Source organism: Vibrio sp. Evd11 (assembly GCF_900382755.1).
Lineage (GTDB): Bacteria > Pseudomonadota > Gammaproteobacteria > Enterobacterales > Vibrionaceae > Vibrio > Vibrio lentus.
The window spans coordinates 1-57,062 of record NZ_OSDX01000029.1; the positions used below are offsets into that span (position 1 = coordinate 1).

At 44.4% G+C, this 57,062-nt stretch carries 56 protein-coding genes and 1 riboswitch; of the genes, 17 read left to right on the top strand and 39 right to left on the bottom strand.

Going from position 1 to position 57,062, the window contains the following annotated elements; genetic code table 11:
* Positions 1-591: 591 nt before the first annotated feature.
* On the top strand, positions 592-1,044 hold the full coding sequence (locus ED652_RS13570) for an RNA-binding protein (RefSeq protein ID WP_004736687.1): 453 nt from the start codon (positions 592-594) through the stop codon (positions 1,042-1,044).
* On the opposite strand, the gene murI is transcribed toward ED652_RS13570, so the two are convergent.
* From murI to ED652_RS13585, 3 genes are read right to left on the bottom strand one after another with little or no spacing between them, the layout of a single operon-like run.
* Complete coding sequence (gene murI, locus ED652_RS13575) at positions 1,007-1,813, bottom strand: glutamate racemase (protein WP_216821911.1); 807 nt, start codon at positions 1,811-1,813, stop codon at positions 1,007-1,009. The two genes, ED652_RS13570 and murI, sit on opposite strands and share 38 nt — an antisense overlap.
* Before the next feature lie 60 nt (positions 1,814-1,873).
* Positions 1,874-2,539 carry an adenine nucleotide alpha hydrolase gene (locus tag ED652_RS13580; protein WP_122055166.1) on the bottom strand — a complete coding sequence of 222 codons (666 nt, stop codon included), beginning with the start codon at positions 2,537-2,539 and terminating at the stop codon, positions 1,874-1,876.
* A gap of 48 nt (positions 2,540-2,587) precedes the next feature.
* Positions 2,588-4,408 carry a TonB-dependent receptor gene (locus ED652_RS13585; protein WP_065112023.1) on the bottom strand — a complete coding sequence of 607 codons (1,821 nt, stop codon included), beginning with the start codon at positions 4,406-4,408 and terminating at the stop codon, positions 2,588-2,590.
* A gap of 39 nt (positions 4,409-4,447) precedes the next feature.
* Positions 4,448-4,653, bottom strand: a riboswitch (cobalamin riboswitch).
* 155 nt (positions 4,654-4,808) lie between these two features.
* On the opposite strand from ED652_RS13585, the gene trmA reads away from it, so the two are divergent.
* Entirely contained in the window at positions 4,809-5,918 is a 1,110-nt protein-coding gene (gene trmA, locus ED652_RS13590; protein WP_004736694.1) for a tRNA (uridine(54)-C5)-methyltransferase TrmA, read from the top strand.
* Between the two features lie 74 nt (positions 5,919-5,992).
* On the opposite strand, the gene ED652_RS13595 is transcribed toward trmA, so the two are convergent.
* Genes ED652_RS13595 through ED652_RS13605 form a run of 3 tightly spaced genes read right to left on the bottom strand, consistent with a single transcriptional unit; the run spans position 5,993 to position 7,193 of the window.
* On the bottom strand, positions 5,993-6,364 hold the full coding sequence (locus ED652_RS13595) for a YijD family membrane protein (protein WP_065205740.1): 372 nt from the start codon (positions 6,362-6,364) through the stop codon (positions 5,993-5,995).
* The gene (fabR, locus tag ED652_RS13600) at positions 6,364-7,005 is read right to left on the bottom strand and encodes an HTH-type transcriptional repressor FabR (RefSeq protein ID WP_004736697.1); all 642 of its coding nucleotides are present in this window, start codon (positions 7,003-7,005) and stop codon (positions 6,364-6,366) included. Before fabR ends, ED652_RS13595 begins: the two co-directional genes overlap by 1 nt.
* On the bottom strand, positions 7,002-7,193 hold the full coding sequence (locus ED652_RS13605) for a hypothetical protein (protein WP_004736698.1): 192 nt from the start codon (positions 7,191-7,193) through the stop codon (positions 7,002-7,004). Before ED652_RS13605 ends, fabR begins: the two co-directional genes overlap by 4 nt.
* Before the next feature lie 139 nt (positions 7,194-7,332).
* On the opposite strand from ED652_RS13605, the gene sthA reads away from it, so the two are divergent.
* Positions 7,333-8,733 (top strand): Si-specific NAD(P)(+) transhydrogenase, encoded by a 1,401-nt coding sequence (sthA, locus tag ED652_RS13610; RefSeq protein ID WP_122055168.1) that lies wholly within the window; start codon positions 7,333-7,335, stop codon positions 8,731-8,733.
* Between the two features lie 106 nt (positions 8,734-8,839).
* On the opposite strand, the gene dinF is transcribed toward sthA, so the two are convergent.
* The 4 genes from dinF to ED652_RS13630 all read right to left on the bottom strand — a co-directional run bounded on the left by dinF (position 8,840) and on the right by ED652_RS13630 (position 12,366).
* Entirely contained in the window at positions 8,840-10,195 is a 1,356-nt protein-coding gene (gene dinF / locus ED652_RS13615) for an MATE family efflux transporter DinF (protein WP_174214632.1), read from the bottom strand.
* A gap of 117 nt (positions 10,196-10,312) precedes the next feature.
* Complete coding sequence (locus tag ED652_RS13620) at positions 10,313-11,191, bottom strand: class I SAM-dependent methyltransferase (RefSeq protein ID WP_122055170.1); 879 nt, start codon at positions 11,189-11,191, stop codon at positions 10,313-10,315.
* A gap of 97 nt (positions 11,192-11,288) precedes the next feature.
* Positions 11,289-11,909, bottom strand: a complete 621-nt coding sequence (gene lexA, locus ED652_RS13625; protein ID WP_017104719.1) for a transcriptional repressor LexA — start codon at positions 11,907-11,909, stop codon at positions 11,289-11,291.
* 94 nt (positions 11,910-12,003) lie between these two features.
* Positions 12,004-12,366, bottom strand: a complete 363-nt coding sequence (locus ED652_RS13630; RefSeq protein ID WP_122055171.1) for a diacylglycerol kinase — start codon at positions 12,364-12,366, stop codon at positions 12,004-12,006.
* 219 nt (positions 12,367-12,585) lie between these two features.
* Here ED652_RS13630 and plsB point away from each other — a divergent pair, with 219 nt between their 5' ends.
* Positions 12,586-15,009: a glycerol-3-phosphate 1-O-acyltransferase PlsB gene (gene plsB, locus ED652_RS13635; RefSeq protein WP_122055172.1), complete on the top strand. Its 2,424-nt coding sequence runs from the start codon at positions 12,586-12,588 to the stop codon at positions 15,007-15,009.
* Positions 15,010-15,126: 117 nt separating this feature from the next.
* Here the strand turns inward: plsB and ubiA are convergent, their stop codons facing one another.
* Both ubiA and ED652_RS13645 read right to left on the bottom strand, forming a co-directional pair.
* Positions 15,127-15,981: a 4-hydroxybenzoate octaprenyltransferase gene (gene ubiA, locus ED652_RS13640; RefSeq protein WP_122055173.1), complete on the bottom strand. Its 855-nt coding sequence runs from the start codon at positions 15,979-15,981 to the stop codon at positions 15,127-15,129.
* A complete protein-coding gene (locus tag ED652_RS13645; protein WP_162929942.1) occupies positions 15,982-16,521 on the bottom strand; it encodes a chorismate lyase in 540 nt (179 codons plus the stop codon).
* 162 nt (positions 16,522-16,683) lie between these two features.
* On the opposite strand from ED652_RS13645, the gene ED652_RS13650 reads away from it, so the two are divergent.
* Complete coding sequence (locus tag ED652_RS13650) at positions 16,684-17,091, top strand: flagellar basal body-associated protein FliL (RefSeq protein WP_122055175.1); 408 nt, start codon at positions 16,684-16,686, stop codon at positions 17,089-17,091.
* A gap of 88 nt (positions 17,092-17,179) precedes the next feature.
* Here the strand turns inward: ED652_RS13650 and glpG are convergent, their stop codons facing one another.
* The 6 genes from glpG to ftsY all read right to left on the bottom strand — a co-directional run bounded on the left by glpG (position 17,180) and on the right by ftsY (position 22,799).
* Complete coding sequence (gene glpG, locus ED652_RS13655) at positions 17,180-18,022, bottom strand: rhomboid family intramembrane serine protease GlpG (protein ID WP_017111729.1); 843 nt, start codon at positions 18,020-18,022, stop codon at positions 17,180-17,182.
* Between the two features lie 41 nt (positions 18,023-18,063).
* Complete coding sequence (gene glpE / locus ED652_RS13660; protein ID WP_017104726.1) at positions 18,064-18,384, bottom strand: thiosulfate sulfurtransferase GlpE; 321 nt, start codon at positions 18,382-18,384, stop codon at positions 18,064-18,066.
* Positions 18,385-18,800: 416 nt separating this feature from the next.
* Positions 18,801-19,658 (bottom strand): RNA polymerase sigma factor RpoH, encoded by an 858-nt coding sequence (gene rpoH, locus ED652_RS13670; protein WP_122055176.1) that lies wholly within the window; start codon positions 19,656-19,658, stop codon positions 18,801-18,803.
* A 177-nt stretch (positions 19,659-19,835) separates the two neighbouring features.
* Entirely contained in the window at positions 19,836-20,804 is a 969-nt protein-coding gene (gene ftsX / locus ED652_RS13675; protein WP_122055177.1) for a permease-like cell division protein FtsX, read from the bottom strand.
* Entirely contained in the window at positions 20,791-21,468 is a 678-nt protein-coding gene (gene ftsE, locus ED652_RS13680) for a cell division ATP-binding protein FtsE (RefSeq protein ID WP_004736585.1), read from the bottom strand. The genes ftsX and ftsE overlap by 14 nt, the downstream gene beginning before the upstream one ends.
* Before the next feature lie 77 nt (positions 21,469-21,545).
* Positions 21,546-22,799 carry a signal recognition particle-docking protein FtsY gene (gene ftsY, locus ED652_RS13685; protein WP_122055178.1) on the bottom strand — a complete coding sequence of 418 codons (1,254 nt, stop codon included), beginning with the start codon at positions 22,797-22,799 and terminating at the stop codon, positions 21,546-21,548.
* A 230-nt stretch (positions 22,800-23,029) separates the two neighbouring features.
* Between ftsY and rsmD the strand changes: the two genes are divergently transcribed.
* Together rsmD and ED652_RS13695 are read left to right on the top strand one after the other, a co-directional pair.
* Positions 23,030-23,632, top strand: coding sequence for a 16S rRNA (guanine(966)-N(2))-methyltransferase RsmD (gene rsmD / locus ED652_RS13690; RefSeq protein WP_017104730.1), 603 nt, complete (start codon positions 23,030-23,032; stop codon positions 23,630-23,632).
* 10 nt (positions 23,633-23,642) lie between these two features.
* On the top strand, positions 23,643-23,909 hold the full coding sequence (locus tag ED652_RS13695; RefSeq protein WP_009848233.1) for a DUF1145 domain-containing protein: 267 nt from the start codon (positions 23,643-23,645) through the stop codon (positions 23,907-23,909).
* 127 nt (positions 23,910-24,036) lie between these two features.
* Here ED652_RS13695 and ED652_RS13700 read toward each other — a convergent pair whose 3' ends face one another.
* The 4 genes from ED652_RS13700 to ED652_RS13720 all read right to left on the bottom strand — a co-directional run bounded on the left by ED652_RS13700 (position 24,037) and on the right by ED652_RS13720 (position 27,096).
* On the bottom strand, positions 24,037-24,621 hold the full coding sequence (locus tag ED652_RS13700; protein WP_029223649.1) for a YhgN family NAAT transporter: 585 nt from the start codon (positions 24,619-24,621) through the stop codon (positions 24,037-24,039).
* A 226-nt stretch (positions 24,622-24,847) separates the two neighbouring features.
* The gene (locus ED652_RS13705) at positions 24,848-25,084 is read right to left on the bottom strand and encodes a YecH family metal-binding protein (protein ID WP_017111725.1); all 237 of its coding nucleotides are present in this window, start codon (positions 25,082-25,084) and stop codon (positions 24,848-24,850) included.
* Between the two features lie 90 nt (positions 25,085-25,174).
* Positions 25,175-25,795: a lysoplasmalogenase gene (locus ED652_RS13710; RefSeq protein WP_102281224.1), complete on the bottom strand. Its 621-nt coding sequence runs from the start codon at positions 25,793-25,795 to the stop codon at positions 25,175-25,177.
* A 926-nt stretch (positions 25,796-26,721) separates the two neighbouring features.
* On the bottom strand, positions 26,722-27,096 hold the full coding sequence (locus ED652_RS13720; protein ID WP_029223647.1) for a hypothetical protein: 375 nt from the start codon (positions 27,094-27,096) through the stop codon (positions 26,722-26,724).
* A gap of 244 nt (positions 27,097-27,340) precedes the next feature.
* Here ED652_RS13720 and ED652_RS13725 point away from each other — a divergent pair, with 244 nt between their 5' ends.
* The gene (locus ED652_RS13725; protein ID WP_004736596.1) at positions 27,341-27,670 is read left to right on the top strand and encodes a DUF2500 domain-containing protein; all 330 of its coding nucleotides are present in this window, start codon (positions 27,341-27,343) and stop codon (positions 27,668-27,670) included.
* A gap of 64 nt (positions 27,671-27,734) precedes the next feature.
* Here ED652_RS13725 and ED652_RS13730 read toward each other — a convergent pair whose 3' ends face one another.
* The 7 genes from ED652_RS13730 to rhtB all read right to left on the bottom strand — a co-directional run bounded on the left by ED652_RS13730 (position 27,735) and on the right by rhtB (position 34,248).
* Positions 27,735-28,748, bottom strand: a complete 1,014-nt coding sequence (locus ED652_RS13730; protein ID WP_122055179.1) for an acyltransferase — start codon at positions 28,746-28,748, stop codon at positions 27,735-27,737.
* Between the two features lie 109 nt (positions 28,749-28,857).
* Complete coding sequence (gene arsJ / locus ED652_RS13735) at positions 28,858-30,078, bottom strand: organoarsenical effux MFS transporter ArsJ (protein WP_122055180.1); 1,221 nt, start codon at positions 30,076-30,078, stop codon at positions 28,858-28,860.
* 101 nt (positions 30,079-30,179) lie between these two features.
* Positions 30,180-30,689, bottom strand: a complete 510-nt coding sequence (locus ED652_RS13740; protein ID WP_174214633.1) for a cyclin-dependent kinase inhibitor 3 family protein — start codon at positions 30,687-30,689, stop codon at positions 30,180-30,182.
* Positions 30,690-30,861: 172 nt separating this feature from the next.
* The gene (locus ED652_RS13745) at positions 30,862-31,863 is read right to left on the bottom strand and encodes an ArsJ-associated glyceraldehyde-3-phosphate dehydrogenase (protein WP_012605037.1); all 1,002 of its coding nucleotides are present in this window, start codon (positions 31,861-31,863) and stop codon (positions 30,862-30,864) included.
* Positions 31,864-31,904: 41 nt separating this feature from the next.
* Positions 31,905-32,246 carry a metalloregulator ArsR/SmtB family transcription factor gene (locus ED652_RS13750; RefSeq protein ID WP_017104736.1) on the bottom strand — a complete coding sequence of 114 codons (342 nt, stop codon included), beginning with the start codon at positions 32,244-32,246 and terminating at the stop codon, positions 31,905-31,907.
* Between the two features lie 99 nt (positions 32,247-32,345).
* On the bottom strand, positions 32,346-33,566 hold the full coding sequence (locus ED652_RS13755; protein WP_122055181.1) for an EAL and HDOD domain-containing protein: 1,221 nt from the start codon (positions 33,564-33,566) through the stop codon (positions 32,346-32,348).
* Between the two features lie 64 nt (positions 33,567-33,630).
* Entirely contained in the window at positions 33,631-34,248 is a 618-nt protein-coding gene (rhtB, locus tag ED652_RS13760) for a homoserine/homoserine lactone efflux protein (RefSeq protein ID WP_029223645.1), read from the bottom strand.
* Between the two features lie 81 nt (positions 34,249-34,329).
* Here rhtB and ED652_RS13765 point away from each other — a divergent pair, with 81 nt between their 5' ends.
* Together ED652_RS13765 and ED652_RS13770 are read left to right on the top strand one after the other, a co-directional pair.
* Complete coding sequence (locus ED652_RS13765; RefSeq protein ID WP_122055182.1) at positions 34,330-35,310, top strand: alpha/beta fold hydrolase; 981 nt, start codon at positions 34,330-34,332, stop codon at positions 35,308-35,310.
* 190 nt (positions 35,311-35,500) lie between these two features.
* The gene (locus tag ED652_RS13770; protein WP_017111719.1) at positions 35,501-36,328 is read left to right on the top strand and encodes a Cof-type HAD-IIB family hydrolase; all 828 of its coding nucleotides are present in this window, start codon (positions 35,501-35,503) and stop codon (positions 36,326-36,328) included.
* Between the two features lie 87 nt (positions 36,329-36,415).
* On the opposite strand, the gene ED652_RS13775 is transcribed toward ED652_RS13770, so the two are convergent.
* On the bottom strand, positions 36,416-36,883 hold the full coding sequence (locus ED652_RS13775; protein ID WP_102269105.1) for an EVE domain-containing protein: 468 nt from the start codon (positions 36,881-36,883) through the stop codon (positions 36,416-36,418).
* A 39-nt stretch (positions 36,884-36,922) separates the two neighbouring features.
* Between ED652_RS13775 and ED652_RS13780 the strand changes: the two genes are divergently transcribed.
* Together ED652_RS13780 and ED652_RS13785 are read left to right on the top strand one after the other, a co-directional pair.
* Complete coding sequence (locus ED652_RS13780) at positions 36,923-38,467, top strand: COG3650 family protein (protein ID WP_122055183.1); 1,545 nt, start codon at positions 36,923-36,925, stop codon at positions 38,465-38,467.
* A gap of 2 nt (positions 38,468-38,469) precedes the next feature.
* On the top strand, positions 38,470-39,066 hold the full coding sequence (locus ED652_RS13785) for a tRNA-uridine aminocarboxypropyltransferase (protein WP_122055184.1): 597 nt from the start codon (positions 38,470-38,472) through the stop codon (positions 39,064-39,066).
* A 163-nt stretch (positions 39,067-39,229) separates the two neighbouring features.
* On the opposite strand, the gene ED652_RS13790 is transcribed toward ED652_RS13785, so the two are convergent.
* From ED652_RS13790 to ED652_RS13825, 8 genes are all read right to left on the bottom strand, one after another.
* The gene (locus ED652_RS13790; protein ID WP_122055185.1) at positions 39,230-41,716 is read right to left on the bottom strand and encodes an EAL domain-containing protein; all 2,487 of its coding nucleotides are present in this window, start codon (positions 41,714-41,716) and stop codon (positions 39,230-39,232) included.
* A gap of 192 nt (positions 41,717-41,908) precedes the next feature.
* Entirely contained in the window at positions 41,909-44,407 is a 2,499-nt protein-coding gene (locus ED652_RS13795) for an EAL domain-containing protein (RefSeq protein WP_122055186.1), read from the bottom strand.
* Between the two features lie 168 nt (positions 44,408-44,575).
* The gene (gene yigB / locus ED652_RS13800; RefSeq protein WP_122055187.1) at positions 44,576-45,292 is read right to left on the bottom strand and encodes a 5-amino-6-(5-phospho-D-ribitylamino)uracil phosphatase YigB; all 717 of its coding nucleotides are present in this window, start codon (positions 45,290-45,292) and stop codon (positions 44,576-44,578) included.
* 15 nt (positions 45,293-45,307) lie between these two features.
* A complete protein-coding gene (xerC, locus tag ED652_RS13805) occupies positions 45,308-46,240 on the bottom strand; it encodes a tyrosine recombinase XerC (protein ID WP_122055188.1) in 933 nt (310 codons plus the stop codon).
* Positions 46,209-46,907, bottom strand: a complete 699-nt coding sequence (locus ED652_RS13810; protein WP_122055189.1) for a DUF484 family protein — start codon at positions 46,905-46,907, stop codon at positions 46,209-46,211. Before ED652_RS13810 ends, xerC begins: the two co-directional genes overlap by 32 nt.
* A 45-nt stretch (positions 46,908-46,952) precedes the next feature.
* Positions 46,953-47,783, bottom strand: coding sequence for a diaminopimelate epimerase (dapF, locus tag ED652_RS13815; protein ID WP_017104749.1), 831 nt, complete (start codon positions 47,781-47,783; stop codon positions 46,953-46,955).
* A gap of 11 nt (positions 47,784-47,794) precedes the next feature.
* Positions 47,795-49,048, bottom strand: a complete 1,254-nt coding sequence (gene lysA / locus ED652_RS13820) for a diaminopimelate decarboxylase (RefSeq protein ID WP_009848209.1) — start codon at positions 49,046-49,048, stop codon at positions 47,795-47,797.
* Between the two features lie 41 nt (positions 49,049-49,089).
* The gene (locus tag ED652_RS13825; RefSeq protein ID WP_017104751.1) at positions 49,090-49,302 is read right to left on the bottom strand and encodes a lipoprotein; all 213 of its coding nucleotides are present in this window, start codon (positions 49,300-49,302) and stop codon (positions 49,090-49,092) included.
* Here ED652_RS13825 and cyaY point away from each other — a divergent pair.
* Positions 49,282-49,596: an iron donor protein CyaY gene (cyaY, locus tag ED652_RS13830; RefSeq protein WP_076668587.1), complete on the top strand. Its 315-nt coding sequence runs from the start codon at positions 49,282-49,284 to the stop codon at positions 49,594-49,596. The genes ED652_RS13825 and cyaY overlap by 21 nt on opposite strands.
* A 71-nt stretch (positions 49,597-49,667) precedes the next feature.
* Here cyaY and ED652_RS13835 read toward each other — a convergent pair whose 3' ends face one another.
* Entirely contained in the window at positions 49,668-52,196 is a 2,529-nt protein-coding gene (locus ED652_RS13835; protein WP_122055190.1) for a class I adenylate cyclase, read from the bottom strand.
* 344 nt (positions 52,197-52,540) lie between these two features.
* Here ED652_RS13835 and hemC point away from each other — a divergent pair, with 344 nt between their 5' ends.
* The 4 genes from hemC to ED652_RS13855 are packed head-to-tail and all read left to right on the top strand — an operon-like array spanning position 52,541 to position 56,637.
* Positions 52,541-53,479 (top strand): hydroxymethylbilane synthase, encoded by a 939-nt coding sequence (gene hemC / locus ED652_RS13840; RefSeq protein WP_122055191.1) that lies wholly within the window; start codon positions 52,541-52,543, stop codon positions 53,477-53,479.
* 2 nt (positions 53,480-53,481) lie between these two features.
* Complete coding sequence (locus ED652_RS13845) at positions 53,482-54,210, top strand: uroporphyrinogen-III synthase (RefSeq protein ID WP_122055192.1); 729 nt, start codon at positions 53,482-53,484, stop codon at positions 54,208-54,210.
* A 19-nt stretch (positions 54,211-54,229) separates the two neighbouring features.
* Positions 54,230-55,456: a uroporphyrinogen-III C-methyltransferase gene (locus ED652_RS13850; protein WP_122055193.1), complete on the top strand. Its 1,227-nt coding sequence runs from the start codon at positions 54,230-54,232 to the stop codon at positions 55,454-55,456.
* On the top strand, positions 55,456-56,637 hold the full coding sequence (locus ED652_RS13855) for a heme biosynthesis protein HemY (RefSeq protein WP_122055194.1): 1,182 nt from the start codon (positions 55,456-55,458) through the stop codon (positions 56,635-56,637). The genes ED652_RS13850 and ED652_RS13855 overlap by 1 nt, the downstream gene beginning before the upstream one ends.
* The last annotated feature ends 425 nt before the right edge of the window (positions 56,638-57,062 follow it).

Consider the following 57,062-nt stretch of genomic DNA (forward strand, 5'->3'; position numbering starts at 1 on the left):
TAATTTTAAAGCTATTACCATTCCAACAGAATGGTAATGAATTGACTGTGCCGAATAATTTCTTTCTACAAGAGAAAGTCGTTAAACGTATTGGTCACTCAGCTCATTGAAATCAAGTTTGTTACCGAAGTAACTGTTATTACGCTCTTTCGAAAAAGAACCAATAACGTTTTGATATTCATCAACGAGTGCCCACACAGATTGATAGGTTTAAATTGTTAAAGAGCGCTAGCGTTTTGTGATTCACATCTCAGTCGCTAGGGGTGCGTACTATACCTGCACCACTTAGAGAGTCAAGGGTTATTTTTAACTCCTTTTTCTCTACCGATTTCGCTGTGTGACTTTCGTCTCACTCCGTGTCGGTGAGGCGGCATTATAGAGAGATCGACATAGAGCACAAGGGCTTTTTTGAATAAAAGTTTTGTTCGTCTAAAAAGCCACCAGATCCGCATTTTTCGAATAAAAACTAAACATTTGAGACGTATCACAGCAATACATTGGCAAAATGGAAACCATGAACGTAAGATTCATGTATCTATTTTGTTAAGAGTAGATGCGTCTATTTCGTTTATTAATATGTAGTATTCCGATATGAACTCAAAAAAATCGATGTTGTTAATTGTCGCACTAGCTGTTCTAGGTGGCATTGTTTTCTCTCAGGTAGATATATCGCCTGCAATTACCTTTATCCTTGGTGTCTTGGCTTCCGCTTTTGTTGTTAACTTTTCAAGCACCGACTCAAAATCAGATTCAGAACCTAAGGCATCAACAAAAACACTTTATGTAGGTAACCTTCCATACAAAGCGAATGAGTCACACGTACGTGAATTATTCTCAGAGTATGGTGAAGTATTTGCAGTACGCTTAATGAAAGACAAACGTACTGGTAAAAGAAGAGGCTTTGGATTTGTCGTAATGGCTAGCAATGATGTGAATCATGCTATTTCAGAACTTAACGATAAAGATTACATGCAACGAACTTTAAAAGTGCGAGTTGCAAATGATCCTAAACATCCAGAAACGGACGAAGCTGAACTGAGCTAAATCCTAACTGCTTTAACATGCTATTTAGTGCACTTTCTTTCTTAGGAAGTGCACTACAAAAAACCTCACGCACTCCCCCTTCTTTATTAATGCTTTCCAAACCCAACAAATCTTGAACCCGCTTAGCTATCGCTTTACCAGAATCTATCAGCACTACGCTTTCACCTAGTACTTGTTGAATCTCTGATTTAATCAGAGGGAAATGAGTGCATCCTAATACCGCTACATCAACCATGTTGATCATCGGTTGAAGAATTTGATGCAGCTCTTCAAGGTTAATCGCCTCGCCTCTGAGTTTCTCCTCAGCCATATCCACCAGCCGAGTAGAACCTAAAAGTTCGACTCTTTTATTACTTGAGAAGTTTTTGATGAGCTCGTGTGTGTATTCACGAGTAATCGTTGCGGGAGTAGCAATGAGACCCACGGCTTTATTGGCAAGTAGGGATGCAGGCTTGATTGCCGGAACAACGCCAACAATTGGGATTTGATTATTAGCGCGGAGTGTAGGTAATACAATCGTACTTGCGGTATTACAGGCTATTACTACGATATCAATAGCGTGGCTTGCCACAAAACTGGCGACGATGCTTTGGACTCTGCGAACAAGGACTTGTTGATCGAGTTCACCGTATGGGTAAGCCTCGTTATCGAATACATAAGTATAGTTCTGATTCGGTAGTAACTGGCTTATCTCCTTATATACAGATAGGCCACCCACTCCAGAATCAAAGACCAGTATATTTTTTTGCAGACTATCCGACACAACGATTACCTATAATAAGTTTCGCTGCAATGATACTCCTTCGCTTAGTTTTCGCCAATCCTCACTCTATATAATGCAAGCTTGATAACGTTGATGAACAAAACGCTCACCTTGCTCTACATTTTCTAGGTCTATCTTGAGCTTACCTCTAAAGCATGGCGCTGACGTTACTAAGGTATGGAACTCGCCATCTTCGCCACATGGATCGACATGACTCGGTAAGCTGTCTATTAGCTCAAGCGTGTATTCTTTCCCGCAATAGCTCATGTCCAATGCATTGCTATCAACTGTGACGAGAAAGGTGTCGATTCCTCTGTCTATTATTTCACTCGCAAGTGCCTGACTGCTCTCTCCCATTAGAGGAAATACACATTCCCAACCGGCTGGTTCTATGTAGCTTCTTCGATAATCGGCAATGCCATTACAGAACATGTCTCCAAACGCGACCGCATCAATTGATAAACCAGAACCTTTAAGTGCGGAGACAATAGTACTTTGATAAATCTCATTACTAGGAAACACTTCTGGAAGCTCAATCGTGATTAATGGCAACCCAATCAATGTTGCCTGCATTTCGACAACCTCGATTGGAGTTACTTGGAAAGGAACTTCATCTCCAACATACGTCGTATAGAGAGCAACAACTTCATATTCGGAGCTTTCAAGTAGACGCTCTAGCGTTAATGTCGAGTCTTTACCTGACGACCAACTTATGACGACTTTCTTTTTCATTGATATACCCAATAAGAAAAAACCGCCCGGAGGCGGTTTAGGTGTAAATTAGAATTGGTAAGCTAGATTAGCAAAGTACCTGCGTTCAGGAGCGTTATATCCTAGCGTTGTTTGGTATTTCTCATTAGTTAAGTTATCAACTCGACCACGGACAACTAGCTCAGGGGAGATCCAATACCCCACAGAAACATCCCACAAGCTCACTGATGGCAAAATATTATCTGGATCGGTTGTTTCTTTTGGATTACCCGCTCTATCACCCGTGTATGTATAAGTAAGGTTCACATCAAAATCTTCATATGAAGCATCCATCAACCACTTGTAGTTTTCATCAGCACGCTTCGCTAATTTGTTGCCAGCAGAGTCTTTATGATCTTTAAACTCAGCGACAACCGTGTGATGGATAAACCACGTGTCAAAATTACCTGTGATTTCTAAACCTTTAAGTTTTGCATCTACGTTTTGAGGGTACCAAAATGGGCTACCTTCATACCAAATAATTAAGTTATCGACTTCATTATCGTATGCAGTCACATCCAGCTTGAATAAATCGAATTCACCGGTGTATCCAATTTCGCGATTTTCGGCTTCTTCAGGCTTCAGGTCTGAATTTGTTGTTAGATCAGAATAGCTCGGAGCTTTAAATGATGTACCAGCAGCCGCTCTAAGTGAGTGCTTTTCTGTTAGGTAATAGCGAGTACCTAAAGACCATGTAGTGTGGTTGTCGTATGTGTCGTGTTTATCGTTACGTACACTACCTACAATTTGAACATCACCAAATCGAAGTTCAGAAGAAGCGTAGACGCCGGTAGTATCGCGAGATTCGCCAGCTAGAGCATCAGGTGAACCATATGACAAGGCATCATCATCAAGTTTTTCTCTACGCCAGTCAGCACCAGCACCAACAGATACGTTCTCATTAACGTAATATTGATTTAAGAACTGCAGGTTCGTCAGATCTATTTTCTTCTTTGTTCCAGCATTGTCTTTACCTTGAGCTTGTGAATAGTCTAGGTTTTCGATTGCCTGCTGATTAGCTCTAAAGGTAGAGCTTAAGTTATCACCTTTATAGTCAACAGCGGCTGTAACGCTCAAGTTCTCAGAATAACCATAGTTCTTACCACCCGAGTCATACTCAGTCAGACTATCAAACCAACGAACAGATGCTGTGCCAGTAAAGGCCTCATTGATCGGCTGTGAGTATGACGCAAAAAGATTTTGGCTTTCATAGCCATAATTAAGACCAGTAGCCGGGTCTTTAATATCGTAACCTTCAGTCTCATCAAAACCGCCAGCGAGTTTCAATGTTCCGCCGTTCGACAATTTTCGAGTCGTTGAGAAATTAGCTTCCTTTTGAGCATCACTGCCAGCGCCAACAGCTATCATTGTCGATTCAGTAGAATGAGCAGACTCAGTAATAACGTTAATCACACCCGCTACCGCATCTGATCCATATAAAGCGCCACCAGAGCCACGAATCACTTCAACTCTCTCAATAATACCTACTGGAATATGGTTGAAGTTAATACCGCCGGCAGCAGAGTCAATACGAACACCATCGACTAGAAACAATACTTGATCGCTATTGTAGCCACGCATAAAAACAGAGGCACTGTGCCCACGTCCGCCACTTTGAGAAACTTCAACACCAGGTACTCGTTTCAAAACATCCACTAAAGACTTAGCTTGGGTTTCTTCTATTTCTTGTTTTGAAATAACGGTAGTAGAAGCAATAACATCACTTAGAGGCTGCTCAAAACGGTTAGCCGTAACCACCATGGTTTCGTCAGTAGATGCTTCTTGGGCGTGTAAATTGGAGATAGGTGAAAGCAGCGATGCTACAGCAACCGCTAAAAGGGATTTGTTCATGTTGTGATCCTAAATCGCGTAAATTCCTACCAAACCACATTGTATGGTTTAGCTACTGGCAGGTATTCGGACTCAAGAGCACAACCTTATGGTTTACCTCATATTCGACTTCCCACAAAAAGCTATTTGCAGTGTCTTGTGAATATTCGTTCTCTTTTACCGCTGCGCGTCAGTTCTGGATTCACACCAGATTCCCTCTTCAGCCATCTATACATCCAAATGGCACCAGCTTGCGGGAGATAGTATTAACCTATGAATCATTTGTCTAGTCTAAGATAGTTATAAGCTATAGTTTTCATGCTCGATTTACATTGAATAGCTCTCAACACTGGACAAGCGCCTGTGATTGAATAAAATCTGCGCTCTTGATTTAAAAGCACGACAGCAAAAAGGCATAACAATGGCGAATTTAGATGTAAACCCGCAACGCTACCAAGAACAACTAGCAGAAAAGACTGAGCGTCTTACTGAGATGTTCTCACAATACGATGTGCCTGAGTTGGAAGTGTATGAATCTCCAGAACAACACTACCGCATGCGTGCTGAATTTCGCGTGTGGCATGAAGGTGACGATATGTATTACGTCATGTTCAATCAAGAGACCAAAGAAAAATACCGTGTAGACCAGTTCCCAGCCGCTAGCCGTCTTATCAACGACTTAATGCCTCTACTAACAGATGCAATGAAGGACAACCACTCTCTACGCCACAAACTATTCCAAGTAGATTTCCTTTCTACACTAAGCGGTGAGATTTTGGTGTCACTGCTTTACCACCGTCAGTTGGGTGAGCAATGGATTCAAGATGCTAAAGCGCTAAAACAGCAATTGAACGATGAAGGTTTTAACCTAAACCTGATTGGCCGTGCGCGTAAGATGAAAATCGTACTAGACCGCGACTACGTCATTGAAAAGCTAGACGTGAATGGTGATAGCTACATCTACCAACAAGTAGAAAACAGCTTTACTCAACCAAACGGTAAAGTAGCAGAGAAAATGCTGGAATGGGCTGTCGACTGTACTCAAGACAGCAAAGGTGACTTGCTAGAACTTTACTGTGGTAACGGTAACTTCTCATTAGCACTGGCACAAAACTTTGAGCGTGTACTAGCAACTGAGCTAGCGAAGCCATCTGTAGAGTCAGCACAGTACAACATTGCGGCGAACAAGATTGATAATGTTCAGATCATTCGTATGTCTGCGGAAGATTTTACCGTAGCAATGGAAGGTAAGCGTGAATTCCGCCGCCTACAACAAGCAAACATCGATCTGAAGAGCTACAACTGCAACACTATCTTTGTTGATCCACCACGCTCAGGTATGGATGTCGATACTTGTAAGATGGTTCAAGGCTACGAGCGTATCATGTACATCTCTTGTAACCCTGAGACATTGAAAGAGAACCTAGACATTCTAAGCGAAACACACGACATCACTCGTTTTGCTCTATTTGACCAGTTCCCTTATACGCACCACATGGAAGCCGGTGTATTCCTGGAGCGTAAAGCGTAAATCTCGCTCTCTAGGCCGTACAGCAGATACAAAAAAACGAGCCAATTGGCTCGTTTTTTTATTTATACGTTGGTTTAAGCGGTTTTACCGATAAAGCCTAGCTTCTTACCTACCCAAGCGAGTAGTAGCATAGCGACGATAATCGCAAAGAAGTTTGATCCTGCATCAGGGTATTGTGCTTTCACAAAAGCCGAGTGGCCAAATGCACCTACAAAGAAACAAGCTAAACCCACTAATGGAATATCTTCAGATACTGGATTCGTTAGGTATTCTTGGTAAAGCGCTTGTACAGCCAAAACTAAAGCAATTAGTGGGAAAATAGAGAAGCCCACTTCGCTCATTGTTACCCAAGATAACAGTGCATCACCACACACACCTGCAACAACAGCAAGTACGAGTGTCTTTCTTTCAGAACCACGGTTTACAGTATTATTTTCATTCGACATTATTCAATCCCGCCTTTTAATCGGTTACGTTCACGTTCTTTACGATACCAAAAAGCACCTTTGGCCATCATTCGCAATTGCATGATCAAGCGATCAGCCAATTCATCTCGCTGACGTCGATCTAAATCTAATGCTTCTGCCCCTGAGTTGAAGACCAAAATGACGGAGGCTTCAGCTTGAGTAAAAGCTTCATCTCGTGTCATGCCAGTCGTTATCAAATATTCGGTTAACTCAGCAGAGAAGTGCTGTATCTCACGAGCTACCGCTGCACGAAACTCAAATGAAGTTCCTGAGCGCTCTCGCAATAACAGTCTGAATACGTTTGGGCTGCTTTCAATAAACTCCATAAAGGTTTCAACCGAGGTACGAATCACACTGCCTTCTTTTACTATGCGTTGCCTAGCTTGACGCATTAGCTGACGCAACAGTAAGCCACCTTCATCAACCATGGTTAAGCCAAGCTCATCCATGTCTTTGAAATGACGATAAAAGGAAGTCGGCGCTATTCCAGCCTCACGAGCAACTTCTCTCAAGCTTAGGTTGGAAAAGCTACGATCGGCACTGAGCTGGCTAAATGCTGCATCGATTAAGCTGCGACGAGTTTTTTCTTTTTGCTGCGCGCGAATGCCCATTGGTTTCATACTTTATCAAACTCTTCTTTTACAGCCAAAACAGGCATGCCTAATACTCTGTTCAATATAACGCGAATCACATATTTATATAAGGCACTCTGGTTATATAAGACACTAAACACACCTCTTTGTTCACGTACCGAAGTAAATACGTTCGAAGAAAAAATTTCAATATCCACACTGTCATTTGGAGACATACGACATACCAAATATTATTTTTTCGATAACACTGCGTGATCCCACCGACTCTCTGATGCCCTTTTCATGTACCCAAGAACAGAATCAGTTAAAATCTCGCTAAAGCAATGTTAATCAAATATAACAAGGAAGATATCTATGCCACACTCCAACCACTTTGATGTAATCGTAATTGGTAGTGGCCCCGGAGGCGAAGGGGCAGCGATGGGATTAACCAAAGCCGGGTTGAACGTTGCAATCATTGAAAAAGAGAGCAGCGTTGGTGGTGGTTGCACCCACTGGGGAACGATTCCTTCAAAAGCACTGCGTCATGCAGTAAGCCGCATCATTGAATTCAATAGCAACCCGCTGTTTTGTCAGAACAATAAAAGCATTCACTCAACCTTCTCCAACATTCTGGGTCATGCTAAATCAGTCATCGATAAGCAAACTCGACTGCGCCAAGGTTTCTACGATCGCAACCAATGCACACTGGTATTTGGTACTGCGCGTTTTATCGATACCAACACCATCTCGGTTTTACAAAGCGATGGTACTGAAGAACATTACAGCGCGGACAAGTTTGTTATCGCTACGGGTTCTCGTCCTTACCAACCAGATAATGTCGATTTCCTGCATGAACGTATTTACGACAGCGACTCGATTCTTTCTCTTAAACACGACCCTCAACACATCATCATTTATGGTGCCGGCGTTATCGGTTGTGAGTACGCGTCGATTTTCCGTGGTTTAGGCGTAAAAACCGATCTCATCAATACACGAGATCGTCTACTGTCATTCCTAGACAATGAAACCTCTGATGCGCTTTCTTACCACTTCTGGAACAGCGGTGTGGTGATTCGTAACGACGAGACCTTTGAGAAAATCGAAGGGACGGACGATGGCGTGATCATTCACCTAGAATCAGGCAAGAAAATGCGTGCTGATTGCCTACTGTATGCCAATGGCCGAACAGGTAACACAGACAAGCTCAACCTTGGTGCCGTCGGCTTAGATGCGGACTCTCGTGGACAAGTATCGGTGAATAGCAATTACCAAACCAGTATTAGTCACGTTTATGCCGTGGGTGATGTGATTGGCTACCCTAGCCTAGCAAGTGCTGCCTATGACCAAGGTCGTTTCGTGGCTCAAGCAATAATGAAAGGCGAAGCGGAAGGCCACCTGATTGAAGACATTCCAACGGGCATCTACACCATTCCGGAGATCAGCTCTGTCGGTAAAACAGAGCAAGAACTTACCGCCGCGAAGGTTCCTTACGAAGTAGGACGTTCTTCTTTCAAACATCTCGCTCGTGCACAAATCGCGGGTAAAGATATTGGTAGCTTGAAAATCCTATTCCACCGTGAAACCAAAGAGATTTTAGGTATCCACGTGTTTGGTGAGCGTGCTGCTGAGATCATCCACATCGGTCAGGCGATCATGGAACAGAAAGGCGAAGCCAACACCATCGAGTACTTTGTGAATACGACCTTCAACTATCCAACAATGGCCGAAGCGTATCGCGTCGCAGCGCTTAACGGACTTAACCGTTTGTTCTAAACAAAGAACCAATAGGACTATTTGACCACCTGTAGGCCAAATACATAAACAGCAAGCCATGAGCTTGCTGTTTTTATTTTTCGTTCCCTGAACTAAGCTATGCAAGCTAAGCGAGAAACTCTCCTTTCTTCCACTGAGAAACAAATAAAACACCAAGACCAATCCCACGCATCGCCATAAAGCTCAACATTGCTAGCCACAGCGCATGGTTATCAAAATCTGATGCTAAGTAGAAAATTACGAAGAAACTGCAGGTCGCAACAAACATACTGTTACGCATATCTTTGCCTTTGGTTGCGCCCACGAAGATACCGTCCAGCAAGAAGCACCACATAGAAACGAGCGGCATCGCAATCAACCACGGTAAATAAACTTCAGCCTGAGTCTTAACTGCTGGGATTGTGGTAATCATATTAATCAAACTAGACCCAGCAATCGCGAATACAATGGTCAGTACCAAACAAATATTGAAGCTCCAGAAAAAGGTGCCTATCAAAGACTGATTTAGCTCATCTTTATCTTTTGCGCCGATCGCTTTACCGACCATGGCTTCCATTGCATAGGCAAAACCATCCATCCCATAAGAGATAATCATCAAGAAACTCATCAATACCGCATTTGCTGCCACCACATCATCACCAAAGCTTGCACCTTGGAAAGTCATAAAAGTGAAAGTGGCTTGCAGACATAATGAACGAAGAAAGATATCGCGATTCAGTTTTACGAAACGACTCAAACCTTGGCTGGTTTTCTTAAGCAGCTCCCATGGCGATGGTAACTGCTTCTTCACCCAGATTCGGTAAACACAAATCAGGCCAAATGTTAAACCGGCATAATCAGCCATTACAGATGCCAATGCTGCGCCTTCCACTTGCCAGCCGAGGCCAATCACAAATACGATATCTAAAACGATGTTGGTGATATTAGTAATGATCACCATCCACATGGGTGCTTTGGCATTTTGGGTTCCGAGTAACCAACCTAACAGCACAAAGTTAGTCAACGCAGCAGGTGCACTCCATGCTCGGGTCGAGAAATATTGCTGACCATAGTGTTTCACTTGGTCACTGGCACTACTCAGCGAGAAAACCGCATCCGCAACAAAACTGTGTAATAATAAAAAGACGCCTGCGAACCCTAAAGCCATGGTCACGCCTTGCACGAAAACCAAGCCAAGCTGCTTGCCATCGTCCGCACCATAAGATTGTGCGGCTAGCCCGGTCGTCGACATGCGTAAGAAACCGAGCAGCCAAAAGGTCACGCTGATCATGGTGCCGCCTAGCGCCACACCACCTAAATACCAAGAATGTTCCAGATGACCGATAACCGCAGCATCGACTAAGCCCAACAGTGGAACCGTAATATTGGAAAGAACCATCGGGATCGCGAGCAACAGCACTTTTTTGTGCATCGCTTGATTGGATAGAGTTTGAAAAATAGTTTGGGGATTAAATAACTTCACGATCACCTCTTTGATTAGAGGCGATAGTTTAACCTAGTGAGTGTGCTTTCACTATGTTGTGTACTTTATGTCTTGGTTAGCTTTTCCCAAGCTATCTGTTGATAGAAGAAGCTAGCATTACCATTTAACCAGTACTAATTGAGGAGTTAAACGCTTTTTAAGCTGAGAAATTTTACACAACAATCGTTGCCACAACTTCCAACGATTACATTGCTGCTCTAATGGTGAAAATGACTTAACCCATTGCGCCCATGGCAACCAATTAAGAACACTATCTATTGGTGAAGACAATCCGTGAGCATACTCACCAGATCCGAGCTTCTGCCCCAACGTACTTGAGCTCTTATCTCCAGCCAATACTACGCAGGCGTGGGCATGAGTAAAATAACGGCTCAAAGACTGAATAAAGTTCGCCGTCTGTTGTTCATTGCAATCCAGCAGAGCATGTTCACACACCACCATCACTGAGGCTTGTTCTGGAATATTAAGTTCATCCAACCAGGTCAGGTCATCCACCGAGCCACACTCTAGACGGTAGCGTTCATTCTTGTGGAACAGGCGTTGTCGCCAAACTAAGTTCTCGGTTACATCTAGCTCAACCCAATGACAACGGCCATTATCTAAACGGTAGAAGCGGGTATCGAGCCCTGCCCCAACATTAATGATCCAAGCATCTGGGTTATGAGATAAAAACTGCTGTACCTGTGAATCACAAAGCTGGGTCAATGTGGCATAGAGAAGTTGTTGCTGGTCGAGTTCACCAGTAAGACATTCAGGCGCTAGTTGGCAACGCTTACAGGCTTGAGCTGCAATAGGATCATAAACTAGGCCATCATCGGCAAGGCTTTCGCGACTGCGAAACCAAAGATGTTGAACGAGATTGGTCGGAACTTGAAATTCTTGATGTGCAGACCCTCGATCAGAAGAGGCCTTTTGAACAGAAGAGCGCGGCTTAGGAATAAGCGGCTTCATTTGAGGTTTGGTTGGATTTGGCATCATCATCTTCCTTGTATCTCGACAAAGAAGATGATAATGAATATCAATTACAATAACAAGTTATTGAGAGTAAATATCAATAAGCTGTTTGCACTGACTACATCCAGTCCGTATTACGAATAATACCAACCGCAAGTCCTTCAATAGACAAGTGTTGGGATTCTAAGTCCACGTGAATTGGAGAAAACTCTTCATTTTCAGCATGTAACAGAACCGTAGAACCTTTGCGTTCTAGACGTTTTACCGTTACATCATCGTCAACACGAGCAACGACAACTTGTCCATCACGCACGTCTTGTGTTTTATGCACGGCCAGTAAATCGCCATCCATAATACCGATGTCTTTCATACTTTCGCCATTTACGCGAAGTAAGAAGTCAGCTTGTGGCTTAAACATACCTGGATCAACTTGGTAATGCATTTCTACATGCTCTTGAGCCAAAATAGGCTCACCAGCGGCAACTTGGCCGATTAGTGGTAAACCTTGCTCTTCATTCGCTGCATCTTCAAGCAAAATACGAATACCACGAGACGCACCCGGGATAATCTCAATCGCTTCTTTACGAGCAAGAGCTTTCAAATGTTCTTCTGCTGCATTAGCAGAACGGAAGCCTAGTTCACGTGCAATTTCTGCGCGTGTCGGTGGCATACCGAAATCGTCAATCTTACTTTTGATAAGATCGAAAACTTGTTGTTGGCGGGGCGTTAACGGCTTCATGATTCACCTGTCTTTTTATACAGTTGACTGTGAGTATATCCAGTAACCGAACAAAAGCAAAGCAATTGGTTGTTTTTAGTTCATTTTTCAAAAATCACAAAAATAAAATGTCTAGCCAAACATAACCCGCCAAGCCTAAACAGACAAAAACCGCAGCGGAGCCGGCATCTTTCGCCATCCCAGAAAGCTCATGATGTTCACTGCCAATCCGATCAACGACCGCTTCAATCGCCGTATTGATCAACTCAACAACCATCACCAACACCACTGCTGAAATCATCAAGATTCGCTCAACTTGGCTTACATCTAAGTAAAACGCCAACGGAATAAGCACTGCGGCCATAAAAACTTCTTGTCGAAATGCCGCCTCGTTTTTAAATGAGCTAGTGATGCCTTGCCATGAAAAGCCTGCTGCTTTCACTATGCGTTTGAATCCGGTGTTTGATTTTTTGCTCATTTTTAACCCTATACTCAATCAGTCGATGAATGATTTTAAACAAACTTAACGGCAATATGACTATTTCCATTAAAAGGTTAGACCAGTTTCTGGTATTCTTGCATCGATTAAATTTACGCCTAGGCTTATCCCTATTTCACTCACAGGATTTATCCTTTCATCATAGAAATAGAGATACGCTTAAGCACATTGAAATAACTATTGAGGCAGTGAACCTATATGTCTTCTGGACAATCTTTTTCACGTTCATTAATGAAGCTACCTTTATCCGTTTTGGTAAAGGGCACATCAATACCTTCGAATCCGGTTGAGGATTTGAACATTGATTTAGGCAAACCGATTGTATACGCCTTACCATTTCGCTCAAGTGTCGACCTACTTACGCTACAAAAGCATGCGCTGGAATTGGGCTTACCCGATCCTTTTAGCAAGCTTGAAATAAACGGCAAATCACTGCAACGCTTCGTGTTCATCTCTTCACGTAAAACATTGCTGCAAGATGATGACTATGTACCAAGCTCTTCAATTGAAGTTTTCTCTGAGCTGCTTTCACTGCATGCGGAAGACTCAGAGCTTGATGTTCAAGTTATCCCAGCAACCGTATTGTGGGGACGTAAACCAGGTAAAGAGAATAACCAGAAACCTTACCTACAAGCAATGAACGGCTTAGAAAAATCAAAAGCTGTATTGCTGGCTGGTCGTGACTGTCTGGTTCGCTTTAGCCCGGTTGTCTCTCTGCGCTACATGGCCAACTCACACGGCACCGATAGCACCATCGCGCATAAGCTTGCTCGCGTGGCACGCATTCACTTCTCTCGTCAAAAGCTTGCAGCATCAGGTCCTAACCTACCAAGCCGCCAAGCTCTGTTCGACCGTCTGCTAAAGTCAGAAGCTATCAAAAAGGCGATCGAAGACGAAGCTGAATCAAAAAACATTTCCATAGAGAAAGCGAGCAAAGAAGCTCAAGACATCATGGATGAGATCGCAGCTAACTTCTCTTACTCGTTAATTAAACGCGGTGAGAAGATTCTTGGTTGGTTGTGGAATAAGTTGTACCAAGGCCTGCATATCAGCAACGCTTCAACGGTTCGTAAGCTAGCTCAAGACGGTCACGAGATTGTTTACGTGCCTTGTCACCGTAGCCACATGGATTACTTACTGCTTTCTTATGTGCTTTATCATGAAGGCATGGTGCCTCCGCACATCGCGGCGGGTATTAACCTGAACTTCTTCCCTGCCGGTCCTATTTTCCGTCACGGTGGTGCGTTCTTTATTCGTCGTAGCTTCAAAGGCAACAAGCTTTACTCAACGATTTTCCGTGAATACCTAGCCGAACTGTTCGCTAAAGGTTATTCGGTAGAGTACTTCAGTGAAGGTGGTCGCTCTCGTACTGGCCGTCTACTGCAAGCGAAAACGGGCATGCTAGCGATGACCATTCAAGCCATGCTGCGTGGTATGAACCGTCCTGTTACTTTGGTTCCTGTGTACATTGGTTATGAACACGTAATGGAAGTGGCTACTTACGCCAAAGAGCTTCGTGGTAAGCGTAAAGAAAAAGAGAATGCGAGCCTTGTGATTCGTACTCTGCGCAAGCTACGCAACTTTGGTAAAGGTTATGTGAACTTCGGTGAGCCGATCCAACTTAACCAATACCTGAACGAGCACGCGCCTGAGTGGACTAAAGACATCGATCCAATGGGCACCAGCAAACCACAATGGATGAACCCTGTGGTTAACGATCTGGCGACTAAGATGATGACGCACATTAACGATGCAGCAGCAACGAATGCCCTAACTCTTTGTGCAACGGCGCTATTGGCTTCAAGACAGCGTGCATTGTCTCGTGATTCTCTGGTTTCTCAGATCAACTGTTACCTGTCTCTGCTTAAGAACGTACCTTACTCTGATACATTTACGGTACCAAAAGACAGCGCTGAAGATCTGGTAAAACACGCTGAATCGCTGAACAAGTTCCTAATTGAATCAGACTCAATGGGCGACATCATTTCGCTAGACCGTCACCAGTCAATTCTGATGACCTACTACCGAAATAACATCATTCATTTGTTTGCTCTACCATCGTTAATTGCTCAAATGACCATTCGTCAGCACGGCCTAACCATTGACGCGATTCAAGAGAACGTTGCTGCTGTCTACCCGTTCTTGAAGAAAGAGTTGTTCTTAAGCTACGACGAAGCTCAGCTTGAAAGCGTGGTGGCGAGCATCATTGAAGAGCTTGTTGGCCAAGGTATGCTTGTGGTGTCGGACAACCAAGTCACCATCAACCAGTCAAACAGCCAAGCACTGATGCTGTTAGGCCGTACGATCTCAGAAACGCTACAGCGCTACTCTATTGCTCTGAACCTATTGGCAGAAAATCCTGATCTGGATAAATCTGATCTTGAGCAGAAGAGCCAAGACATCGCACAACGATTGGGACGTCTACAAGGTATTAATGCACCAGAGTTCTTCGATAAAGGCGTGTTTGCATCGATGTTCGCAACTCTGAAACAGCAACAATATCTGGATAACGATGGTAACTGCGATTTAGAAAAGACTCAGCAATTCGCTAAACTTCTTTACTCAATGCTTTACCCAGAGGTCCGTCTGACGATTCAAGAGAGCATCCACCAAGCAGAGTAATCTCTTATTTAACAATCGCTTAGTTAGCAATCGCTTTAATCGCGAGACTGAGCACGATCAAAAAAGGCAGCCATTGGCTGCCTTTTTATTGAGCGTTCGTTTAACAAAAACTCGTGTTTACCAGAAGGTAATGAATAAGCCTGCTGTCACTGCCATTCCAACATAATTGTTGTTTAGGAAAGCTTGGAAACATAAATCTCGATCACGGTGGCGCATCAGATGTTGTTGATACACAAACAAGCCCCCCGCAACCAGCAGTGCCCAATAAAAGGTATCTCCTAATTGGTAATGCATGCCTAACGCTATCAACATCGCCAGTGTCACTAGCTGTAAGAAGCCAACGATCAGCTTGTCGAAACGACCAAATAGAATCGCCGTCGATTTGATGCCAATTTTTAAGTCGTCATCTCGGTCAACCATTGCATATTGTGTGTCGTAGGCGATTGTCCACAGCGCATTAATCACGAAAATAAACCAGACCACACTAGGTAGCTCATCAGTTTGCGCCGCCCAAGCCATTGGTATCGCCCAACTAAACGCTAAACCAAGGAATAGCTGTGGGAGGTGGGTAAAGCGCTTCATGAAAGGATAAATGAAGGCTAAGCCAACACCGATAACAGAAAGCTTAATCGTCAGCGGATTCATGGTTAGAACCAGTAAGAATGAAACCACAGCTAGCACTAAAAAGAGCAGAATAGCTTCCTTACTGGAAACCAAACCTGAAGGTAATGGACGCTGCTTGGTACGTTTTACATGACCATCCACTTTACGATCAGCAAAATCATTGATTACACAGCCAGCAGAACGCATCAATACCACGCCGAGTACGAAAACCACCAAGACATCAAAATCAGGCATGCCTTGTGCGGCGATAATCAGTGACCATAAGGTCGGCCAAAGGAGTAACAGGGTACCAATCGGGCGATTCATTCGCGTTAATTGCCAATACGCCTTCGCTTTGGTGGCAAGCATTTACACACTCTCCTTAGAGTAAATGGGGGATGTTGGTAAAAACAGTTCTGCCACAAGCATCGGTTTATGGTTCATCCATAATCGAGAACGACGTGCGAGCAGTCGCTCATCGCCTGCGATAACCCAACCGACTTGCAGCGCATCTCGCTTCACGTTCTCCGCGCTGAAAACCGTTAAACCAAGCGGGACATTACCTTGTTGAGAAAGGTCAGAATGCTGATCGTCTAGCGTGACTCTGGGAATTAGGGTACGACCTAACACCCACGGGGTATCATCACCCTTTAAAATCACTTTACGCAATAAGCAATCAAACGATGATAAAAGATGTTCCTCGTCTTGTTGTAGCCTTGAGCGTTCTACAACTTGGTTATGAAGCAACTCAACAGACAGGTGCTGACAGCTCTTGCCCAACTTACGGGAAAGAGAACCTTGCTCCATCAGCCACTCTTTGGTGGTTTCATTAGGAAAATCAAATGTTTCTGTACTTTGCCAATCTACATTCATTAACGAATTAAGATACAGCGATATTGGCTGATTCATACTAGTATTCAATAGGTGACTTTACACGTACAATAAAGCTTCAACTTTCGAACAAAATTAAAGCGTTCTTCGAATTGTAAACGTATTTAGATTTAGACCGCTCATTGTAACAAGACTAATGCGTTTCGAATATCGCGAATAAACTAAAGAAAAGTCACAAATATGCACAAACGTTATGTAGCCCAAATATTTCTTGCGATTAGCCTTCTTTTTTCAGCACCAAGTTTTGCAGAGGAAGAGTCTGGGCCTAAACTCGCCTACTTCACACTAGAGCCAGACCTCACTACCAATTTTTACACTAAAGGTAAAAATCTCGGCTACATTCAGGTACGCCTCGACATCATGGTAGCAAATAGTGACGACCTAGCGGCCATTGAACATCACCAACCTTTGATTCGTGATGCGGTGATTGAATTACTTGGCAAACAAAACGAAGAAACCATTAAATCTTTGTCTGGTCGTGAAGATTTAAGAAAAAGCCTAGTTGAGCACCTCAACAAGATTCTGCTTCCGGAAACAGGCAAAACGATCATTGCTGACTTACTGTTTACTAAATACCTCTACCAGTAAAAGTTATTACCAATAGATTCCCAATAAAAAAGCGGCCAGTGGCCGCTTTTTTGTCTTTATCGTTTCTCTATCAATGAAAGATCATCATTTAACTTCTTGCTGAGTTCGGCGCTTTCATTGCATCAATAAAACCAATGATCACACCAGCCGCTAAGCCAGCTAGATGCGCAGTATTGGCGATGGCCATGAACGGCTGCATATAACCCAAGACTAACCACACCAACATAAAACCGACGATTTGTCGTGGTATACCTAAGCCAAGCTGAGGTGCTTTTGCACCCACTACCCACAAATAACCGACCAACGCATACACCACGCCAGAAAGACCACCAAAGTTCGCTCCCTCAACCCAGTATTGTCCAGCTCCTGAAAGTGCTGAAGACACAGCAAAGATCTGAAGCAGTTTGAGACCGCCTAACTTTTTCTCTATATCTCCGCCCAGTTGCCACCACCACAAGATATTGAACGCGATGTGCATAACAGAGAAATGCAAAACAGCGTGACTTAACCAGCGCCAAAGCTGCCATTGTTGTCCATCAACCGCAGGAAAATGTAAGGCGTTAAAGATTGCCTGACCAAAACCTATCTGCTGCAGAGCAAAAATAACGACACATACCAGCATGATGCTGAGTGTTACTGGGCCTGCTTTTGCTTTTATCATGCCCATGAAGCTCGGGGTGTGATAATGAAAGTTGCTCTTTCTGGTTTCTGCCATATCCCAAGACGCTGCTTGGTAGCGTTTATGGTTTGGCTCAGACAAGAAACGATTGAGCTCTGATTCCGTCTCGACCTGATACTGACCATCCGTCAGCCAAAGAGCAAAACGCCCCTCACCTTCAGGAGACATTTGAATAGGGATCTGGCGAGAAGCCATGTAATCAATAAATGCTTGAGCAAGACGCGGGTTATCTAACACCATCAGTCTAATCATTATCACTTCCTATTCATTCTACTGAGAAACGTTTAACGCAACTAGCCAGCGTTCACTGGAAGTTCTGCGCGATGCCAGGCTTCAAACCCACCATCAACACTATATACCTCTTCGAAGCCTTGGTTCACTAAATATTGTGCAGCGCCTTGGCTACTGATGCCGTGATAGCACATCACTAAAATAGGCTGTTCAAACTCAACTTCATCCATGAACGACACCATCGTATCGTTAGTTAGATGATAAGCGGTTTTAGAGTGAGCAACCGCAAAAGACTGCGGATCGCGGATATCGACAAGTCGAGCTTCACCTTGCTCTATAAGGGCTTGAGCACCTTTAACATCGATATGTTTAAACTGGTCCATAACTTTCTCTTTTATGCTGATTTACTTTGCTGCCATTGTAACCTATCCCAAGGCTAACAATCACATCCACTTAATAAGGTTATCCACCAGCGATCACTTTTACACCGATTGTGGATAAACCTGTGAATTGCGTGAATAAAGTGGTTTTTGGAAAATGGATCCACAACATATAGTAATGATCCTGATCTAGCTGTGGGTTACTTAAAACATATCCCCACACCAAAAACCCTTCCAAAGCCTTACTACACCCTGCTTTTAGACAGCTGACGAATAAACTTCTCACAGAGTTATCCACAAAATCACAATGCAAATATCGATCGCAAAAGCTGAGAATTCGATCCAAAACAAAAAGGCCGAGATCTCTCGATCTCGGCCTTTTCAAATTCTAACTTTTTATGCTGCTGTTAGTTTAGTGCTTAGAAGTCGCCAACGGCTTGTTTCAACTTCTTCATGGCATTCTTCTCTAACTGACGTACACGCTCAGCTGAGATGCTGTAGGTATCCGCTAAGTCTTGCAGGGTCGACTTGTTATCATCCAACCAACGTGAGCGCACAATATGCTGGCTACGTTCGTCTAAGCTCTTCAAGGCGAGCCCTAAACGATTATTGGTATGAGATTCCCAGTTAGCCGCTTCAACCGTTTCAGCAACGTCTGACGCTTTATCTTCTAGGTAGTAAATCGGAGCTGTGTAAGCAGAACCGCCTTCGTCGTCATCCACCGGTGCTTCAAAGGTCGCATCTTGTGCCGCTAAGCGAGATTCCATTTCACGAACTTCTGAAGGCTCAACGCCCAGTTCACGCGCTACAGTCTCAACTTCACCATTATTGAACCAGCCTAAACGCTTCTTAGATTTACGCAGGTTAAAGAACAGTTTGCGCTGCGCTTTGGTTGTCGCAATCTTAACGATACGCCAGTTACGCAGTACATATTCGTGAATCTCAGCTTTGATCCAGTGAACAGCGAAAGAAACCAGTCGAACACCCACTTCAGGGTTGAAGCGCTTCACCGCCTTCATTAAGCCGATGTTACCTTCTTGGACGAGATCAGCCATTGGCAGCCCGTAGCCAGAGTAGCCTCTTGCAACGTGCACCACGAATCTTAGGTGTGAAAGGATCAAACCTTTCGCAGCATCGATCTCACCTTTGTAATGTAATCGCTCTGCAAGTCCACGTTCCTCTTCAGGCGTCAGCATTGGGTAGCTGTTCGCTGAGCGGATATAGCTATCTAAGCTATCTTGTGTGACTAAAGCCATTTGATACGATTGGTTTGCCATTCGGTTCCTCATCAATCTCTGATCTGGAGTAATATATCTATTAAAACCCGACAATCTTGAACCTAAAATGAACAGGATTCAAGAAGGGGGAAGTAATTATGCATAATCAATTCGTCTATACAAGGTAAAAACTGATTAAAAAGTGCCTATTTATCGTCTAAATATGACTCTATTCAACTAAACAGGTTCAATTTCTTTTAGGTGGCGCTGTGCGGAAAGCTTCGCAGCCACGCTGCCTAATAGGGTTCCAACGATCAAAAGCAGTAACGATTCGTCCCAACTTAAGCCAATCAGTCTAAAGTGACTATCGTAAAGCTGAGCTAAATCATCAACCGCACTATTCAGTAAAACAGTAATCAGCGCCGTCATTACCCAAGCGCAGATCGCGCCTAACACACCAAACCACATTCCAGAATATAGGTATGGGCGTAAAATGAAGCTATCGGTGGCACCAATCAGCTTCATGGTTTGAATCTCTTCTTTATGCGCCAACACATTAAATCGTAATGTATTGCCAATAATCAAAAACACAGCGCCCAGCATAAGCACGGTTAATGTAATCACGATGACGGCCGCCAGTGCTTTGATCGCATCTAGCCTTGCAAGCCAATCTTCGTCTAAACGAACATCGGTCACAAGCTCTTGCTTCTTAACCTTGCTCGCCAATTCTTTGATTTGCATGTCGTTGTGTACACTTGGCGTAATCACCAACACACCAGGTAACGAGTAATCATCTAAAATCGTCAGTGCATCATCAAAACCAGAATACTTGCTCAGATCAGCAAGGCCTTGTTGTGGTGAAATGTATTCAACCAACTCAACTTGATCCCAACCTTCTATCTCATCTTTAAGCACTATCACTCTCGGCTCAGGAATTCCATCCTCGACGTAAGCACTGATTTGTGACGGACTAGTGACGTCTTTAGCTACCTCTCCAACGTTTTTACCTAATAGATATAAACAGGCAGGCATAGCCAAGGCCATAGAAATAACAGCCAGCGTCAACAGGTTGCCGATTGGGCGTTGCCACATTTGCGAAAAAGATGATTTGGCTTGTTTCCAATGAACAACAAAAAAGCCGTCACTAGCAGCACGGCTAGTGGCTCGATTAGATTGAGGTTTTTTAATGCGCTTATTCGCGGCCATAGTCTTCAACCTCACTCAAAAAGCCTTGGTTTAATTCAAGATGACGGTATTGAGGGCGAGTGTTCACTAACCCTATATCATGCGTCGCTAGTATGATCGTTACGCCCGCGCGATTGAACTCTTCAAATAAACGCAGGACACGGTTCGACAATTCAGGGTCTAAGTTACCGGTCGGCTCATCCGCTAAAAGCAGGGTTGGACGGTTAACCACAGCACGAGCAATACCGACTCTTTGCTGCTCACCACCAGAAAGCTGGCTTGGCAAACAACGAGCTTTGTCTAGTAAGCCGGTTTTATCCAACGCAGCACTGACTCGGCGCTTTATTTCATTTTCAGAAATAGATTCAATACGCATAGGCAGTGCGACGTTATCAAAGATAGAACGATCCATCAGCAGGCGATGGTCTTGAAAGACAATCCCAATATTACGGCGTAAAAAGGGAATGTCTTTGGCTGGTATACGAGTGATATCGTGGTCGTTAAACCAAACGCGGCCATCAGTTGGGCGCTCAATGGCGCAAATCAACTTCAGCAAGGTACTTTTACCAGCACCGGAGTGCCCGCCTAAAAATGCCATCTCTCCACGTTTGAGGTGAAAGTCCACTTTTTGGAGTGCCTGGCGTCCGCCTCGGTAGGCTTTACTCACTTGCTGAAATTTGATCACCGAAAATTCCTCTTACGATCACTCATATCAAACTTAAAACGCTAGCAGGTTAAGGATAAACCACTTTGCTACACGAGTTACTCTTCACGACTAAATAGTGCTTCAATAAAGTCTTTCGACTCAAATGGACGTAGGTCATCAATGCCTTCGCCCACACCAATGTAACGAATTGGAATCTGGAACTGGTCAGCAATTGAGAAAATCACACCACCTTTCGCCGTACCATCTAGTTTAGTTAGCGTAATACCCGTTACCGGCGCTACTTCACTGAATAGTTTCGCTTGGCTGATCGCATTCTGACCAGTGCCAGCATCTAGCGTAAGCATGATTTCGTGCGGTGCAGAGTCATCAATCTTCTTCATTACACGAACAATCTTGCGGAGCTCTTCCATCAAGTTGCTCTTGTTCTGCAAACGACCTGCAGTATCAGCAATCACGACATCAACACCGCGCGCTTTAGCGGCTTCGATAGCATCGTAGATAACAGAAGCACTGTCTGCGCCAGTATGTTGAGCAATCACAGGAACGTCATTACGTTGTCCCCAAACTTGAAGTTGCTCTACAGCTGCTGCACGGAAGGTATCACCTGCCGCCAGCATCACTTTTTTGCCTTCGCCTTGGAATTGTTTCGCCAACTTACCGATAGTGGTCGTCTTACCCACACCGTTCACACCCACCATTAAAATAACGTAAGGCGTTTTCGTTGTATCAACCACAAGAGGCTGTTCAACTTGGCTTAGGATTTCTGCCATCTCTTCTTTGAGCAGACCATATAGAGCTTCACCATCTTTTAGGTCATTGCGAGATGCTTTTTCTGTCAGGTTTTCAATGATCTTAACGGTAGTATTCATACCCACGTCAGCGATCAAAAGTTGCTCTTCTAGTTCTTCAAACAGATCTTCATCGATTTGTTTGCCTTTGAACAAGCCAAAGAAGCCAGCACCGATATTCGCTTTTGTGCGGCTTAGGCTGCGCTTAAGACGCGCAAAAAAGCTTTCTGTTGGCTTCTCTTGAACTTCTTCAATCTTAGCTTGAGGAACAACAACTTCTTCCTGTTCTGCTTCTGCTTCTGCTTCTGCTTCTGCTTCTGCTTGGACAGGTTGCTGCTCTTCTTGAATCTCTTCAAGTGCTTGATCTGATTCAGCAAGCTCAGATTCAACTGACTGAGTTTCAGTTGGCTTAGCTACTTCAGCTTCAGTCTCGACTTGTGATTCAACTTCAGTTTGCTCTTCAACGTTTTCTACGTTCGCTTCATTCTGAGTTTTTGGGCTTTGTTCTTCTTCACCAAAACCAAGCCACGATAATAATCCGCGCTTCTTTTTTTCCGTCATCAGAGGAGTTTCCTAGATCTACTAATTAACTGCATTGACTTAATGCACGTCGACTCTTTGCTATTGTTATACAATACAAGCTTGTACAAACGAATAGTAAAGAAAAATGACAAAGCAGTGATAAGTTTGCTTTTAGCTTGATACACTTTGTCATTGCAAATTTATTTAATACCCGAACCCAACTAAATTGGGCTCGGTATAGTATCACTTTATTAGCGGTCAAAAAATCTATGGTAAGACGTCGCCAGCAAAACACATCACAAAAAAAGCCATCCGGAGGCTTTGTTCGAATTATTAGTGGCTCATGGAGAGGTAGAAAACTGCCCGTACATGACTTAGAAGGCTTACGCCCGACCATTGATCGAGTAAAAGAGACTCTCTTTAACTGGGTAGCACAAGATATCCCACACTCGACTTGCTTGGATGTATTTGCCGGTTCTGGTGGCCTAGGTTTTGAAGCGGCTTCTCGCCAAGCAAAATTAGTGACGCTACTAGAAATGAATCAGAAGGCCGCTAAGCAGCTTGCTGATAATGCAAAAGAGCTCAAAGCAGACAACATCAACGTGGTAAACACCGATGCGATCTCTTTCCTCAAAAAGCCGGGGACTCCTTACGATATGGTCTTTCTTGATCCTCCATTTCGTAAAGGCTTATTAGCTGAAACTGTGGAGCTTCTTGAGAGCAATGGCTGGCTTGCCGACAATGCCATCATTTACGTTGAGACAGAAAAAGAATTACAACTCGAAGCAATGCCAGAGAACTGGGAATTGCATCGCGATAAGACCACGGGGCAGTCGAGCTACCGCCTGTTTAATCGAACCACTGAAGAATAGGAGTTATTGAATGAAGTTCTTGCTTCCATTAGCCAAAGCGGCCATCGCCTTTGTTTGGTTTATCTTAATCGCAAATATTTTCTACCCATTCCCAGGTAATGCTGCGATTGCGCTTTATATCATGACAGCATTCTTGTTCTTCATGCACGGCCTGCAGATGCTGATCTTTATCGGTGCTTTCGGCGACAAGATCGAAATGTCACGTTGGGAGAAGTGGTCAATATTGATTTTCGGAGTCTTTGCCCTACTCGATATCCGACGCAAACACATGATGTAATCGAGCTAAAGGCTAGATATACAAGCTTCAGTACACAGTACTCGAGCAGAAAGCCTAGTGACGAGAAAGATAAATACAAAAACGCTGCTCATTTGAGCGGCGTTTTTTATTGTTCGAAAAGAAAATGCTAAGACATATAGCTTTTCACACCATCTAGGAACATTTGAGTCGACAGCATAACCAACAGTAAGCCCATTAGACGCTCTATCGCCTTCAAGCCTCTCTCACCAAGAATACGCAGGAAGAAACCATTAAACATAAGAATGAAGAAGGTTACGCCCCATGCCAGTAAAACCGACAGAGACAACTCAAACATCTGGTCTGGGTTTTGAGTTGCCAAAAGAATCAGCGCAGCGATAACCGATGGGCCCGCAATCATTGGAATGGCCATAGGCACGATAAACGGCTCTTCACCCGCGGCTAGGCCTGTGATGCTACCAGCACTTGGGAAGATCATCTTAATCGCGATGATAAATAGAATGATACCGCCAGAAATACTCAGCGTTTCAGGCTGAACGTGCAGGAAGTTCATGATGCTTTGGCCAGCAAACAAGAACAACAACAGAATAACCAGTGCAAACATCAGTTCACGAACAAGAACAATACGACGACGCTTAGGATCGATATGCTTAAGGATTGAGAGAACGATTGGCAGATTACCAAGCGGGTCCATAATAAGAAACAGCATGGTTGCTGCAGATAAAATTTCCATAAGTTTGTCTCGAAAAACGTAAGTCCGCGGAGTATAGCAGCCTCAACATTGATTTTCGAACGCAGTAATAAACGAGTTAACTTATGCTATTTAGAAGGGAATTTAACGAGAGCAAATAGAAAGGTAGAAAGGTAGAAAGGTAAATTAAAGAGTGGAACCGAAAAGATAGCATCCACTCTTCTTATCTATAAAAGCCAAAAGGCTCTAAAAACCAAATCATTGGTAATTAGTGGTTACATACACGTTCGCGATTGGTGCAAAGCTTATCATCGACAACCACAACCTTTTCCATCTTCAGGAAAAACTTAAGTAGACCATCCAAATCTAAACCACTTAGCTTACAAGTATGGAAACGAGCTTCTGTGCCATACGTTTGAGCGAGTTCTTGTGTTAGCTCTTCGCGAGTCAGTGGCTTCTCACTAAGCAGGTTTAAAACGTTGTGTGCGTGAATTTCAGTCGTCATAACTCTATCTCATGTTTAATGAATCAAATGTAGAGTACCGATTTTCAGCGACGCTGCCTTGATGTAGCTCAGAGTTGAGGGGGCTCTATCCTAAATGGTTAGAGATGCCACGATAAGAGCATGAGCGAAGAAGTAACTGCCCGTTACCCAAAGATAAGCACCCTTGATTGGACTACGATAACAATTTAGAGCATACGCCAATGCAGAAAGCAGCAGCACGCTACAGCCAGCAAAACCAACCGCATGTGATAGCTGAGGCTCAAGCAACCAGAGCTCACCAGAAGCCCATGCAAGCTGAATAAGCACGATGCCCATGATAACCACAGGAAAGACGAGTTTATCTAAGCGAGGCAGAAGTAAAAAGAAAGCAACGACACAAGCCGCTAACAATAATGCAAACAACCACCAAACCATCTCTCCTGAGAGTTGTAGCCAAAATGCCTTGCTATAACAGAGTTGAGCCAATAAAAAACAGACAAAATGAAGCGGTCGTTTTTGAGTCACCGTATGTAGAACATCAGCCACCGCCGAGATAGCTAAGCCAGCGACAATCCAATAAGTATATTCAGCAACGATCGATTGAGTGACCGCCACTACCGCCAACAAAACAAAGGTAAACACCTTGTACACTAAGGCCTGACCGATATGTCCATGTTTCGTCCCTGCTATCGCTCCGATACCAGATAAAGAAACCGCTAACCAACTCCACATACCAATTGCCCTATTGCTTTAAAACGTCGCCAGTCTAGGCACACGAGTGTTGATGTAAAGCCTCAGCCCCTCAAAATTGGATCTTGATTACGCTTCCACTAAAAAGAGCCTCTTTCGATTGAAGTCCTAACAATTACCGTCGTGATATTGGTTATTAGTTTAAAACTAGAGCGATTCACCGTAAAACTCATTTAAAACGACGTTACAGGACTCAGCTTTCAATTTTAGACACTTCTAGATCATTGAAACCCTAATAAACCGTTAAATACCGTCAAAAACCACAACTAAAAATTAAAAATTAAACCAATAAAAATCACTAAAAACAGACACTTAAAATAAATAAACCAGAGTTAACCAGCAAATAAAAACCTCGAGCGACCCTAGGTTTATAAAGTGAGTAACTTGTTTTATTTATACCTATAATTGTCAGAGTTTCCCAAACCTCGTGTCAAAACAACCACCAAAACCAAGCCAAAAACTCAGAAACAAAACCAAATCAAACCTCGCCACCACCAACCTCTATTAATACAGTTTAACAACCTTTAACAATATAAATTACACATAACAACCATTATAAAACAGCAACTTAAACCAAATAAGAACAAACATGAATCACAACGAACAAAATAAGAACACACCAAAACACACAGTTAAATATAGCCAAACAAGCCAAAAACTAATAGTTTTCTACTACTTTTGGAGCTTTCGAAAGTAATTCTTGATCTAAACCTATAAGTGGGCTATTCTTTAAAACATAGCGAGAGACAACCAAATTTAGGAGTAGTGTTATGATTTCATCTTCGCAAAGACAAGGACTTGTAATGATCGCGGTAGTTGTAGGTCTAATGACACTACCGATGATGTACTAAGCAAGTTACAGATAAAAAAAGGGACGCCATGAGCGTCCCTTTTTTTGTTCAATTTTTTCACTTCGAAAACAGATGCAGTGTTAGCACATCCCAGTTCGCATAATAGAAACCCGCGGCAGCTAAAGTCATTGCCATCATCAGTAAGATCGCAACTCGCCAGATAAAACGACCGCTTCGTGGAGTCAGCTCCTTCTCACAGTCGTTACACATCATGATGAACTTATGTTGATCTTCCAACTTAGCCTCATGTTCATTGACTACCTTGTTACGACACGTTGCGATATAACGCAGCTTGATTACCATATCGTGCGGTAGCCTTTCTTCGCAGCTTGTTACAAGCTCATGCAATCCTTCGCCTTCAGCGTGATATTGAAGCCTCAATAATTTCTCTATATTGCGAGTTCTTGTCACCACTTTTTCAATATCGGTCATCTTGGCCCTCCCACTCCACACTATAATTCTAGTCGAGCATTTCCCTATTTTTATACTAAATCATTGCTATTTACATAAGAAAGAGACAATAAATAACAATGCTTTATCCCAAAATTGCCATTAAATGTGATATCAGCCGAAAAATAATCAGCTTAGCTTACAGCAGTTCACGAATAGCGGCTTTAAACACATATCCCTATTGCCCGAAAGACTAGAATAACCATCACGACTACATGGAGGTTATATGCCTAATTCACTCTTTTTTGCCATCTTTGCACTTGCCGGTTTAGCGGCTTGGGTATTTATTGGTTTCTATCGAAAGCACTCGCAAGGTGAAAACGCGCCAGAAAAGAAAGTGAACGTCACGGTATTAGATAAACAATCTATCGACCTTCCTGACGCTGAACCGGGACAAGAAGATCAAGAATACTGGATTTACGTTCAACGTGGTGTCGTGGGCCCGAAACGAGAATTCCAAGTCGGTATCCACTACTTCCATGCTCTTAACCCTGGTGACAAAGGAACCTTAACTTACCAAGGCGATAAGTTCTTACACTTTGCCTTGAAGCGCTAAATGCTAGCCGCTTCAACCACTACAACAACCCATCATCAGCTGCCAACAGCCTTAGCGCTCACAGTTAAGGCAATAGCCAACGTGTTTTCTCTGACTTAGAGACCAACCAACTCATCCATAAAGCCCCTGCACCACTGATCACTATCCATAATGGAATCACCCATGCCGGGTGTCCTTGGTACCAACCGAACTCTTTCATTGGCCACAAGAAAATTGGGTGCAACAAATAAATACCTAAGCTGTGCTTACTGATAAAGCCAACCACTTGATTACTTTTCTCAGATAACCCTTCACCATAGTAACGACACACCATAAACACCATGCTCGCCGCCAGCACCGTATTCAACGTTTTATAAGATAACCAACGCCCTACCGTGTACTCTTGCGCGACCAAACTCGCATCAACCACCATGTAGACTGTGGTCAACAATGCAAGGCCACCAAGCCCCACACTCACGCCAACGGTTAATTTGTTAAGCGGTACCTTCTTGTATAACAGATAACCTAGAGGCAAGTAGCCAGTATAAAGCCATAACTCATGACTCCATGGGCCATCGATTCTTAGTAAGAACAGTAACGTCGTGAACAACCACACCGCAGTGAAGCTATAGACCGCTTTGTCGCCATACTTTCTGACCATGATCTGTAAGAAAGGAATCACAAAGTAGAGCGGGATAAAGTAATAGAAGAAACCAAGATGGTAGTACGTGTAGTGGTGATAGCTATTGAGCAACACCTCCCAACTCACGTCAGCATCAAAGCCCATCGCAGACCAACCAGACAGGTAGGTATAGAAAAGCGACCAGACGATGAAAGGTATTAATACCTTACCTAGACGGCGCTTGAGATAATATTTGGCGTCAAACGGGCGCTGATCGCTCAACATCAACGCACCACTAATCAAAATAAACACGGGCACAGCCCAGCGACTGAAGCCATTGACGGTGATTGCCGTTAACCACTCGCTGAAAGGAATGGTTCCTAGCTCGTTGCGATAAGGTGCCAAAACATGAATCGCGATAACCGCTACGGCCGCGACACATCGTGCTAAATCAAAAAAGAGAATTCGCTGCTTCATGTAAATGCCTGATTAATATTCAATCATTCTACTATAGCAATAAAAAAGCTGACCGGAATAAATACCAAGTCAGCTTATTGTTAAAGGAGAAGCATATCGCGAATTAATCTTATGCCGCTGAGATTTGCGGCACCTTAGGTAAACGCAGAGAGATGACCGTCGTTATTGCTAAGAACGCGAACGATACCCACAAACACGCAGACAAACCGGCCATTTGAAATACCAAGCCCGACAGAATGGTACCAATCAGGCGACCCATCGCATTTGCCATGTAGTAGAAACCAACATCAAGCGACACGCCATCGCCCTTCGCATAACTCACAATCAGGTATGAGTGAAGCGATGAGTTCACCGCGAAGATGGCACCAAACACCATCAAACCACCAATGATCACTAACTCAGGTTGCCAACCGATCTGTACCGCATAGGCAATACCAGCGGTCACAATAGCCAATGCACCCGCCCACAATAGTGCCGCATGGCCATCAGGCACCTCGCCTTGCGCTTTACCGGTAATCTTAGGTGCAATGCCCTGTACAAAGCCGTAAGCGATGGTCCAAGCCGCTAAGAAGCCACCAACCCATGAGTGATCCCACCCAAACACGCTGCCGAGATAAATTGGCAAAGCAATCACAAACCACACGTCACGTGCACCAAATAGGAACATACGCGCCGCCGATAAGATGTTGATGGATTCAGACTTAGAGAAAATCTGTTTGAACTTGGGTTTAGTTTTCGCTTTACCCATGTCCGCTTCTAAGCTCACTAAGCTGCCAATGAAGACCAATGTCAGAACCGCAGCCATCGCTAGCACTGCGTATTGGAAGCCAATCGTCGAAAGCAACAAGCCACCAATAAAGAACCCGGCACCTTTAAGCGCATTCTTAGATCCAGTCAGAATCGCAATCCACTTATACAGCACACCTTGCTGTTCATCAGGAACTAAAGTTTTGATTGAGCTCTTGGCACTCATCTTATTGAGGTCTTTAGCGATACCAGACAACGCCTGCGCGGCCATGACCCAAGGGATGGTCAGCATTGCGCTTGGCACCGCAAGCATACCCAAGGCAACAACCTGCATCCCTAAGCCGATATTCATGGTTTTATTGAGCCCAAGACGAGCCCCTAACCAACCACCGATTAGGTTAGTCACCACACCAAAGAATTCATAAAAAAGGAACAGTGAGGCGATCTCTAACGAACTGTAGCCAAGGTCATAGAAATACAGAACCACCAGCATACGAAGTGCACCATCAGTAATGGTGAAGTTCCAGTAGTTGAAGGTCACCAACATGTATTGGCGAACGCTTTTGCTTAGGTTTGCGAGCATAACATCACACCTATAAAAACGGAGAAAAGCGAAGTAAGAAGAGTAGATAGAGCTTTTGGATCATGATGTTCCAAAAGCTCTTGTAACTGCTGAGTGAGATGTTACTGAGCAGCAACACCTTGAATATAGTCAACCTGAATTGACTTAGTAAGCGCGCCCGGACGCAGTGATTGTACTTCTTGAACAATCTTACTCAGATCCCAACTCTTCTCTAACAGCAGGTGTGCAGCCAGCAAACCAGTCCGGCCAGAGCCGCCCATGCAGTGCATTGCTACCTTGCCGCCGTTATCCACGACTTGGTGTAGCGCAGGGCTCGCCGCCTGCCATTTCTCAGCAAAATCGGCACCAGGTGCACAATCGTCTTCGATTTCGATTTGAAACCATTGCATGCCTAGTGCTTGCGCTTTCTCGCCTAACTTTGAAACGTTCTTGCTCGCCAGTTCTTCACTATCTAGCGCCGTCACAATCACTTCCACGCCTTGCGCTTTAAGTTGCGCTAGAGATGCATCGAGGTCAGTGCCTTTAGTGCCTGGGCACGGAGTAAGCACTAACGCACCTGTTTTTAAATCTAGTTGCCATGTTGGGTGTACTTGAGAATTCGTCATCGTCATCAATCTCTTAAAATTCTTTTGTATATAGACCGATACTCAAAATAATTGGAGTTGCAGCTAGGCAACCAGTAAGTTCAGCCCTATGAGCATAGGGTTCTATGTGATTAGGGCGGCCGGCGCTCCGGTGAACTTACGTAGTTAACAACGCTTGCAGCTTCAAGTATGAAGAGTATTAAGCTAGGCCAACTGTACGTACTAGCTCTGCCGTACGTGTCGCGTAACCCATCTCGTTGTCGTACCAAGCGTAGATCTTAACCATGCGCTTACCCACTAACATGGTTGATAGTGCATCTACGATGGTTGAACGTTGGTCGCCTTTGTAATCGATAGAAACCAGTGGACGCTCTTCAAAACCAAGAATGCCTTTTAGTTCGTTCTCAGACGCTTCTTTCAGCATCGCGTTAACTTCTTCTGCTGTCGTGTCTTGCTTCACTTCAAAGATGATGTCGGTCAGAGACGCGTTCGCTAGTGGTACACGCACTGCGTGGCCATTGATGCGGTTTTCAAGCTCTGGGAATATCTCAACAATCGCTTTAGCACTGCCCGTTGTTGTCGGAATAAGACTCATGCCACATGCACGAGCACGGCGTAAATCTTTATGGGGCGCATCAAGAATAGTTTGCGTATTGGTTAGATCGTGAATAGTAGTGAAAGCTGCATTTTCGATACCCAGCTTCTCGTTGATCACTTTAACCACGGGCGCGAGACAGTTGGTCGTACAAGATGCTGCGGTTACGATTTTATGTACTGCTGGATCGAAGATATTGTCGTTCACACCGACAACGATGTTTGCAATGCCTTCTTCTTTCACTGGCGCCGATACCACAACGCGCTTCACGCCTTGCTCAAGGTATTTATTTAGGAAAGATGCCTTACGGTGAACACCGGTCGCTTCAAGGACAACATCGCAACCAGACCAATCGATCGCATCGATGTCGCGCTCTTGCGTAGTTCTAATGCGTTGACCGTTGATGATCATCTCATCTCCTTCAACCGCAACTTCATGGTTCCAGCGACCTTGAACCGAATCGAACTCAAGAAGGTGAGCCAATGTCGCGGTGTCTCCAGCCACATCGTTAATCTGTACGAACTCGATTTCCGCCCAATCAAACGCTGCGCGAAGTGCTAAACGGCCGATACGACCAAAACCATTGATACCTACTTTGACTGTCATTTTCTATTCTCTCAGCTCGTGGTGAATCTAAAAATATTAAATTAAACGCAACATTGAGGGCGTGAAGTCATGGCTTCTAAGCGCTCAATATCTTGTTGGTATTCAGTTTTCAAACAGTTCGATGCGATAAGGTCATCAATTAACTTTAGCATCCAACCCGGTAAGTCTTGTGATAGACGGTAGAACACCCACTGCCCTTGGCGAACGTCAGTTAAAATGCCGTTTGAGCGCAACTGCGCTAGGTGACGAGATACCTTTGGCTGACTTTCTTGTAATGCCTGAGTTAGCTCACCAACAGATAAGCACTCATTGCGCACTATCAACATTAAGCAACGCACTCGCGTCTCATCAGACAGTAATTTGAAAAATTGGTGAGGAAGCATAACTACATACTCATATATGGATATGCGTATATATTAATTATTAAAAAACGCACGTCAAGGCGTGCGTTTCAATTGTCATAAAAATTTAACGAAGAGAAATCAGAGCTGGTTGGTTACGTTATGACTCCAGCGTTGGGCTTCGGTGAGCTCGGTTTTGACCTGATCAACATTCAGTCCCAAGTGAGCACAGTGCTTATCAATCTGTTGCCAATCCGCATGCTCAAAGCTCTCTTCAAGTGCTAAAAGCGTCCCGTATGGTCCTTCTCTGCGTAACAAAGCGACCTTGATGGTTTTTGAAAGCGGGAGTTGTTCAACCAAGTTTTCTAGCGATAAATCTAACAGGGCATCGAGCGACGAAAACAGACCAATCATGAAGGCTTGTTCAGCATGCCCTGAAAACGGCTGATAGCGGGACATGCGCTGACAGAACTGAGCACGCTGAAGCGATAAACTGTATAACTCTTTCGGCTTTTTATCTGACACATAAGAAGCCACTGCCAGCGAAACAAACATTTTAAGTTTTTCTTGCCCCAGATAAACCAAGGCCTGACGGAAAGAAGAGATCGTCACTTCAAGACGCGGCGACATGGAATTTACGAAGCGTAAAAGCTTGTATGACAACGCCACATCTTTGGCCACGATATTTTCAACTCGTTTAAAATCGACATTGGCTTTACACACTTCTTGAAACAGCTCCATAGCAATCACCTGCTCTGGGCTAATGTACTTGGTTTTGACTATTTCAGGCTTACTGAAGAAGTACCCTTGAAAAAACCGGAAGCCCGCTTCTTTGGCTTGTTGGAATTCTTGTTCGGTTTCGACACGCTCAGCAAGAAAGCTAAACTTCTTCCCTTCGTGTTTTCTTACCAACTCACACGCTTCATCCAAGCCCATCTGCATGATATCGAGCTTAACAATATGCGTGTATTTTAGGAAACGTTCCCATTCTGGTGTTGAAGTAAAATCATCTAAGGCAATCATATAGCCCGCTTGATGCAACTCTTTCACCGCGTCGAGCAATTCGTCCGTCGGTTGGCAGGTTTCAAGGATCTCAACCACGACCTTGTCTTTTGGCAAGCTCAAAGGCAACCGGCGAATCAGGCTTTGATAAGGGAAATTAATAAAACAGCGTGAAGATGGGATCGAAGGGTTAAGCCCAACCGACAAGAAGTTCTCAACAATCAAACGATACGTTGCACGGTTAGACTCAATATGCGCAGGATAGGCATTCCTTTCTCCGTCGCGAAACAACAGCTCATAACCAAGCGTGTTCTTCTTACGATTTAAGATAGGTTGTCTAGCAACGTAGGTAGCGGTCATTTATTGATAACTCTATTGGTTTAACAGTAACTCTATTGGTTTAACAGTAACTCTATTGCCAAAACTAAGCTTTCGCGGCAGCCAGCAAAGCACCGCAACCCATGAACATACCACCAAATATTTTATTTATCTTACCCATTACGCGATCAGAACGAATAAAACGTCCCATTTGTGAAGCTAATGAGGTGTAACCCAACATAACCACGCTATCAATGAATACAGTGGTTACACCAAGTACTAATAGCTGTGGAGCCTGAGGCTGTGTCGGATCAATAAACTGAGGAAACAGAGCCACCAAAAACACGATAGATTTCGGGTTGGTTAGATTAATAAGCACGGCATTGCGCAATAATCTTCCGCTCGATAACGTTGTGCTCTCTTCTGAAGCCACCAAGCTAGAATTATCACGCCACTTTTGAATGCCCAACCACAAAAGATAAGCCACACCGACCCATTTGATGATAGTAAACGCCAACGCGGATTGAGCGACTAGTGCACCAATGCCCGCACCCACCAGCATGATGTGGAATGCTAGACCAAGCTGTAAGCCTGCGATCGACGCGAGTGACTTCTTGGTACCATAACTTAGCCCATTGCTGATTGAATTAACGGTACCTGAGCCCGGAGCCAAACTAAACAAAATCGCCGTGACGACATAAGCAAGCCAAACATGAGTATCCATTTGCATTTCCTTACTAGTTCTTTAATCTAACAACATTAGTAGCGATGACGCTCTCACATGCATCAGTTCAGGTAATTTCCCATGGAAAACCACAGTGCCGCCCCTGTTTCATACACGCAAGAACCTGAGTTCGAGCAAGCGATTAAACACCCGATCCCTGCCCTTTGGCAACAACGAAAAGATGGGTATATCACATCATCTGGTAAAAAGAAGCTGTACTGGTGTAGCTTAACCTCACCGACGCACACCAAAGCCATTGTGATTTCAAATGGTCGCATCGAATGCTGCTTAAAATACCAAGAACTCTTTTACGACTTCTATCAGCAAGGCTATGACGTTTATTCATTTGACCACCAAGGTCAAGGCCAGTCGGAACGTATGGTAACAGACTCTGACATTGGTCACATTCATGAGTTTGATGATTACGTATCAGACATGTCCAACATCATTAACAGTTTTAACCTTAGCCGATATTCCAATCGTTATCTGTTAGCGCACTCAATGGGCAGCACCATTGCCACTCGCTACCTACAGACCAACCCTAACCACCCATTTGACAAAGCGACTCTCTGTGCTCCCATGTTTGGGATCAATACTGAATGGTACTTCAAGCCCATCGCGATGATTGTTGGACAAGTGCTTACTGCTTGCTATACCAAACCAACTTATGCCCCAGGGCAACAGGCGTATTACTCCAAGCCATTCGAAAATAATTTACTCAGCCACAGCAAGGTTCGTTACCAGTGGTTCCGACACCTGTATGACGAGTCACCTTCTTTGCAAGTTGGCGGACCAAGCACTCGCTGGGTATGGCAAGGGTTAATGGCTGCGAAACAGGCAATCCAGCAAACTCGTCAAATCAAAATCCCGCTGCTATTGATTCAAGCCGGAAACGAGAAGATTGTCAGTAACGATGCTCAATTGAAGTTCATCAATAAGCTGAAGAAAACCAACTCAGCTTGCCAGTTTAAAACTATTGAAGGATCTAGGCATGAGGTGTTGTTTGAAAAGGATGAATATCGTAATCAAACACTGGATGCCATTAATCAGTTTTTTGCTTAATGTCAGCGGGATAACAAGAGGCGCGGCGAATAAAAAAGATAAGCGCTAAAGAGGAAGAGAAGTAAGTGAGCTTTGCCCTCTTTTCTTTCGCAGATTTGGCATACAATTTCTGCATAGAGATATTGTACTTTAGAGGATGCTAGCACTGGCTAGTGTCGATATCAGCTAAGCATTTTGCAATGAGGGTTAAATGACTATTCCTGCACTAAAAGATTCCGTGAAAATCGTTGCCTCTGATTTAGATGGTACGCTTCTGGCTCCCAATCATCAGTTAAGCGCCTTTACCAAGCTAACACTTAAGAAGTTACACGACCAAGGCTACACCTTTATCTTCGCGACCGGCCGCCATCATGTAGATGTTGCGGGTATTCGTGAGATAGCAGGGATTCCGGCGTATATGATCACTTCAAACGGTGCACGCGTGCACGACCAAAATGATCAACTAATGTATAGCCAGAACGTGCCTCAGGATTTAGTTCAGCCTGTTATTGATGTGGTTCGCCAAGATCCAAATATTTTCATTCACATGTACCAGAATGAAGATTGGCTACTGGACCGTGAAGACGAAATGCTAGCAAAATTCCACAGTGAGTCAGGCTTTAGCTACAAGCGATTTGAAGCCGACAAAGCACCAAGTGATGGCATTGCGAAAGTCTTCTTCACGCACCCAGAGCAAGACCATGAGTATCTGGTCACATTTGAGCAGAAGCTAAAAGACGCTTTTGGAGACAAACTCAATATCGCCTTTTCAACACCTTGGTGCCTAGAAGTCATGGCCGCTGAAGTCTCTAAAGGGCATGCCTTAGACGCTGTTGCGAAATCACTCAATCTGACTCTCGAGAACTGTGTTGCCTTTGGCGATGGTATGAATGATGCTGAAATGCTCGCAATGGCCGGTAAAGGTTTAGTCATGGAGACTTCACATCATAAAGTGAAGGAAGCGCTACCCAATAATGAAGTAATCGGCAGTAATGCCGACGATGCGGTTGCGCACTACTTAGAAAAGCACCTGCTTTAATCTAATCTAGTCACAGAAATCTGAATAAATAAAAAGGCAGCCAATGGCTGCCTTTTTTGAACCTTACGCTAAAAGCCTCCTCTAACGCTAACGAGAGCCGAGTACTTCTTTCCCTAAGATCGCCTGCCACTCCTGTTCAGTAACAGGCATGATAGATAAGCGATTGCCTCGTTTAACCAGCGGCATTTCTGCTAGCTCAGGCATAGCTTTCAACGTTGCTAAAGGGATCAAGCGCTCAGTTACTCGCACAAATTCGACATCAACCATTATCCAACGCGGATTCTCTGGCGAAGATTTAGCATCATAGTAATCACTTTCTGGGTCGAATTGAAAATGATCTGGATAGGCTTCTCTGGTTACCTTAGCGATCCCTGCTACGCCAACTTTTTTGCATGATGAATGGTATATCATCACCAGATCTCCAAGCTTGACGTCATCACGCATCATGTTTCGAGCCTGATAGTTGCGTACACCCTCCCAACAAGAGGTTTTTTGCACTCTAAGAGTCTGAATAGAGAAGGTGTCGGGTTCTGTTTTAAATAACCAATATGCCATAATAAATCCAATTAACGGTTGCTCCGAGGAAGATATAACATGAAGGTAATGAAAAACCCAGTGACATGGCTAGTCGCATTCGCTTTGCAAGGCTGTGTATCGGCTCCAGATACGCCGCAACAACCTGAATTACCACCAGCAACCTTAGATGAACCACTGAGCATTCAACCGCAAACCTTCATCATGCGTGGTCAAGTTGTGGTGGGCCATGAGAGCCGAACTTTCACGCCTTGCGGCAGCCAACAACAATACTGGTTAGATTTATCACCAGAGTTAGCGCTCGAAGCACAAGGGCTCGCCACTAGACCTTATCAAGCCTTATACGGTGAGCTTATCGGCCATTTAACCGTTCCTAGCCAAACGGGATACAATGCCGACTTCACCGCACGCTTCGTAGTTGACCAAGTCAATGTGCTAACGGCAGAGAACCCTGAACGTTGTGACCAACCACTTCGCGCAACACGCGCTTTTGGTAACGAACCTTACTGGTCAGCAACCTTCGATAAAGACCAACTCAAATACACTAAGATGGGCGAAGAACCTCAGCGCCTCGATATCGAATCAAGCCGCACCTCACCAAGCACTCGCGACTACCAGCTTAAAGGTAATCAGGGACAAGGTGAGCTAAACCTTAAAAAAGAGAGCTGCAGCGATGGCATGAGTGACTCTATCTATGGCTGGCACGCCAAACTTAATCTCAATGACAGCAACTACAATGGCTGTGCAATGGTGGTCAATCAAGATCCAACGCTGAACTGGAGTGGACTCTACTTCGCAAGCTCAACGCAGAACACTGGCTTCTCTATCAACCTAGAACTCAACGATGACCACAGCGCTATTACGACTTACTCGTACAGCAATGGCGATCCTTCTATTGTTGAACAGGGCTTCTGGCAGCAACTTAACCAAAATCAGGTACAGGTTGTGATGACTCGTCACCAGCAACAGTACTTAATCTCTGAGCGCGTCTTCACACTCGATAACGGCAAACTGGTCGCTGAAAAAGAGAAAGTGGGCAATGTTGTCTACCCTATTGCCAATGGCGGTCTAGTGCTATTTGAAGCAAAGAGTGCACAAGCGCAAGTAAACACGACCACGGCCGTTGATCTCACCGCAAAGCAAATAAACTCGAGTGATCAACTTGATCAAAAAGTCGACCAAGCGATCCGTGAGTATTTTAAGATCAACAACACCGATCCAGACAATACTCAGTACCGCTGGCTAACCTACGATCTGAACGGTGATGGCAAAGAAGAGTTGTTTGCTCAACTGAACTGGTGTGGCTCGGGTGGCTGTACATTGCTTATCTTTGAGAACCACCAAGACAACTGGCGCTTCAATAGCCGAGTGACACTGGTTAAGGGCGATATACGCTTAGGAAAGTCGCAAAATCATGGCTGGCAGGATTTGATCTTCAATGTCAGCGGCGGTGGAGCAACACCTGCGAAGCACACGCTGTCTTACACCGGTGTTAGCTACCCACTGAATACAAGTGTCGCTCCAGTTGCAAATGATGCTGATATCAGCGATGTGGTTCTGTTTGCTGATGACATATCACCAGCGCAAAGCGGAGTTAAGCTATAACCATGAGTAATCAACAAGCTTGCGGTGGTTGTGGCTTCACTCATCAATGTATTTGTCACCGCATACCAAGTGTTGAAAGCCAAACTGATCTTGTACTGCTGACTCATGAGAATGAACTGTCGCGAGACACCAATACCGGAAAGTTACTTGAGCAATCTATTCAGCAGTGTCAGTCCTTCGTGTGGCAACGAAAAACGCCACCAGAAGCGCTGATTGCCTTACTCGAAGACAAAGCATTGCAGCCTTTTTTGCTGTTTCCAAGTGACAGCAGTATTGAGTGCCAGCAAGCCATGTCATCTGTAGCTGGAGATCATAAGCCGTTATTCATCATCTTGGATGGGACATGGCAGGAAGCGAAGAAAATGCTCAACAAGAGCGCGTGGTTAAACACCATTCCTCAAATCCATCTCGATATCACGACTGAATCGTCATACACCTTGCGCCGCAATCAAGACAGCGGGCACTTATGTACCTGCGAAGTTGGCGTTGAGTTGCTAAAAACGTTAGGTGAAATCGAACCGGCTAAGTTGATTAACGATTACTACCAACACTACCTAAAGGTGTTTCAATCGGATAAGTGTGGTCATTCACTCAAATAGATTAAACCACGTACAAGCTTGCGGTAGATAACGTAAACCGAAACAAAAAGGGTGAGCCATAAGCTCACCCTTTTCACATCTATCGTTAATCTATTGAACCGATCGGTGTTTCACGTGAAACCGACACTCTGACTGCTCTTTGAAAGAAATTTATCTCGTTCGATTAGAATAAACGCTGAGGTTGACCAAAGTAGTAACCCTGAAGGTAATCGACCCCCATATCCTCTGCGATTCGACACACCTGTTCATTATGTACGAACTCCGCCACTGTCTTGGCATTGAGTATCTGGCACAAACTAACAAGCTGTTGGGCAATTTTGCGCTGTTTCTTATCTTGATCGATATTACGAATCAGACTGCCATCGAGCTTTATCACCTGTGGCTCAAGCTTCAATATCTCATCAATATTCGAATAGCCCGAACCAAAATCATCAACGATGATATTCACGCCCATATCGCGGAAATGGTTACATATCTCAATCAATCGACCGTAATCCTGAATCTGCTCGGTTTCCAGTACCTCTAACCCAATGCGCTGCGGGTGACTGATCTTTTTGATGGCTTGCTCAAGATGAAGAATAGTTTTCTCGTTGTTGAAATCTTGTGGCGCCAAATTAATAGAAAACGAATCGGTCCTTTGACTCATATAATCAAAGGTACGCGTTATCATCTGGCGACTAAGGCGCGTATAAAGATGCGTTCCCTCGATAATCGGTAAAAACTTACCTGGAGCTATCAGCTGACCATCTTCTTCTATTCGAACCAAGCATTCATAGCTTTCAACTTGATGGCTATGCGCTGACACTATGGGTTGAGAACACGCCACAACATTTTGATTCAACACCGCGCGGCTTACACAAGACAACCAACCTAATTGCTCTTGGCGCTGTTTCTCTAGTTGGATTAATGTTTTAGCGCTCACTAGATGCTTATTCTGACTTACCGCACTACGACGAGCCTCAATAGCTTTCAGTAAAAAGTCATCTATCGATGTGGTTGGAAAATCACGACGACTCGCAATGCCTGCGCAAATTGAAACCGAGAGGTAATCGATATCCGGCAAGCCCATTGGCTCAAAATTTACGTGTTCGGTTTTATCGGCAAACTCAGAAAAGCGCTGATGAATGTGCTCGTGGCTGGCCCAGCTTTCAAAAACTACCGCCCACTCGCCAATACCGATGCTGTATAGCTGACACCCTTCATCAAAAAACTGCCATAACGCCTTTTGAAAATACTCACTCAAATCACGAAGCAGCTTATCACCTACTCGATAACCGTACTTTTCATTGATCTGTCCAAACGTCGTGACCTTCAACGCCAACAAGTGACTATCAGCATTCATTTTTGACAGTTTTTCACGCAACACACTTCGATTAGGTAAACCCGTTCGACGATCAATCCGATAACTGGCGGTCAGCGCTGTGGCTTGCTGCTGGATCTTGCTCGCCATGCTGTTGTTCATGTCATCAACATCGAGCAAAGCATTACGAATCAATGAAAATAAGGGGGATATGTTCGTGGCAGGTTGTGTCTCAAGCGGAACTGCACCTTCAGCTTCGACCTCTCCCTCTCTTAGCGTGAGATACGTTAGGCTTTGATGCAGAATGCGTTGTTGATCATCATCTTGATAAAGCTCGCCCATACAATACACACCATAGGTGTCTGCTAGGTTTTGAAAAGTCTCCACCTCTTGGTTGCCATCAATAAAGTCGATACGCGAAGTGCAGTTATAAATAAAGAACTGTTGCGGGGCATGAACACCAATTTGTTGAACGCCAAGTCGTATCTGCTCCAAGGTCAGAGAAGGATGGTCATAACAAAACCGAACCTCATCGCCAATCTGAAACGGACCACTAAACTCGATCTCTCCGTCATCAATGACCTTGAGTGGTAAATGGATGTTTTGTTCTTTTGGATCGCCAACCATCAAAGGGAAGTTATGGAGTTGCTCGAAAGGTACTTCGAGGCCGTCCGCAAGGTAGCGATTATAAAGATCACGAACTGGCATGCCGTCCAATTCTGCCAAGCGTTGACCTTCAGCGCCAGTGACTCGAAAGGTGCGCCCTATCGGGTTCCACTCGGTGTAGTAGCCTTTGGTTACGACTAACTCAGAGCTGTGTAAGGCCAGCATTACGTAGGCATTTTCGTAGCAATGGCCGTTCAGCATAACCCACCGTCCACTGTCGGTAATGGTCGATGCGCCTCCACAAATAGGCAGTGAATATCGGGATTGTTCAAACGCAGAAAACAAGGCTCGGTTATTTATCTGCAAGCGATCGGCAAAGCAGATAATACTTTGAGTCTGAGCGGTACATCCCAACTGTTCCCACATCGATTGGCTATCAATTTGTGGCTGCTCGCTATATTCCACGACACCACAAGAAAATGAGGTGCTGTCGAAGCGAGTAACAATAAGGTACAAGCCCTGATGTAAAATGACACCTTGGCTGATGTAATGATTGGCACTACAACCAATGAGCTTTGCGTTGGGGAAAGTCGATTGAATTACTTGGCAGGCAGCCAAAACCGAACCTTTCTCGAAAGACGAAAACACCTGAATCAGTAGGCTTTCATGTGTATGAAAATCTATCTTTTCCAATTCACGTTGGGTTTGTTCTATGTCTTGTATCAGGAGAGAGGTCGACTGCATATTCACATTAATCGTTGCGTTAATGATTTGTTATTGTGCTTATTATAGATAAGGCTTGCACGGAATACTTACAATCGTCTTGTAAATAATGTGACGTTAGTTAGACATCACTCATTCCACCAAAAAACAGTCATTAATGGTGGCTGAGCGCTTTCAAAGTAAGGGCTTGTGGGATTGTGCGAGCTTTAATAACTAAAACAGTCGCTTAGGCTCGCCAAAGTAATAACCTTGCAGGTAATCGACACCCATTTGCTCTGCCATCTCACAAACCTGTTGATTGTGAACAAATTCAGCGACCGTTTGGGCATTAAACACTTGGCACAAACGCACCAATTGAGAAGCGATGTTCCTTTGCTTTTGGTCTTTGTCGATGTTGCGAATCAAGCTGCCATCGAGCTTGATGATCTGCGGCTCGAGTTTGATGATTTCATCAATGTTGGAATAACCTGAACCAAAATCATCCACAATGATTCTCGCCCCGAGAGCACGGAAGTGATCACACACCTCAATCATTCGACCGTAATCTTTGATCTGCTCAGACTCGAGAACTTCTAAGCCAAGTCGAGTGGGATCGTTGATACCACTAATGGCAGTCTCGAGAATCTCAAGTGTCTTATCGCTCAATAGGTCTTGTGGAGACAGGTTGATCGAGAACGGGCTTTGCTTATCCGCCATATAACCAATGGTGTTCTTAATCATATGTCGGCTTAGACGAGTATAAAGATGCGTGTCAGCAATCATAGGTAAGAACTTACCCGGTGGCACAATCGTCCCGTCTGCTTCCATAATTCTGACCAAACACTCTTGGCCGATCATTTCGTGAGTACCCGCCGCAACAATAGGTTGTGAGTAAGTGATGATGTTCTGATCTAAGATTGCTCGACTTACGCAGCTCAACCAGCCGAGCTGTTCCTTGCGATCTTCCTCGCTCACCTGAATGTCTTTAGCATTAGTAATGTGGGTGTTGTTACGCACTCCATAACGTCGAGCTTCAATCGCTTTCAATAAGATTTCATCACCGCTGTCAGTTAAGAAATCACAACGGCTGGCAAAGCCACCACACAGTGAAACCGACAGGTAATCAATATCGGTTAATCCATATGGCTCAAAATTAATGTGTTCAATGTCATCAGCAAACTCAATGAAGCGTTGTTCTATCTTCCCGCTGTCGATACTCGCGTTAAAGATAATCGCCCACTCACCAACGCCAATACTGAACAGTTCGACCTGAACCTTAGATTCCTTCACTACACGAAGATGTAATCGTTCAACAAAATGATTCGAAAGGTCGAGTAACAACTGATCACCCACTTGATAACCATATTTCTCGTTAACCTGATGAAAATTGGTCAGCTTTAAAGTCAGAAGGTGTTCACTGAACAGAATCGTATTAAGGCGCTCTTTTAATACAATCCGATTAGGCAGCCCGGTACGCGAATCGATTCGGTAGCTCTCGGTTAGACGACGCGCCTGCTGATGAAGTTTTTTCTCCATCTGGGTATTAATGCTGTCTAAGTCCGCAACCGCATTTCTCACTAAATTGAGTAACGGTGAGACCGTAGAATCACAATGAAAATCATCACAACGAAATTCGTCTATCTCATCCGACTCTCTCATCGCAATATAGGTGAGGCTGTGATGAAGTATGTCTTGGCGATCTTCATTACGGTAGAGCTCACCCATGCAATAGGTACCACTGGCCTTCACAATCCCTTCAAATGGCTTTAGTTCGAGCTTACTATCGATGAATTCAAGCCGAGAGACACAGTTATAAATGATCACCGATTCAGGCTGATGCATCGCAAGCACCTCGGCACCATGACGCACTTTCTCTGCGGTCAAAGATGGGTGGTTATAACAAAACTGAGCTTCCTCTCCGACATGCCAAGGGCTACCAAATTCAATACTGCCATCGTCATTGATACGAAGAGGCGTTGAGATGCCCTTCTTTCTTCCGAGCTCACGATAGAGCGGGAAACTCATCAATTGACTAAATGGAAGGTCTTTGCCGTCAGCAAGGTAATGTTTGAACACGTCAATCGCTGGCTTATCATTCAATGCATATAAGCGGTTGCCCTCAGCTTGAGTAACTCTTAACTTCATTCCAATAGGATTCCACTCAGAATACGCATCCGACCAAACCTTCAACCTTGGGTTGGTCAAAGCGACTGCAACACAGGCGTGTTGATAGGTCTCTTCGTTATGCATAACCCAACGGCCAAAGTCATTCTCGTGACAGAGTCCACCAGCCACAGGCAAGCTATAAGGCAGGTTTTCAAAAGCGCCATAAATGGGATAATCGCGCCCTTCAACCTGATCACACAGGCTAATCACCGTTTTAGTGTCTTTGGAGAGAGATAATTGAGCCACCAGAGCTTGGCTATCGTGGTTCGGATTGCCAGTAAAAGGCTGCACAGCAGAGGTTAAATGTGTTTCATCAAACTCGCTGATAATCACTAAGGTACAAGCGCTTTCTAGGCAGTTATCACAAATAACATGACGCGCACTTTGGCCTATCAGTATGGAATGATTTAGGTGCTTGAGAGCAACACTCGCGATGCGTCGAGCAACCTCTGGAGATTGAGCTGAGAAGAGTTGAATTAGGTATTGCTTGCGGTCACACCATTCTCGCTGTTCAAATTGAGATTTAAATAACTCCTCAGTATTTGCGAGAAATGTAAATGTTTGCATGCCAACCCTTGTTCAAAATCGAGTGAAGTGAGAACCCGCAACCACTGCTATGATTGAAATGAATCGATAAAAAGTAGTCGCCTATTATCCTAGCCTAAACAGGCATTTAATTACGACTAATGTAACAATTCAATATCATAAATGCGACACAATAGCTTACCGTAGCCATTAAATTAGTCGCATAAGATCGCTAAGTTGCTCTATTTCAACATCAGGGAGCACACTCGCCTTCGAGGAGAGGTATAAATTGGAACCAGTATCATTAAACCAGCATGCCTGGAAGCCATTTTTCTTAGCTCCGTAAACATCCGTTCTCAGATGGTCACCAACGTGAAGAATGTTGTTCGCATCAAAACCTAAGTATTGCTGCGCTTTTTCAAACATATCCGGGTAGGGTTTTGCTCTGCCATCAGGGCCGGCTTTGAGGATTAACTGAAAGTATTGCCCTAAGCCAATTTTATGCGGATCGACATTACCATTTGTAATCGCCACCAAAGGAATACGCTGACTAAGCTCAGCCATCACGCGATGTGTCTCTTGAGGAACATCCACCTGATTACGCAGCCACAAGGCGTGTTCTATGCCTTCACGAGCGGCTTGTTCTGCTTGCAGCTGAGAGTAACCCAGTTGCAGCAAACCACGCTTAATCTGTGTTTCACGCCAAGCAGTAACATCATGCTTTAAAGCTGGGTTTTCAGAGGCGACTTGCTGCTTAATGCCCTGCCACTCTTCAAGCGATAAAGAAGCCGACACAGGGTGCTTTTGATAAAGCCACTGTGCCATCTCCTTCTCTACCTTCATGATCACAGGCCAGTTGTCATACAAGGTGTCATCCAAGTCAAAGGTCATGGCTTGGATAGGCTTTAACCCTCGATAAATTCGCATAGTAAACCCTTTAATCTAATCTTTGTTCTTCTTACGCGCTCTCGGATGAGCCTGATCATAAGCTTGCGCTAAGTGTTGGAAATCCAAGTGAGTGTACACTTGGGTAGTCGAGATGTTTTCATGCCCGAGCAATTCTTGAACAGCGCGTAGGTTTTGGCTCGATTCAAGCATATGCGTCGCAAAGGAGTGGCGCAGTTTGTGCGGGCTGATGTGGCTCGCCACAGATTGCTTCTTGCCCCACTCTTCCATACGTTTTTGCACACTGCGGTGTGAGATGCGCGTTCCCAGCTTGGAAACAAACAGCGCGTCCTCTCCCGGAGAAGCCAATTCACCGCGGACTCGCAGCCACTTATCGACCCACTCTTTCGCTAAACCAGAAAAAGGCGCTTTGCGTTCTTTGTCGCCTTTACCAATCACTCGGATTTCGCCTTGTCGAGCCAACACATCCTTCAGGTTGATGCCGACCAGTTCTGCCAGTCGTAATCCAGCACCATACATTACCTCCATCATCGCTCGGTCACGAATCGACAGTGGATCGTCTTCATTCACATCAAGCAGTTGACCCACTTCATCGACATCAAGATTTTTAGGCAAAGGACGTTGTTTGCGAGGTGCAGAAACACCTTTGGCTGGATTGGCTGACATCTCGCCACGCAATACGAGGAAATCAAAGAAGCTGCGCAATGAAGATAAACGAGTCGCGATGCTGCTCGCTTTCATTCCCTCACGCATGCCTTTACTGGCAAGTTGCCTTACCCATGCAGCATCGACTTGAGCCCAATCTTTCAGTCCTAGAGTGACTAAATGAGCGGCCATGGTTTCGAGCTGTTGTCGGTAATTGCGTTGGGTGTGTAGGCTGAGTCCCTTCTCGCTTCTGAGATATTCATAGAAGCGAGAAAGTGGCTTTTGAAGGCTGTTAGGAAGAGGTATTTTGGGCTCTAGGCTCATTATTTATCTGCCAAGGTAAGGTGTCCGCCAAATGAGCTACAACAAGCGCTAAATGGCGTAAAAAGAGCGTATCCATATGGGGTTGGAAATGGCCGCCATCTTCGCTAGAAAAGGCGAGCAAGCCCAATGGAGACTGCTTAGCAAGCGGAAGTACTACATAAGAGCCTAGCTCTGGAACTGGAAAATCACCAAACAAATCTTGTCTGTCTGCTTTTCTCAAGCGTCCTAAATAAGCATCTTTACCGTTGAAATGGTTCAATGAAAACTTCGAATAACGCTCTCCGTTAAGCTGATAAAAGCCCAACTGAGACAGTACGCGAATATGAGCTTTCAAACCTAATTCAATCGCCTTTTGTTCAACCGCCTTAATGACTTGCATGAAATCACTGCATTTCAATACCTGAGCTTGCAGATCCATAAACTCATAAAAAGTTTTGTCGTTATTCGCAGCCAGTGACATCAAGCCAGTGATCTCTTCTTCTAACTCTTCGATTCTCTGGCGTTGACGCTTAAGCTGAACCTCAACCAAAGAAACCGCGCCCTGCTCAACATTGTTAACAGCAAGGCGATCAACCAAATTTCTTCTGTCTTGAAAAAAATCTGGGTTATCACGTAAATATTCCGCGACCACTCCTGCGGTGAGTGCGTCGGCTTCAACGTAAGACAAAACCTATCCTTTATTTTTTATGAATCTATTTGCTATCAGTCATTATTAGCAAGAAAGTTGACCATCAAACACATGGGTTGCAGGGCCAGTCATAAACAGAGGTTTACCCGGACCTTGCCAGCTAATGTGTAAGTCACCGCCAGGTAGACGAACTTTCACATTCTCAGCCAGTAAGCCTTGAGTAATACCAACCGCAACTGCGCCACACGCACCGCTACCACATGCCTGCGTTTCACCCGCGCCGCGTTCGTAAACACGTAAGCGAACCTCTTCACGGTTAACAACCTGCATAAAGCCAGCGTTAACACGCTCAGGAAAACGTTCATGTGATTCAAGAAGCGGACCTAAGGTCTCCACATCGGCAGTATCGACGTCATCAACAACAGTAACCACATGCGGGTTACCCATGCTCACAGCACCACAGAACAAGGTGTGTACATCCGTTCTCAGGATATACGTCTTCTCTGGCTGCTTTGCCTTGAACGGAATTTTGCCTGGTTCGAACTCAGGAATGCCCATGTTCACCGTGATCTGGTCATTGTCTTCAATCTTGAGAACCATTTTTCCTTTCTTGGTGCTCACGTTGATGCTGTACTTATTCGTTAAGCCTTTCATGCGAACAAATCGTGCAAAACAACGAGCGCCATTGCCACACTGCTCCACTTCACTGCCATCCGCATTGAATATGCGGTAATGGAAGTCAGTTTCTGGATCATAGGGAGCCTCAACCACAAGTAGCTGATCAAAACCCACACCAGTGTGACGATCCGCCAAACGACGGATCAAATCTGGAGAAAAGAAAATATTTTGAGTAATGCAGTCCACGACCATGAAATCATTGCCCAAACCATGCATTTTAGAAAAGTGGAAGTGCATAACGCTTAAAATTACTCCGGAAGAATGTTTTCAAGTTCCCACAGACTCGTAAGCTCTTCACGCTGACGAACCAAGTGAGTTTTATCGCCATCAACCATCACTTCAGCCGCTCGCGAACGAGTGTTGTAGTTAGATGACATAGCGAAGCCATAAGCACCAGCAGAACGAACGGCCAGTAGATCGCCTTCTTCAAGAACAAGGTCACGATCCTTACCTAGGAAGTCACCTGTCTCACAGATAGGGCCAACCAAGTCGTAAGTCACAGCTTCACCCTGACGCGGGCTCACTGGCACAATATCTTGCCAAGCTTGGTAAAGTGCCGGGCGCATCAGATCGTTCATTGCTGCATCTATGATGGCAAAGTTCTTATGCTCGGTAGGCTTGAGGAACTCGACTTTCGTTAATAATACACCAGCGTTAGCAGCGATCGCTCTTCCAGGCTCGAAAATCAGCTCTAGATCCGAATGATTGTCTAGACGAGCCAACAAAGCTTTCGCGTAGTCTGAAGGTTGTGGTGGTAATTCATCGCGGTAAACCACGCCTAAACCGCCACCGACATCAAGATGTTTGATGTTGATGTCGTTAGCTCGTAGTTGGTCGATCAGTGCAAGTAGGCGATCAGTGGCATCGATGAAAGGTTCGATATCCGTTAACTGAGAACCGATGTGGCAATCAATACCATGGATAGACAAGTTATCGAGTGTTTTTGCAAACGCATAAACAGCAGGAGCACGGTCGAAGGCAATGCCGAACTTGTTATCACGCAGACCCGTAGAAATGTAAGGGTGAGTGTTCGCATCAACATCTGGGTTAATACGCAGTGAAATCGGCGCCTTAACACCAAGTTCACCAGCCACTTTATTCAGTCGCTCTAATTCTGGCTCAGACTCTACGTTGAAACACTTAATGTTCAACTCAAGTGCACGCTTCATTTCAGCGGCTGTTTTGCCGACACCAGAGAATACAACTTTTGCTGGATCGCCACCGGCAGCAACTACACGCTCTAGCTCACCGCCAGAAACGATGTCGAAGCCAGAGCCCAAACGAGCCAAAGTATTCAACACGCCAAGGTTCGAGTTAGCTTTAACGGCATAACACACTAAGTGTGGGTGCTCGCCAACCGACGAATCAAACGCATTCCAGTGGCGTTCTAATGTTGCACGAGAATATACATACAGCGGTGTACCATATTGCTCTGCTAGTTGTGAAAGTGCGACGTCCTCAGCCCAAAGCTGGCCATCTTCCTGATAGTTGAAGTAATCCAAAGTTCTTATCCCTTATAAATAACGATTTCTGCGTGTTTCACTTATTGTGATTGTTCAGTCTGCTGAACTTCATCAGGATCGTACAAAGGACCCGTTTGACCACAACCAGAAAGTCCAATAACAGATACCATAAACAGAGCGGTAATTAATTTTTTCATTTTGCATATCGTGATTATTAACTCAATGCCCCCTATAATCGCACCACACTCAGGAAAAGCAATAGGATAGAAAGGATGAACGAGACTGAATTTCATCAACTGGTCGATATACAGATGCAAAACATCGAAGAAGCTATCGATGAATCAGAGGCAGATATTGATTACGAAGTGACTGGTAACGTAATGACGCTGGAGTTTGAGAACCGCAGCCAAATCATTATCAACCGCCAAGAACCAATGAAAGAAATCTGGTTAGCGTCTAAATCTGGTGGTTTTCACTTCAAGCTAATCGACGACAAGTGGACATGTTCTAAGACGGGCATGGAATTGTTTGAGATGGTTAAAGAAGAATGCGTGAAGCACGCTGATGAAGATATCGATTGGGTCTAATCATTTGTAAGCAAAACTAAAAAGGAGTGAATCAATCACTCCTTTCTTAATATCAATCAGTCTTAATAAGACTAGGTGTTGACTATCTTTGAGCTCCGAGAAGCTAAAGTCGCATCGTTACGATAAGGTACAACGTAAGAGTTGCCCTTTTCTGGATGAACAATTTGGTAGTACTGAGGCAGATTAAAGTTAATCAGCTTAGACGACATCTTCGACTCATCTTTTACCGACGTGTAGAAAGAATTCACGCTCGCGATCATCTCATCTTTTTCACCGCTGTACTGGTGATACACCTCAACTTGATTCGACTCGTCCAATACATAGATATTGAAGCCTTTGTCGGTGTCTTCGAAGAAAAATTGAATTAAACCTTCACTCGCAAAGCCATCAACCACATCTGGCAACTGATACTCTTGCTCTTTATCAAGCATCAGTAGAGGTGAGCCCTTAAGCTTGTTGGTTGAGATACTACGGTAGAAATCGACCGAGTTTTCCAACATCTGTACCGAAACACCACGACGTTCAAAGAACAGACCAAACATCTTGTTGGCTAAACGAATAGCTTTAAAGCGGCGACGTTTCTCTGGTTCAATCGGTTTCAATCGTAAGTCGATACACTCGGCAAGCAGTTGGTACACCATGTTACGCATAACACCGCGTAGGTTTTTGCTGTAACAGAACACATCGACCGACTCTGGCGGCAACGCATCTTGGTGCATTTTGCCAAGAACCGTCTTAAGTGCGTCTAGCATTGCTGTATCACCTTGGAAATGAAGCGTACGAACTTCATGCCAAGAGTTACGATAAACCAGATCAACACTTCCGACTAAGCTCTTACCTTCTTCACCAAAGCTGAAGATATCTGCATTCTTGAGATCCACTTTTAATGCACGACCACTTAATTCAGAAGTCGGGTCATTTTCAAAGTTGATGAACATCGCCAGCTGGCTAATCTCACATGGGCTAGCCAGGGCCTGCATACTCGGGCGGCGCTTACGCAGAGAGAAGGTATTACGAAGGTCACTCACCATTTGATAGAACTTATCGATATCAATATGGGCATCACGAACCACAGAGTGCAGACGTGTCGACTCAGTAATCAAGCCATTAAAGAACGACCAAGCCACCAACTTACTTAAATACTCATGATGCTCAAGCGAACGTTGACCAAGAATACGGTGCGCGATCAACGGCTGCTTGTACAAGTACCAACCCGCTTTATTGGATTGTCCTTGGCAAACTTCAATAAAGCTCAAGTCTGGCTCATGAAGATCGGGAGAAATTTGCGGATTCAGCAGCGTGACTTTACCCGGCAATACCTCAAACGCAGCATAAAGCTTACGTGCCAAGATACTGATATCTTGTGGGCTGATTGCCGAAGTAATGTCGTTACGACGTGCAAATTGAATCAGATTACGATAGCTCAGCATCAAGGCATCAAGTAACGCATGGTGCACCACTTTCACCTGCTCAACCTTCCAGTTACGGCGATTGTCGAGCTCGGCAATGGTTTCTTGCCCCCAATTCCAAGATTTAGTCATCTCAGTTAGGGCTTCACGACGCCACGCAACAGAACCAATGCCAGCTTCACGCGACAATTTCTCGTGGGTCTTAAGGTAGAAACAGCGCCTCACCAAGTCCAAGCGAGTGTGGTCGTTGATACGTTCTAGATAGCGCGTTACCTTCTCTAGCATCAGATAGTAGCTATCCATACCATACAGATCAGGTTCATCCGCGAAGAAGCGACGCTTAGTATCAATACTCAGTAGTTGAGTGTTGGGGTATTCCCATGAATAAGCTTCTAGCAAGATCGCCTTTAACACCGATTTATACGGTGAGTCGATACTTTTGTAGAGCTGCCACAGGTTAGAACCGAAGTACTCTTCAGCAGGGATACGATTTAGCTTGCCGAAATCAATCCACTGCGAACAATCAAGGTAGCCATCTTGGCACAAGCCCTGAACATATTCGTCATAGCACTCTTCCATTTCTGGCGGAATGATCTGCCACAACAGGCGTTGTCCAGCTAAACGAACGGCAGAACGGTAGAACTCATCAAGTAACAGCAAGTGCTGAGAAGAGCCACAGTTATCACCGGTCATCTCTTCAGAATGATTTGAACGGAAACGCTCTTCATCCATTAAAAAGAAGTTAGCTTCAACACCTAAGCTCTCAGCCCAGTCGGTAATCAAAAGACATTTATTGGTTAGGCTATCGCGCGCTGAGCCATCCATATCCGAAGATACACACACCCAGATATCGAGGTCACTTGAAGTACTTTGACCAATAGAAGAGGTACTGCCCATGGTGTACAAACCAAGAATTGCGGGCTCAGCAGCCTCGGTGAGTTTTCCACCCAGCGTTAATTCGGTATCAGAGACAAATTGCTTTTGGAATTCATTAAGTGTGAAGCTACGAATTCCAAAAGGAACTTGTTGGTCATAATAACCAGGCATCATCGGGTGATTGAAATGAAGCAATGCGGGAATAAGATTGAATACTCGTTGACCTTGCACATTCATCAACGCCAACGCACGATCAATGCGCTGCTGATTTAGATTGTCTAATCGTTGAATCAAAGTTTGAGTGTAAGCCTGCAAGGTAAGTCCTTGGTTTGAGGTTAAGTGCAGTTCTGTTTAGTTACCGAACGAAAGCAGCAACAAAACGTGATCAATCTAACACTTTCACCCTTAATGGTAAAGCAAAGGAACCCTTCATACTGGTCAATTCCTTAATGACAGAAAGTTAAACTCACGACGCCGTAGTGTCCTCTTTATTGACTACTTCTAATAATAGCCCATATTTCAAATGAGATACCAATCACACTATTTTAGTGAACTCATGAAAATCCTTCAGCTATCAAAGTATCGAATGATCAAACAGTAAGAATTTTCGCCTCACAATGGTAAGATTAGACCATTACAGAACCTATATCGGAAACACCATGACAAATTCAGCCCCCATCCGTATCGCGACCAGAAAAAGCCCTCTTGCCCTTTGGCAGGCATACTTTGTAAGGGATGCGCTTCAAGCTGCTCACCCTGGTTTAGAGGTTGAGTTGGTAACTATGGTGACCAAAGGTGACATCATCCTAGACACTCCGCTAGCTAAAGTGGGTGGTAAAGGGCTATTCGTTAAGGAACTTGAAGTAGCGATGCTAGAAGGTCGAGCAGACCTAGCTGTTCACTCAATGAAAGATGTACCTGTCAACTTCCCTGAAGGTCTAGGCCTGGTAACTATCTGTGAACGTGAAGATCCTCGTGATGCTTTCGTCTCAAATACTTACAACAATATCAACGAACTACCACAAGGCGCAGTCGTGGGTACATGTAGCCTGCGTCGCCAATGTCAGCTACTGGAATACCGCCCAGACTTAATCATCAAAGAACTGCGCGGCAACGTAGGTACTCGTCTAGGTAAACTCGATGATGGTCAATACGATGCCATCGTCCTAGCGGCAGCTGGCCTTAAGCGACTAAAGCTAGAAGAGCGTATACGTAGCTTCATCGAACCAGAACAGTCTCTACCTGCTGTTGGCCAAGGCGCAGTTGGTATTGAGTGCCGTCTTGATGATGAACGATTGATTAAACTTCTTGAGCCTCTAAACGATGAAGATACTGCTGACCGTGTATTGTGCGAGCGCTCAATGAACCTAACATTAGAAGGTGGTTGTCAGGTACCTATCGGTAGTTACTCTCTATTAGACGGCGACAACATCTGGCTACGTGCATTAGTTGGTGAACCGGACGGTTCTAAGATGGTTCGTGGTGAGATATCTGGCTCTCGTAAAGATGCTGAAGCGCTTGGCGTGACTCTGGCAAATCAATTGCTGGATGACGGTGCAAGAGAAATCTTAACCAAGCTTTACGCTGACCAAGAATAATCATGACAGTGTTGGTGACTCGTCCCGGCTCTGAGGGACAATCGCTTTGCCAACAACTAGCGGATGAAAGGATTCAAGCAATCCATCATCCGCTGATTCGTATCGTTGATAATCCAAACTCATCGGATTTAAGTACCCAGCTTAATAACAGCAATATCATTATTGCAGTCAGTCACCACGCCGTGACCGCAGCTCAAAACATCCTTTCAAAAACCTCATCCATTTGGCCAATTTCGCCGCTTTATCTTGGCGTTGGTCAAAAAACTGCGCACGTTTTAAGCAAAGCCTGTAAACAAAAAGTAAACTATCCTCAAGTGAGTGATAGTGAACATCTTCTCAAACTTACTGAACTTAATGGCGTAGATAATAAATCCATTTTGATACTGCGTGGAAATGGTGGACGTGAGCTCATTCGAGATTCTTTACTTAACAGGGGTGCACAAGTCTCTTATTGTGAGACTTACCGTAGAGAATATATTCCTATTAGCGACCACAATACCTATCAAACATGGGTAAACAATAAAACGTCCAAAATTGTCATCACTAGTCAGGAACAATTGGAGTATCTCTGCTCAATTACCCCTGATGAGTATTTGGCTTGGCTTTCAACAAGACATCTATTTGTCCCAAGCCAACGCATAGCAGATCGAGCACAACAACTCGGATTCTCTAGCGTGACCAATACTCAAAGTGCTACGAACCAAATATTACTGGCTGCTCTCCGGCCTTAGCTAGAAACAGGAAATAAGCATGACAAGCAAAAAAAATAATGAGCATATTGAACCTGAACAGAAACAAGACACTCAGCCAGTAGTTGTTGAAAACGAAAAAGCTGAATCTACAGAGACAAAACAACCTGAACAAAAACTTGATGCTTCTGCGTCAAATGCCGCTCAAAATGAACAGCCTCAAGCTGAACATAAAGAGCAAATAGAGAAAGCGGAAAAGCAAGGTAAGCGCGGTGTCAAACTAGGCGCTATTGCGATCGCTATTTCTATTATTTTCAGCGGCGGCATCGCGTTTCAAATGCAGCAAAAGAGCGCTGAGTACTCAACTCAGATCGCAGCTCTTCAAGCACAACTGCAAAATACTCAATCTGCAGTAAATAAAGACCTACAAACCATCAAGCAAGAGACTATCCAAGAAGCATCACATGCGGTGGAGAAAACTCAAGTCGTACAATCTCAACAACAGAAGAGCATTCAAAGTCTACAGCTAGCGGTTGCTGACGTTAAAGGTCGCCGTCCAAATGACTGGTTGCTTGCTGAAGCTGATTACCTTGTGAAACTTGCTGGTCGTAAACTGTTCCTAGAGCATGATGCCGTTAGTGCCACCAAACTAATGGAAAGTGCCGATCAGCGTATCGCCGCACTGAATGACCCAAGCTTGGTCTCTCTTCGTCAATCAATGACCAATGACATTACTAAGCTTCGCACTATCCCTCTGATCGACCGTGATGGCTTAGTTCTTCGTATCACAAGCCTACAAAAACAAGTCGATACTCTACCGCTTGCCAATGCGATTCTTCCAGAAGCTGCGGTTGTTGAGAAAAAAGCCGTATCGCAAGACATCAATGATTGGCAGAACAACCTAATGACGTCGATGAAAGATTTCTCAGAAAACTTCATCACCTTCCGCAGTCGTGATGGAGAAGTCATTCCTCTACTATCACCTGAGCAGCACTTCTACCTACGTGAAAATATCAAAGGCAAACTAGAGACAGCCATTCGCGCAGTCTACAAAGAGCAAGGTGAACTGTATAGCGCAGCTCTTAATACCGCTAGCGAATGGTCGAAAGCGTACCTAAACCAAGATAACAACTCAGTGATTGAGTTTGAGAAGGCAATTAAGCAGCTGAGCGAGCAGAATATTTCTGTGAAATACCCTGTGAAACTTGAGTCTCAAAATGAGTTATCAGACGTGATACGTGAACGCCTACGTCGTGAAGTAACCGTTATGACCACGGAGGAAAAATAATGATTCGTTGGATTTTTCTTTTTCTCGTTCTAGGTGCTGGGTTAATTGTTGGTACTCAGTTCTCTGGTCAACAAGGCTACGTTCTGATCTCAATTGCGAATAAGACCATTGAGATGAGCGTGACAACACTGGTTATCTTTGTCATTGCTCTTCTAGCGGCTCTATTCGGCTTAGAGTACCTATTTAAAAAGCTTATGTACGCAAGCTCGACAACTTGGAACTGGTTCAGTGTTCGTAAACTAAAGCGCTCTCGTCGTTATACCAATGAAGGCATCATCAAACTTCTTGAAGGTGATTGGAAAGGCGCAGAGAAGAAGGTAACTCGTTGGGCTAACCACCACGACATGCCGCTACTTTGTTATTTAGTCGCTTCTCAAGCTGCTCACGAACAAGGCAATACAAGTCAGCGTGATAAGTACATCGCGCTAGCTAGTCAACAAGAGGACTCTCTACTGGCCGTTGAGCTAACGAAAGCCAAACAACAGATCAGTGAGTCAAACTACGAAGCCGCATTCGATACACTTTCTACCTTAAAAGGCACATACCCTAATAACACTGCTGTACTTGGCCTACTAAAAGCCACTTACATGCAGCTTAAACTTTGGCAACCATTGTTAGAGCTAACGCCTAAGCTGGCTAAGAACAAGCTTCTTACAGCTGATGAGCAAGTCGAGTTAGAACAGAAAGCACAATGTGGCTTACTTCACGATGTTGCACAACAGCAAGGTAGCGAAGGTTTAATCAGCCATTGGAACAAGCTTTCAAGAAAGCAGAAACAAAGCTCTCACCTTGTTTCCTGTTTTGTGAAGCAACTGATCGCTCGTAAAGCTGATTCAGAAGCCTTCACAGTGATTAAAGAGAACATTGCGAAGAGTGGTTCAAATGAGCTCTATATGTTGCTTCCTGAGCTGAACCTAGCCGATCACCACCCAGTAGTGATCATGCTAGAACGTGCAATCAGTAAAGACAGTGGTAATGCCGAAGCACACAGCGCGTTGGCTCAGTTCTACCTAAGAGAACAGAAGTGGGCAGAAGCGCAAAGTCACTTTGAAAAAGCACTAGCACTTCGCTCTAATGTTTCAGATTACGGATACCTATCTGATGCACTAGAGAAGCAGAACCTAACGAAAGCAGCCCATGAAGTTTCTCGTAAGGCACTCACTCTCGTTCAACCAGCGTAATTCAAAACGACTCAAACTAAGCCGATATCTAGCATCGGCTTTTTTGTATCTGTCATTTGCCCCTAGATAACTTCTACAACACATCTAATCGAACCCTACCCGTCCAACGCCACCAAACTAACTATTAAATTACGCAATGGAGCCTCTCAAACACACAGAGAACTACTTTAATTGTGTCTGTATGTAGTTTTGCGATTTTTATAAACAAGCTCTAAGCAGAGGCTCGAGAGGAGTCATAAAGATAAGTGACGCCTCTAAGCTGAAGAGTAAAAGGAGCTCACTTTGAGAGAACACATTTAAAGATATTCACCAACAGACCGAAAGCCGCGTTAAATTGCGTATTTCGGTGATTGCGATCGCTCGTTTCCCCCCTGTGTCAGCATAGTTGTCGTCTAGATTTTTAAGGAGATAACTATGCCAGCTAA

Coding starts and splice junctions, on each gene's coding strand:
- ED652_RS13570 (WP_004736687.1), top strand. CDS start 592: ATGAACTCAAAAAAATCGATGTTGTTAATTGTCGCACTAGCTGTTCTA.
- ED652_RS13580 (WP_122055166.1), bottom strand. CDS start 2,539: ATGAAAAAGAAAGTCGTCATAAGTTGGTCGTCAGGTAAAGACTCGACA.
- ED652_RS13585 (WP_065112023.1), bottom strand. CDS start 4,408: ATGAACAAATCCCTTTTAGCGGTTGCTGTAGCATCGCTGCTTTCACCT.
- trmA (WP_004736694.1), top strand. CDS start 4,809: ATGGCGAATTTAGATGTAAACCCGCAACGCTACCAAGAACAACTAGCA.
- ED652_RS13595 (WP_065205740.1), bottom strand. CDS start 6,364: ATGTCGAATGAAAATAATACTGTAAACCGTGGTTCTGAAAGAAAGACA.
- fabR (WP_004736697.1), bottom strand. CDS start 7,005: ATGAAACCAATGGGCATTCGCGCGCAGCAAAAAGAAAAAACTCGTCGC.
- ED652_RS13605 (WP_004736698.1), bottom strand. CDS start 7,193: ATGTCTCCAAATGACAGTGTGGATATTGAAATTTTTTCTTCGAACGTA.
- sthA (WP_122055168.1), top strand. CDS start 7,333: ATGCCACACTCCAACCACTTTGATGTAATCGTAATTGGTAGTGGCCCC.
- ED652_RS13620 (WP_122055170.1), bottom strand. CDS start 11,191: ATGCCAAATCCAACCAAACCTCAAATGAAGCCGCTTATTCCTAAGCCG.
- lexA (WP_017104719.1), bottom strand. CDS start 11,909: ATGAAGCCGTTAACGCCCCGCCAACAACAAGTTTTCGATCTTATCAAA.
- ED652_RS13630 (WP_122055171.1), bottom strand. CDS start 12,366: ATGAGCAAAAAATCAAACACCGGATTCAAACGCATAGTGAAAGCAGCA.
- plsB (WP_122055172.1), top strand. CDS start 12,586: ATGTCTTCTGGACAATCTTTTTCACGTTCATTAATGAAGCTACCTTTA.
- ubiA (WP_122055173.1), bottom strand. CDS start 15,981: ATGCTTGCCACCAAAGCGAAGGCGTATTGGCAATTAACGCGAATGAAT.
- ED652_RS13645 (WP_162929942.1), bottom strand. CDS start 16,521: ATGAATCAGCCAATATCGCTGTATCTTAATTCGTTAATGAATGTAGAT.
- ED652_RS13650 (WP_122055175.1), top strand. CDS start 16,684: ATGCACAAACGTTATGTAGCCCAAATATTTCTTGCGATTAGCCTTCTT.
- glpG (WP_017111729.1), bottom strand. CDS start 18,022: ATGATTAGACTGATGGTGTTAGATAACCCGCGTCTTGCTCAAGCATTT.
- glpE (WP_017104726.1), bottom strand. CDS start 18,384: ATGGACCAGTTTAAACATATCGATGTTAAAGGTGCTCAAGCCCTTATA.
- rpoH (WP_122055176.1), bottom strand. CDS start 19,658: ATGGCAAACCAATCGTATCAAATGGCTTTAGTCACACAAGATAGCTTA.
- ftsX (WP_122055177.1), bottom strand. CDS start 20,804: ATGGCCGCGAATAAGCGCATTAAAAAACCTCAATCTAATCGAGCCACT.
- ftsY (WP_122055178.1), bottom strand. CDS start 22,799: ATGACGGAAAAAAAGAAGCGCGGATTATTATCGTGGCTTGGTTTTGGT.
- rsmD (WP_017104730.1), top strand. CDS start 23,030: ATGGTAAGACGTCGCCAGCAAAACACATCACAAAAAAAGCCATCCGGA.
- ED652_RS13695 (WP_009848233.1), top strand. CDS start 23,643: ATGAAGTTCTTGCTTCCATTAGCCAAAGCGGCCATCGCCTTTGTTTGG.
- ED652_RS13700 (WP_029223649.1), bottom strand. CDS start 24,621: ATGGAAATTTTATCTGCAGCAACCATGCTGTTTCTTATTATGGACCCG.
- ED652_RS13705 (WP_017111725.1), bottom strand. CDS start 25,084: ATGACGACTGAAATTCACGCACACAACGTTTTAAACCTGCTTAGTGAG.
- ED652_RS13710 (WP_102281224.1), bottom strand. CDS start 25,795: ATGTGGAGTTGGTTAGCGGTTTCTTTATCTGGTATCGGAGCGATAGCA.
- ED652_RS13720 (WP_029223647.1), bottom strand. CDS start 27,096: ATGACCGATATTGAAAAAGTGGTGACAAGAACTCGCAATATAGAGAAA.
- ED652_RS13725 (WP_004736596.1), top strand. CDS start 27,341: ATGCCTAATTCACTCTTTTTTGCCATCTTTGCACTTGCCGGTTTAGCG.
- ED652_RS13730 (WP_122055179.1), bottom strand. CDS start 28,748: ATGAAGCAGCGAATTCTCTTTTTTGATTTAGCACGATGTGTCGCGGCC.
- arsJ (WP_122055180.1), bottom strand. CDS start 30,078: ATGCTCGCAAACCTAAGCAAAAGCGTTCGCCAATACATGTTGGTGACC.
- ED652_RS13740 (WP_174214633.1), bottom strand. CDS start 30,689: ATGACGATGACGAATTCTCAAGTACACCCAACATGGCAACTAGATTTA.
- ED652_RS13745 (WP_012605037.1), bottom strand. CDS start 31,863: ATGACAGTCAAAGTAGGTATCAATGGTTTTGGTCGTATCGGCCGTTTA.
- ED652_RS13750 (WP_017104736.1), bottom strand. CDS start 32,246: ATGCTTCCTCACCAATTTTTCAAATTACTGTCTGATGAGACGCGAGTG.
- ED652_RS13755 (WP_122055181.1), bottom strand. CDS start 33,566: ATGACCGCTACCTACGTTGCTAGACAACCTATCTTAAATCGTAAGAAG.
- rhtB (WP_029223645.1), bottom strand. CDS start 34,248: ATGGATACTCATGTTTGGCTTGCTTATGTCGTCACGGCGATTTTGTTT.
- ED652_RS13765 (WP_122055182.1), top strand. CDS start 34,330: ATGGAAAACCACAGTGCCGCCCCTGTTTCATACACGCAAGAACCTGAG.
- ED652_RS13770 (WP_017111719.1), top strand. CDS start 35,501: ATGACTATTCCTGCACTAAAAGATTCCGTGAAAATCGTTGCCTCTGAT.
- ED652_RS13775 (WP_102269105.1), bottom strand. CDS start 36,883: ATGGCATATTGGTTATTTAAAACAGAACCCGACACCTTCTCTATTCAG.
- ED652_RS13780 (WP_122055183.1), top strand. CDS start 36,923: ATGAAGGTAATGAAAAACCCAGTGACATGGCTAGTCGCATTCGCTTTG.
- ED652_RS13785 (WP_122055184.1), top strand. CDS start 38,470: ATGAGTAATCAACAAGCTTGCGGTGGTTGTGGCTTCACTCATCAATGT.
- ED652_RS13790 (WP_122055185.1), bottom strand. CDS start 41,716: ATGCAGTCGACCTCTCTCCTGATACAAGACATAGAACAAACCCAACGT.
- ED652_RS13795 (WP_122055186.1), bottom strand. CDS start 44,407: ATGCAAACATTTACATTTCTCGCAAATACTGAGGAGTTATTTAAATCT.
- yigB (WP_122055187.1), bottom strand. CDS start 45,292: ATGCGAATTTATCGAGGGTTAAAGCCTATCCAAGCCATGACCTTTGAC.
- xerC (WP_122055188.1), bottom strand. CDS start 46,240: ATGAGCCTAGAGCCCAAAATACCTCTTCCTAACAGCCTTCAAAAGCCA.
- dapF (WP_017104749.1), bottom strand. CDS start 47,783: ATGCACTTCCACTTTTCTAAAATGCATGGTTTGGGCAATGATTTCATG.
- cyaY (WP_076668587.1), top strand. CDS start 49,282: ATGAACGAGACTGAATTTCATCAACTGGTCGATATACAGATGCAAAAC.
- ED652_RS13825 (WP_017104751.1), bottom strand. CDS start 49,302: ATGAAATTCAGTCTCGTTCATCCTTTCTATCCTATTGCTTTTCCTGAG.
- hemC (WP_122055191.1), top strand. CDS start 52,541: ATGACAAATTCAGCCCCCATCCGTATCGCGACCAGAAAAAGCCCTCTT.
- ED652_RS13845 (WP_122055192.1), top strand. CDS start 53,482: ATGACAGTGTTGGTGACTCGTCCCGGCTCTGAGGGACAATCGCTTTGC.
- ED652_RS13850 (WP_122055193.1), top strand. CDS start 54,230: ATGACAAGCAAAAAAAATAATGAGCATATTGAACCTGAACAGAAACAA.
- ED652_RS13855 (WP_122055194.1), top strand. CDS start 55,456: ATGATTCGTTGGATTTTTCTTTTTCTCGTTCTAGGTGCTGGGTTAATT.